Genomic DNA, 55,628 nt, shown 5'->3' with positions numbered 1-55,628 from the left:
GAACGAGGTCGCCGATGCCGGCGGTGTTGTTCTCGTCGTGCGCCTTCACCTTGGAGGTGCGGCGAATGACCTTTCCGTACAGGGGGTGCTTCACGCGGTCCTCGACCTCGACGACGATGGTCTTGTCCATCTTGTCGCTGACGACGTACCCGCGACGGGCCTTGCGGTAACCACGGACGAGGGCCTCGTCGGCCGCCGACTCCGCGGCCGCAGCCTTGGTGGTCTCAGCCATTACTTGGCCTCCTCAGTCTCGGTCTCGGCGACCTCGGGAGCCTCAGCGGCCTCCTTCTTCGCCTTGCTCTTCTTCTCTGCCTTGGCAGGCGCCACCTCGGCCGGAGCCGGGGTCGCCCGGATCCCGAGCTCGCGCTCACGGATCACGGTGTAGATACGAGCGATGTCGCGCTTGACCGCACGCAGGCGGCCGTGGCTCTCGAGCTGACCGGTGGCCGACTGGAAGCGCAGGTTGAACAGCTCTTCCTTGGCCTTCTTCAGCTCGTCGATCAGACGCTCGTCTTCAAAGGTGTCGAGCTCGCTGGGAGCGAGCTCCTTGGTGCCGATCGCCATTACGCGTCGCCCTCCTCGCGCTTGATGATGCGTGCCTTGAGGGGCAGCTTGTGGATTGCACGGGTCATGGCCTCACGAGCGAGTTCCTCGGAGACGCCGGAGACCTCGAAGAGGACCCGACCCGGCTTGACGTTCGCGACCCACCACTCGGGGGAACCCTTACCGGAACCCATTCGGGTCTCGGCCGGCTTCTTCGTGAGCGGACGGTCCGGGTAGATGTTGATCCACACCTTGCCGCCACGCTTGATGTGACGCGTCATGGCGATACGAGCGGACTCGATCTGACGGTTGGTCACATAAGCGGGGGTCAGGGCCTGGATGCCGAACTCGCCGAAGGAGACCTTCGTGCCACCGGTCGCCTGGCCGCTACGGCCGGGGTGGTGCTGCTTGCGGTGCTTGACTCTGCGTGGGATCAACATGGTTATGCCTCAACTCCTGCTGCGGCCGGCGCGGACTCGGCGGCGGGAGCGTTGCCCCGGCCACCGCCGCGACGCGGACGGTCACGGTCGTTGCGCTCGCGCGACGGCTTCTGGTTGGCCTGCTCGCGGGCAAGCTCCTTGTTCGTGATGTCGCCCTTGTAGATCCACACCTTGACACCGATGCGACCGAAGGTGGTCTTGGCCTCGTAGAAGCCGTAGTCGATGTTGGCGCGGAGCGTGTGCAGCGGCACACGACCCTCGCGGTAGAACTCCGAGCGGCTCATCTCGGCGCCGCCGAGACGGCCCGACACCTGGATGCGGACACCCTTGGCGCCGGCGCGCTGGGCGCCCTGCAGGCCCTTGCGCATCGCGCGGCGGAAGGCCACGCGTGCGGCGAGCTGCTCGGCGATGCCCTGAGCGACGAGCTGGGCGTCGGCCTCGGGGTTCTTGACCTCGAGGATGTTCAGCTGGATCTGCTTGCCCGAGAGCTTCTCGAGGTCGGCGCGGATGCGCTCGGCCTCGGCGCCACGGCGACCGATCACGATGCCCGGACGGGCGGTGTGGATGTCGACGCGGACGCGGTCGCGGGTGCGCTCGATCTCGATGCGGGACACGCCCGCGCGGTCGAGCGACGTCTTCAGCAGAGTGCGGATCTTGACGTCCTCAGCGAGGTAGTCGCTGTAACGCTGACCCTTCTTCGTGCTGTCGGAGAACCAGCGCGACACGTGGTCGGTGGTGATTCCCAGACGGAAGCCGTACGGGTTGACTTTCTGACCCATTAGTTGCTCGCCTTCTTCGTGGCCTTGGCGTCCTGAACCTCATCCGGCGTCGCGAGGACGATCGTGATGTGGCTGGTGCGCTTGTTGATGCGGAAGGCGCGGCCCTGCGCACGCGGCTGGAACCGCTTGAGGGTCGTGCCCTCGTCCACGAAGGCGCGGCTCACGTACAGGTCCTGCTCGTCCAGGTAGGTGTTGCTCTGGTCGGCCTTGACGCGCGCGTTGGCGATCGCCGACGCGACGAGCTTGTAGACCGGCTCGCTCGCGCTCTGCGGGGCGAACTTCAGGATGGCCAGGGCCTCCTGGGCCTGCTTGCCGCGGATCAGGTTGACGACGCGGCGGGCCTTCATGGGGGTGACGCGGATGTGACGCACGCGTGCGATCGACTCCACCATTTCTCTCCTCCTTACGCCACCGCGTTAGCGGCGGCGACCCTTCTTGTCGTCCTTCACGTGACCACGGAAGGTGCGGGTCGGCGCGAACTCGCCGAGCTTGTGACCGACCATGGTCTCGGTGACGAACACCGGGATGTGCTTGCGACCGTCGTGCACCGCGATGGTGTGACCCAGCATGGCCGGGACGATCATCGAGCGGCGCGACCAGGTCTTGATCACGTTCTTGCTGTTGGCCTCGTTCGCGGCGACCACCTTGCGAAACAGGTGCTCGTCGACGAAGGGGCCCTTCTTGAGACTGCGTGGCATCTTCTCGAACTCCTACTTACGCTTCTTGCCGGCGTTACGGCGGCGGACGATGAGCTTGTCGCTTTCCTTGTTGGGGTGGCGCGTGCGGCCTTCCTTCTGACCCCACGGGCTGACCGGGTGGCGACCACCGGAGGTCTTGCCCTCACCACCACCGTGCGGGTGGTCGATCGGGTTCATCGCGACACCGCGGACGGTCGGGCGGACGCCCTTCCAGCGCATGCGGCCGGCCTTGCCCCAGTTGATGTTCGACTGCTCGGCGTTGCCGACCTCGCCGATCGTGGCGCGGCAGCGCACGTCGACGTTGCGGACCTCGCCCGAGGGGAGGCGCAGCTGGGCGTAGGGGCCGTCCTTCGCGACGAGACGGACCGAGGCGCCGGCGGAGCGGGCCAGCTTGGCGCCACCGCCCGGCTTCAGCTCGATCGCGTGCACGACGGTACCGGTCGGGATGTTGCGCAGCGGCAGGTTGTTGCCCGGCTTGATGTCCGAGCCGGCGCCCGACTCGACCACGTCGCCCTGCTTCAGCCCGGCCGGAGCCAGGATGTAGCGCTTGGTGCCGTCCACGAAGTGGAGCAGCGCGATGCGCGCGGTGCGGTTGGGGTCGTACTCGATGTGCGCGACCTTGGCGTTGACGCCGTCCTTGTCGTTGCGACGGAAGTCGATCACGCGGTACTGGCGCTTGTGGCCACCACCGATGTGACGGGTCGTGATGCGACCCTGGTTGTTGCGGCCACCGGTCTTCGACAGCGGACGGAGAAGGGACTTCTCCGGCGTCGACCGGGTGATCTCGGCGAAGTCGGCGACCGAGGAGCCGCGACGACCGGGGGTCGTGGGCTTGTAGTTACGAATAGCCATGTCTGTCTTCCTCTAGTCTCAGCCGACGGCCGTGAAGATGTCGATGGAACCGGACTTCAGCGTGACGATGGCACGCTTGGTGTCCTTGCGCTTGCCGGTGCCGAACTTGGTGCGGCGGGTCTTGCCCTGACGGTTCAGGGTGTTCACCGACGCGACCTCGACCTTGAAGATCGACTCGATGGCGAGCTTGATCTCGGTCTTGTTCGAACGCGTGTCGACGAGGAAGGTGTACTTGCCCTCATCGATCAGGCCGTAGCTCTTCTCGGAGACGACCGGGGCGATGATGATGTCGCGCGGGTCCTTGTTGACGGCGGCCATTACGCGTTCACCTCTTCCTTCTTGGTCTTGGACGAGATGAAGCCCTCGAGGGCGGCCTGCGAGAAGACGATGTCGTCGCTCACCAGGACGTCGTAGGCGTTCAGCTGGTCGTAGGTCAGCACGTGCACGGACGGGACGTTGCGCACGCTCTTGAAAGCGAGCTCGTCGTCACGCTCCAGCACCACGAGGACGTGGCGGGAGGTCGCGACGCCGCTGAGCAGCTCCACGACGGCCTTGGTCGAGGGAGCCTCGCCGGTCGTGAACGCCTGCACGGCGTGGATGCGGCTGCCGCGGGCGCGGTCCGAGAGGGCGCCGAGCAGAGCAGCGGCGATCATCTTCTTCGGGGTGCGCTGCGAGTAGTCGCGCGGGTTCGGTCCGTGGACGACGCCACCGCCGGTCATCTGAGGAGCGCGGATCGAGCCCTGACGAGCGCGGCCGGTGCCCTTCTGCTTGAACGGCTTGCGGCCGGCGCCGGAGACCTCGCCACGACCCTTGGTCTTGTGCGTGCCCTGGCGCGCTGCTGCAAGCTGGGCGGTCACGACCTGGTGGATCAGCGGGATGTTGGTCTGAACGTCGAACAGGGAGTCCGGAAGCTCGATGGAGCCGGCCTTCTTGCCCTTGAGGTCGACGACGTCAATCGAGGTAGCCATTTACCTTAGGCCCCCTTCACTGCGTTGCGGACGAAAACGATGCGGCCACGAGCGCCGGGAACGGCGCCCTTGACGAGCAGCAGGCCCTTCTCGGCGTCGACGGCCTGGACCTTGAGGTTCAGGACGGTCACGCGCTCGCCACCCATGCGACCGGCCATGCGCATGCCCTTGAAGACACGGCTCGGGGTCGAGGAGGCGCCGATGGAGCCCGGCTTGCGGTGGTTGCGGTGCGCACCGTGCGAAGCGGAGACGCCCTGGAAGTTGTGGCGCTTCATGACACCGGCGAAGCCCTTGCCCTTGGAGGTGCCGACGACGTCGACCAGCTGGCCGGCCTCGAAGGTGGCGTCCACGGTGAGCTCCTGGCCGGCCGAGTACTCGGCGGCGTCAGCGGTGCGGACCTCGGTCAGGTGACGGCGCGGCGTGACGCCGGCCTTGTCGAAGTGACCGGCGGCCGGCTTGTTGACCTTGCGCGGGTCGATCTGGCCGTAGGCGATCTGGACGCCGTTGTAGCCGTCGACCTCGGGGGTGCGGACCTGGGTCACGACGTTCGGCGTGATCTCGATGACGGTGACGGGGATGAGCTTGTTGTTCTCGTCCCAGACCTGGGTCATGCCGAGCTTCTTACCGAGGAGGCCCTTGGAGGTCTTGGTCTCGATGTTGGACATAGCGGCACTCCCCCTTAGAGCTTGATCTCGATGTTGACGTCGGCGGGCAGGTCGAGACGCATGAGCGAGTCGACGGCCTTGGGCGTCGGGTCGATGATGTCGATGAGCCGCTTGTGCGTGCGCATCTCGAAGTGCTCGCGGCTGTCCTTGTACTTGTGGGGCGAACGGATGACGCACACCACGTTCTTCTCGGTGGGAAGCGGCACCGGGCCGACGACGGTCGCGCCTGCACGGGTCACCGTGTCGACGATCTTGCGCGCCGAGGTGTCGATGACCTCGTGGTCATACGACTTAAGCCGAATGCGGATCTTCTGTCCCGCCATGTCTGACTCTCTCTCTTGTTATGGCGTCGTACGAGACGGCTCTTTCGAACCGCGCTCGCATTGGACGCAGTGCGACGTACGCGTGGGAAACGCCACTATTCTTCTGTCAACTCACGCACGCCTCGAGGCACAGGAATTCCCTGCTTTTCGAAGATGTCGATTGTGAGCATGTCCTGCTGCCTGCGGCCTAACCTCCGACCGCGGGCCCGAAGGCGCCTGCGGCGGGCTATGCACTGCCTGGCAGTGATCCGTTCGGAGCGCACGTCAGCGCACTCGTTCCGAAATGTTGAACCAGACAAGTTTGCCAGATGCGGAGCGATGCTGCAACCCGGGCGTGTCGCGGGTGCGTCAGCGACCGTAGAAATCGCTCCACAGGGGCGACGCACTGGCGTGTTCTCCACAGATTTCCGTCGTCCCGTCTGGGAGGCTGGGCCTCTCGCCAGGCTGGACGACATGACAGCACTGCACGAGTCCTCCAGCTCGGGCCGCCTCCATCGGCTGCACCTCCGCGCCGTCGAGCCGGGGCGCCAGGCCACACTCCGTCAGATCGATCGATCGCGCTCGCGGAGAGAGCAGCTCGAGCGGTTGCAACTCTTCGCAGCGATGCGGGCCCGAAGGCCGGTGTTCGCCTACTGGTCGGCGGCGCTCATCCACGGCCTCCCGCTGCTCAACGCTCCGCCGGCCACCATCCACATCCTCGCCGCGGGTTCGGCCGAGAGCGCCGCGCACGGCGTCGTCTCGCATCGGCGGAGGACATCGGCGGCGACGGTCCCCAAGCACGGGCTCACGGTGACCCCGGTCGCAGAGACGGTGGCCGCGCTGGCCGGGCGGACATCGTTCCTGGAGGGGGTCGTGCTCGCCGACCATGCCCTGCACACCGGGGCGTTCGGCGATCGGGATCCACTCACGTCCCGCGTGGAACTCATCGCGGCGGCCGGGTTGTTGACCGATCCGGCGGAGCGACGGCGTTCTCTCGCGGTGGCGGGGTTCGCGGACGGGCGTTCCGAGTCGCCGCTCGAGTCGGTCAGCCGGGCCACGATGGCGCTCGCAGGGGCTCCCCCGCCGGAGTTGCAGCTGCGTGTGCACGACCTGTTCGGCGTGCTCGCCCGGCTTGACTTCTGCTGGCCGGAGCTCGCGATCGCCGGCGAGGCCGACGGGGCCGAGAAGCTTCAGCATCCGGCGTTCCAGCGCTTCCCCGAGGTGCGGCAGGAGCTCGCGGCGCGGGCGGAACGGGACAGGCGCATCGAGCAGACCGGCCTGCGCTTGGTCCGCTGGCGCTGGGCGACCGGGCGGAGGGTGGATCTGATGCGGGAGCTCCTCCTCCGGGAGGGCGTCCCGCTCGATCCGCAGAGGAGGCTTGCCGAGCTCGGGCTGGAGTAGGGCGCCAAGAACGGGAAAGCGGGACCGGCGTCCGCCGATCCCGCTCCGAACGGCGCCTCGCGCCGCCGCTCTCGTGGTTCCAAGACCGCCTAAGCGGTGTCCGAACTCTTCGTCCGTGCTCCGGTCAGCGGCTTGGTCTGGTTTGCGAGGTCCATGCTCACCATAGGCGGTCTCCCTTCGTCGACGGACCCGTTCGGTTGAAACGGTGCACCAATTCTGCGCCCGACCCGGCGAGAGGTAAACCCCTGGTGACGGATCAGGGCTCGGTCCTCTGCGATTTCAGCCTCTGCCTCGCACGCGTCCGGCCGCCAGCCGGCGAAGGGCCGGACCGAACTCGGCGAAGCGTCGCGCCACGTAATCTTCGAGCCGTCGCGCGCTCTCCGGGTTGGGGTCGGCGCTTCCGACGCGGCCCAATCGGACAAGAGCGGCCGCGAGGCTGTCGACGAGCCGGTGCGCGGGCGCGTCCTCCACGATCACCAGCTGGTCGCCCACGCTGGGCTGGAGCTCGGCGACAGCGGGCGACGCCTGAGTTATCACAGGCTTGCCGCAGGCCAGTCCCTGCCAGACCTTGTTCGCGAGGACGGTCTGCGCCTTCCTGGAGTTCCCGAAGACGCCCAGGACCACATCATGCGCGCCGATCAGCTCCGCGAGCGCGGACTCCGGAACGGGGCCGCGGAAGTCACACAGTTCAGCGACGCCCAGCTCGTGCGCGGCCTGCTCGATGGAAGGCCTCAGGCGTCCGTCCCCGACGAGCGTCAGCAAGATCGGCGTCTCCCGCGCGGCCCGTCCCAGCGATTCGAGGACGACGGGCAGTCCATGCAACGGTGCGTAGTTCCCGTAATACAGCACGCGCAGCGCGTCCGACGGCTTCGGCGTGGCCGCCGGGACGGCCCAGGCCGGCGCGCCGACCGGAAGGCACATCACCCGCACCCCGCGATGGGCCGCTTCGATCGCCCCCGCACGGACGTCCGTGTCGATCAGCACGAGGTCCGCGAGACGGTAGGCGATCGTGTCGGCGAGCCGGAGCAGCCGAGCCTTGGGTGAGCCGACCCGGGCTCGTCCCCAGTCCTCCACCTCCGTCTCGTACTTCCCGACGAAGGCGTCGACGACGAACGCACCGCGATTCAGACGCGCGACCAGCCAATAGAGCGGGGCGAAGCCGTTCGAGAACTCGGACAGGATGTACACGTGATGGCGATTCACCCACGTGAGCGCACGCCACAGATCCTGCAGGACGCGGCGCGGCTTCGCGCCGTCGTCGCCGCGGAGCGCGACAGTCACCTCGACGTCGTCGAGCGTGGCGAGATACGCGCGCACACGCGCGTTGCGAGGGTATTCCTCGTCCCAGACCCGACAGTATGCAACCTTCATGACTACTCTCCCGCACCGAGCCGAGGACGACGTGCGCTCCGGGAGCCGAAGCTCCGTAGGAATACACGAATACCGCGCAGCACGCTCACTCCGAAGTAGGCGTACGCATACCGACCGGGGCTCCCGAGGCGCACGGCCGCTCCGAAGCAGCGGGCGAGCCCCACGAAATCGCCCGCCCGCGAAGCCCGGTCCGCGGGTGCGGTGAGGAAGAAGTCCCCCCGGATCCGCGGCGAGTGCTCGGCCAGGTGCTCGCGGCCCCACTCGATGCTCCCCCGCCAGTTGGGCTCGGTCGTCAGCGAGTCCTCCGAACCGACCGGACGGAAGGACAGCGGCGCGTACTGGCATGCCATCGGCGTCCCCTGCCGCTGGACGAGTCGGAGGAGCCATTCCCAATCCTGGTGCAGTCGGACAGCCGGATCCCACGGTTCTCGTCGTCCCAGCCTGGTCGGGAAGAGCAGAGTGGAGGACTGGAACTGCGGCGAGTCCGAACGCAATGCGGAGCGTTGCAACAGGTAGGCCGGGATATCGGCGATGGGGAGCCCGCCTGGGTCGGCGGTCGGCACGATCCGTCGCGCCCCCGTCACCGAGTCCAGCTCGGTGATCGCGCAGCTCACCAGCCAGTTGTCGTCCCCGTTCCGCCCGAAGACGGCGCGAGCGAACTGCAGCTGAGAGGAGAGCTTCTCCGGTGACCAGAGGTCGTCGTCATCCAGCAGCGCGATCAGCGGGTGCCGCGCTGCGGCGATACCCGCCCGGCGAGCCCCGTTCCCCCGGCCGGCGGGATCGGACCGGATCACGCGCACCCGCGGGTCGGCGAAAACCGGCGATTCGCCGCTCCCATTCATCACCACGACAACCTCGACGTCGACATCGCGCTGGTCGAGCGCTGTTCGCACGGCTGCGGCCAAGCTGTCGCGCGAGCCTGTGGTCGGGATGACGACGGACACGCTCGTGGACGTCAGGCTGGCGTCCATCGCCTCCTCCGTCACCGTCCGCGCACCGAGCGCAGGAGGCCATGTGCGAACAAGGCCGCTCGGAGAAGCGGCGCGTAGAACGGTCCGCCGAACACGATCAGACGCGCGTGCAGCACCGCCTTCGCGTCGATTCGCGCGATCTTCCGCAGGTCGAGTGTCGCGATCTCGGCCCGGGCGAGACGCCGGCCCAGCCGTACCGTGTCGCGGCTCGCGCGGAATCGCACGGGAGTGAACGCGACGGCGAGCGCGTAGAACCAGAGCCGGAAGTAGTCGACGAGCAACGGGTCGACGCCCTCGTCGCGGGCGACCCGGACCAGCGCGTCCCGTGCGACCCCATAGCGTTCGAGCGCCGGGTTCCTCGTTCGACTGAGCGAACCCTCCCGGTTCAGGTAGGTGTACACCGTGGCCGGCACGGTGACCACCGTGGTGATCCGCGAAAGCGCGGTCACCGTGCCGACGAAATCCTCCTGCGGACTGTTCGACGGGAACACGTCCCCTGCGAGCGCCGAGCGTCTGATCAGCTTGCTCCACAGGAACCCCTGAATGCAGCCGCGGAGGACGAGATCAAGGGCGCCCAGCCGGTCGAGGACGAGCGTCCGGGGCACGCCGTCGATGCGCCTGCCGTATGCGGCATCCGGCCGCCGATAGTCCGCGCAGCCGATCGCCATGTCGGCGTCGTGCTGCTGGGCCGCGGTCACGAGCGTGTCGAGCGCCCGCACAGGCCAGAGATCGTCGGCGTCGATGAACCAGACATATTCGCGGGCCGCAGAGCGCAGTCCGAGATTGCGACTCTCGGCGAGGCCCCGGTTCTCGGGCGCCGGGACCACGAGGACGTGCGGTTTCCCCTCCGCCCACGCCGACAACAGGTCGAGAGTCCTGTCGGTCGAACCGTCGTCGACGAGCACGAGCTGCGCGTGTCCGAGGAAGCTCGCCTCAACATTGCGGAAGAAGCCGGGCAGGTAGCGCTCCTCGTTGTAGAAGCAGGCGATCACGCTGACCGGGAGTTGCTCGTCGGGCTCGGGCACAGAGTCACTCCTCAGGATCGGCGCGATTGCGCGGAACGACGCCCACGTAGCGCCGCCAGCGATCGAGTGTTCCACAGGGCGTCCTCCCGGCCTGACGGACTTCGCGCCACGACGCCTCGCGCACCTGCGTTACCCGCCCGCGTTTTCACCCCGGTGGAAGACCCGCTCGCTCCACGACGAAGGGCCGGATCCTTTCGGATCCGGCCCTTGCCGAGTAGCCTGCCCGGTGCGCCCGGGCGGGGACTTACTTGTTGATCTTGGTCACCGTACCGGCGCCCACGGTGCGGCCACCCTCACGGATGGCGAAGCCGAGGCCCTCCTCCATGGCGATCGGCTGGATCAGCTCGACCGACATGTCGGTGGTGTCGCCGGGCATGACCATCTCGGTGCCCTCGGGCAGCGAGATGACGCCGGTGACGTCGGTGGTACGGAAGTAAAACTGCGGGCGGTAGTTCGTGTAGAAGGGGTTGTGACGGCCACCCTCGTCCTTGGACAGGATGTAGGCGGTGCCCTCGAAGTTGGTGTGAGGGGTCACGGAACCCGGCTTCGCGACGACCTGGCCGCGCTCCACGTCCTCGCGCTTGGTGCCGCGGAGGAGCAGACCACAGTTCTCGCCGGCCCAGGCCTCGTCGAGCTGCTTGTGGAACATCTCGATACCAGTGACCGTGGTCTTCTGCGTCGGGCGGATGCCGACGATCTCGACCTCGGAGTTGATGGCGAGGGTGCCACGCTCGGCGCGACCGGTGACGACGGTGCCACGACCGGTGATCGTGAAGACGTCCTCGATCGGCATCAGGAACGGCTTGTCCTTGTCGCGGACCGGGTCCGGGATCGAGTCGTCCACGGCCTCCATGAGGTCGAGGATGCTCTGGGTCCACTTCTCGTCGCCCTCGAGAGCCTTGAGGCCCGAGACGCGCACGACCGGAGCGTTGTCGCCGTCGAAGTCCTGGCTGGAGAGCAGCTCGCGGACCTCGAGCTCGACGAGCTCCAGGATCTCCTCGTCGTCGACCATGTCGGACTTGTTCAGCGCGACGAGCAGGTACGGAACGCCGACCTGCTTGGCCAGCAGCACGTGCTCGCGGGTCTGAGCCATCGGACCGTCGGTGGCGGCGACCACGAGGATCGCGCCGTCCATCTGAGCGGCACCGGTGATCATGTTCTTGATGTAGTCGGCGTGACCCGGGGCGTCGACGTGCGCGTAGTGGCGCTTCGGGGTCTCGTACTCGACGTGCGAGATGTTGATCGTGATACCACGCTGACGCTCTTCCGGAGCCGAGTCGATCGACGCGAAGTCGCGCTGCACGTTGGTCGCCGACGGGTACTTGTCAGCAAGCACCTTGGAGATCGCCGCGGTGAGCGTCGTCTTGCCGTGGTCGACGTGACCGATGGTTCCGATGTTCACGTGCGGCTTAGTCCGCTCGAACTTGGCCTTAGCCACTGTGGTCCTCCTCAGGACTCTCGTGCAGACACCCCGGTCGACGGATTTCGACCGGAGGGTCTGCGGGATTGGTTTCTTATGTTACGGGATGTTGCCTGGGAGCAGCGACCGAGGTCACTCGCCCTTGCTCTTCTGGACGATCTCGTCGGCCACAGCCTTCGGGACCTCCGCGTAGCTGTCGAACTGCATCGAGTACACCGCGCGGCCCGAGGTCTTGGACCGCAGGTCGCCGATGTAGCCGAACATCTCGGACAGCGGGACGTTGGCGCGGACGACCTTGACGCCGCTCGCGTCCTCCATGGACTGGATCTGTCCACGGCGGGAGTTGAGGTCGCCGATGACGTCGCCCATGTACTCCTCCGGCGTACGCACCTCGACCGCCATGAGCGGCTCGAGGAGCACCGGGTTCGCCTTGCGCGCAGCCTCCTTGTAGGCCATCGAGCCGGCGATCTTGAACGCCATCTCCGAGGAGTCGACGTCGTGCGAGGCACCGTCGACGAGCGTCGCCTTGACACCCACCGTCGGGAAGCCGGCGAGAACGCCGACCTGCATCGCGTCCTGGATGCCCGCGTCGACCGAGGGGATGTACTCGCGCGGGACGCGACCGCCGGTGACGGCGTTCACGAACTCGTACGAGGTCTCCGGGGTCACCTCGAGCGGCTCCAGGGTGATCTGCACCTTGGCGAACTGACCGGAACCACCGGTCTGCTTCTTGTGGGTGTAGTCGTACTTCTCGACCGTGCGGCGCAGGGTCTCGCGGTAGGCCACCTGGGGCTTGCCGACGTTGGCCTCGACGTTGAACTCGCGCTTCATGCGGTCGACGAGGATGTCGAGGTGCAGCTCGCCCATGCCCTTGATGACCGTCTGACCGGTCTCCTGGTTCTGCTCGGTGCGGAACGTCGGGTCTTCCTCGGCGAGCTTCTGGATGGCCGTGCCGAGCTTCTCCTGGTCGGCCTTGGTCTTCGGCTCGATTGCGACCTCGATCACGGGCTCCGGGAAAGTCATCGACTCGAGCACGACCTGGTGGTCCGGGTCGCTCAGGGTGTCACCGGTGGTGGTGTCCTTGAGGCCGATCACCGCGTAGATGTTGCCAGCGGTGACGTAGTCGACCGGGTTCTCCTTGTTGGCGTGCATCTGGAAGATCTTGCCGATGCGCTCCTTCTTGCCCTTGGTCGAGTTCACGACCGCGGCGCCCGAGTCGACACGACCCGAGTAGACGCGGACGTAGGTGAGACGACCGAAGAACGGGTGCACCGCGACCTTGAACGCGAGGGCCGAGAACGGCTCGGTGGCGTCGGCGTGGCGCAGGATGACCTGCTCCTCGTCGCGCGGGTTGTGCGCCTCGATGGCGGGCACGTCGAGCGGCGACGGGAGGTAGTCGATCACGGCGTCGAGCATCGGCTGGACACCGCGGTTCTTGAACGCCGAGCCGCAGAGGACCGGGTAGATCTCGTTGTTCACGGTGAGCTTGCGGATCGCGGCCTTGATCTCCGGGATGGTGATCTCCTCGCCGCCGAAGAACTTCTCGAGCAGAACGTCGTCGGTCTCGGCGACGGTCTCGAGCAGGCGGTTGCGGTACTCCTCGGCCTTCTCCTGAAGGTCGGCGGGGATCTCCTGCACCTCGTACTTGGCGCCCATCGTCACGTCGCCCTTGGCGTCGCCCGGCCAGACCAGCGCGCGCATCTCGACCAGGTCGACGACGCCGACGAAGTCGGACTCGGAGCCGATCGGGAGCTGCATCACCAGCGGCTTGGCGCCGAGGCGCGAGACGATGGTGTCGACGGTGAAGTAGAAGTCGGCGCCCAGCTTGTCCATCTTGTTGACGAAGCAGATGCGCGGGACGACGTACTTGTCGGCCTGACGCCACACGGTCTCCGACTGGGGCTCGACGCCCTCCTTCGCGTCGAAGACGGCGACGGCACCGTCGAGCACGCGGAGCGAACGCTCCACCTCGACCGTGAAGTCGACGTGACCCGGGGTGTCGATGATGTTGATCTGGTTCTTGTTCCAGAAGCAGGTGACCGCGGCGGACGTGATGGTGATGCCGCGCTCCTTCTCCTGCTCCATCCAGTCGGTGGTCGAGGCGCCGTCGTGCGTCTCACCGATCTTGTGGTTGACGCCCGTGTAGAACAGGATGCGCTCGGTCGTGGTGGTCTTGCCGGCGTCGATGTGGGCCATGATGCCGATGTTGCGGACCTTTTTCAGGTCGGTGAGCACGTCCTGTGCCACAGGGTTCCTCCGAAAAGTAGAGAGTGGAAGGGTGCCGCCCGGGCGCGGCACTCCTACGAGTACAACGCCCGGACGACGAAAAGTGTTACCAGCGGTAGTGGGCGAAGGCCTTGTTCGACTCGGCCATCTTGTGCGTGTCCTCGCGGCGCTTGACAGCAGCGCCCAGACCGTTGGAGGCGTCGAGGATCTCGTTGGTGAGACGCTCGGTCATGGTCTTCTCGCGACGGCCCTTGGCGTAGCTGGTGAGCCAGCGAAGCGCGAGGGTGTTGGCGCGGTGCGGCTTGACCTCGACCGGCACCTGGTAGGTCGAGCCACCGACGCGGCGGCTGCGGACCTCGAGGGTCGGGCGGATGTTGTCGAGCGCCTTCTTGAGCGTGACGACCGCGTCCTGGCCGGACTTGGTCGAGACGCCCTCGAGCGCGTCGTAGACGATGCGCTCGGCGAGGCCCTTCTTGCCGTCGAGGAGGATCTTGTTGACGAGCTGGCTGACGACCGGCGAGCCGTACACCGGGTCGGCGACGACGGGGCGCTTCGGAGCGGGACCCTTGCGAGGCATTACTTCTTCTCCATCTTCGCGCCGTAGCGGCTGCGAGCCTGCTTGCGGTTCTTGACGGCCTGGGTGTCCAGGGCGCCGCGGACGATCTTGTAGCGAACGCCGGGCAGGTCCTTCACACGGCCGCCGCGGACGAGCACCATGGAGTGCTCCTGCAGGTTGTGGCCCTCACCGGGGATGTACGCGGTGACCTCGGTCCCGTTGGAGAGCTTGACACGCGCGACCTTGCGGAGCGCGGAGTTCGGCTTCTTGGGGGTGGTGGTGTAGACACGGGTGCACACGCCGCGCTGCTGGGGGTTGGACTTCAGAGCGGGGGCCTTGGTCTTGGTGACCTTCGGCGTCCGGCCCTTCCGAACCAACTGCTGAATGGTTGGCACTGAACTTCTCCTTATATGGACTGCACGGTGACAGTTGTTGCTTTTCCCGGCACTCCGAGCGACCCGCTTCGCGGGCGATCGAGGATTCGGGGAGTATCGGACCGATGGCCGATATGCCGTGGGGGCGGTGATTCCGTGCGGTCTCTCCGCCCATCGGATGAGTACGTGCCGGCCCGCTCGGTGTCGGCTCTCGCGAGCACACAACAAGCGCGCGACAGAGCGCACACCCGATAAATACTATCGTCCGCGCGGTGGGCGGTCAAATGAGCGAGGGCGTGCTAGCGGGCTGTCCGCGCACAGCGAAAGAGCTGGACGGTGAATACGGGGGTGATCATGTGGGCGTGGGGCGCGGTCGTCGCCGCAGCGCTCGCGGCCCGCCTCCTGACATCCACTATATATATGCCAGCCTGTCCTGATGCAGACCTTCGAACGCGCCGTCCTGGGCGGCCTCAAGCTCGACCGCGCCGATCTGGACGAGTCCAGCCGCCACGTCATCGATCTCGCCCGCGCGGGCGGCGGGATCGTCGTCACCTCGAACGTCTCGATCTCGCGCCACCTGCGCACCGTCGGACTCCCCGAGCTCGAGAAGCAGACGTCGTTCTGGACGGTCGACGGCGTCCCGCTCACCTGGCTGCTGCGGATCGCCGGCAAGGGTCGATACCCGCGTGTCACCGGCACGGACCTGATGAACGCGGTCGTCGAGCACCCGGCCGCGACCGACCTGCGCGTCGGCATCGTGGGCGCGGCGGCGGCCGAGGCGCAGACGTTCTACCGCGCGCGCGGCCACGCCCACGTCCACGGGGCGGACCTCCCGTTCGCCGAGCCGGGGAGCCCGGCGCTGATCGACGCCGCGAACGCGTTCATCCAGCGGGTCCGGCCGGATGTGCTGTTCGTCTGCCTGGGCTTCCCGAAGCAGGAGCGCCTCATCCTCGAGCTTCGCAAGCGGCACTCCCGCGGCATCGTCTACATCGGGGCCGGCGCCGCAGCGCAGATGAACACCGGGCACTTCCCGCGCGCGCCGCACCTGATGCGCCGGCTCGGGCTGGAGTGGGTGTGGCGGATGGGACAGGACCCGTCGCGGTTGGTCAAGCGCTATCTGCTCCAGGACCTCCCGTGGCTCATCGGGATGATCCCGGTCGCGCTGGTCGAACGGCTGCGGAGCCGCCGGGGCCGGCTCGCCGGAGAGACGCGGCCGCTCGTCGGAGCTCCCGACGTGGGCGAGGCCCCGGCCCCGGCGCGGTCCGACCGGGCCGCCTGAGCCGAGCCGCTGATCCGAGCCCGCTGATCCGCGCCCGCTGAGCCGAGCCCGCTGCTCTGAGCCCGCGCGGGTCACGCCCCCGCTTGAGCCCCCGGCCCGCTGTCCGAGATCAGGGGCGTGAAGAGCGCTCCGCTGCCGTCGAACGTCAGCATTCCGCGGAAGTCGAAGCTCCACGGATCGGTGGAGCCCTGGCCGGTCGCGCCGTCGGACCTGCGGGTCAGCGTGGCCTCCGCCGAGATGCTGCCCGTCGTGCTCTCCACCGCCCAGCCGGCCGCGGTCCAGACCGGGTCGATCGTCACGTCCGGCCGGGTGTGGAGCTGCCAGCGCACGTCGCTGATCGCGTCGCCGGCGTTCTCCGCGAACGTCCCGAACGGGCAGTGCGCCGGCACGGCGTCGCGGGAGGCGACGCAGCCGTCCAGCCAGCTGTTGATCGCGGTGCGCGCCGCCGCCTGGCCGTCGTCGGTGAGCCGCGCGGTGAACACCGTTGGCGAGGCGGAGCCGCTCGCCGGGACGGCGGTGACGGCGCTCACCGGGACGTCGAAGTCGGCGCTCTTCGAGACGAGCGCCACCGGATAGGTGCCGGGGAGGGCGCGGAGCGTGACGCCGGCGCCGGCCGGCATGTTCTGCGGTTCGACGCCCGCGACCGTGTATTGGATTCCCGCCGGGCCCTCGACCTTGAGGTCGACCGTGTCGGGCTGGATGGGGCCGAGCCGCCAGAACGGGAGTCCGGGGAGTCCTCCCGCCTTCTCCACGACGAACGAGCGATCATACGTGCGATCACCCTGTGTGATGTGCGCCAGAACACTCGTTGTCGCGCCGCGGGTGACCGGCGGGTCCACGGTGAAGGCGCTGACGCGGTCGGTGATCTTCGCGTAGGCGGTGTCGTTGAGCAGCACGTCCCCGCTCGCTGCGCGGATGCCGGCCAGCTTCATCGCCGCCTCCGCCCGGCCGCGCTGGAGCTCGCCCAGGTACTGGGCGACCAGGGTCCGCGGGAGGTTCTGCAACGCGGCGACCGCCGACAGCGAGACGGTGACGCCCGCCGCGGTGACCAGGAGGGCGACCACGGCGATCAGGGCCAGGATCCAGCGGGCCGCGTGCGAACCTCGCGGCGGCGCGGTCGGCGGGGTGGGCGCGGAGAGGGTGACATCGTCCGTGAGGACAGGGGCTGGTGCGTCGGACATCGGGACCTCTCTGCCGGGTTCCCGCAGTGTATCGGCCGGGGTGGACTGCCGCGTCCACCCGTTCGGGGTCACCCTCGGCGGCCTACTCGTCGTCGGGCCGCTCCCACGGCCAGCGCGGCCTCCCCCGCTGGCGGAACCGGCCGACGAGGACGAGCTGGTAGAGCAGCATGACCAGGAAGGCCGCGACGCCGACGGTGATGGCGTAGAGACTGCCGAGCTGCCCGGCGGCGAAGAGCACGAAGTGCAGGACGTCGCCGGTCGCCAGCGAGCCGGCCACTCCCCCGGCCGCGCAGTAGGCGAGGTAGCAGGCGACGCCGGCGCCGAGCGCGCTGAGCGGGGCGATGCGCTGCTGATCCCCGGGCACGCGGATCCCGGTGCGGATCAGGAGGACCAGGAGCACGGCCACGGCGACGCCCGTCATGACCGGCCCGACCAGCGGCCCGGCGGACGGGTCCGGGATCACCTCGGTGTCGGTCCCGAGCGAGATCAGGCCGAAGGCCGCCACGAGGACGGCCAGGTACAGGCCGGCGGCGAAGCAGGCGACGACGATGGCGTAGGAACGCTCCTCACGCATGGGAGCCCCCTCGGCGAGTCTGCGGGTCGGTGCGGTCGGTCAGTACCCCTGAGCGTACGCGTTGGCGGCCTGGTTCTGGGCGTCGGCGAGCTGCTGCTCGTAGTCGGCCTGCGCCTCCGCGTTGCGCGCCTTGAGCTTGCGCCCGCGCGCGGCGAGCCAGGCTCCCGTCCACACCGACATCTCCCGGGCGATGACGCCGGCGAGCACCGCGAACGGATTCACCCAGACGCGGCTGAGGATGAGCGCCTGCTCCTCGGCGTTGCGCGAGAGGTAGTGCGCGTCCGAGAGCTCGGCGCCGACGTAGACGAGATAGACGAAGACCGCGACGAACAGACCGCCGAGGATGTACGCCCACCAGCGCGCCCGGTTGATGATCTGGATGAGCACGACCATCCCGACGAAGAACGCCACGATCGGCGCCCAGCCGGAGAGCTGCGAGGTGAAGTACTGGGCGAGCACCGGGAGGAACTCACTGCTCGGCGTCAGCATGGCGCCGACGACGACCACGGCGACGGCCCAGAGGACGGCGAACGCGACGGTGCCGACGAGGGCGATGAGGATGCCGATGCCGCGGTTGCTCTTGCGCTTCGGCGGCTCCGGGCGCTGCAGGAAGATCGGCGCGACCGGCTGCGGGATGAACGGCGGCGGCGGGGTCTGCGCCGCCGGGGCGGAGGCGGTGGCCTCGCCCTGCGGTGCGGCGGGCGGCTGCTGCCGGGCGGTCGCCTGCTGCGCGGCCTCCCCCGCGACGATGACGGGCGTGGCGGACTGCACTGGAGACGCGGTGTCCACGGTCGCGTCGCCCGCGGCGGTGGCGCCGGGCTCGCCGTTGGAGCGGGCGACGGCCGCGGCGACGTCGTCGGGAGAGGAGGCCACGGGCTCGGGCTCGATGGCCGCGGCGGGCTGAGTCGGGGCGGCGGCCGCAGGCACCTCGGCGGCGTGCTCGTCGGCGGACCGGTTGAGGTGACCGCGGGCCGAAACCGGTGCGGACGGCGGGGTCGCCATCTCGGGGTCCGTGTCGTGCGGCTCATCGGCCGGGGCCGCGGACTCCGCCGGGGCGGGCTCGGCGTTCGGTGCGGGCACCGCGGCGGCAGACTCGGCCGGCGCCGTCGCGGGCGCGGAGCCAGGTTCGGCCGACTCCGCGTCATCCCGCTTCTCGGCGGGGTCCGGTGTCGTGTCGCTCATGCTGGCACTCCTCGCTGCGCCCGAGTGGGCACCCTCTGATGTGGTGCCCACTGTAGCAACGAGGGGCGGCGGGACGAGGGAGGTTCGGCGGGAGGGCGGCTACTTGGAGGGGGTGGGGGCAGCTGTGGACCCGGCTTGGCTGGGAGTAACGACGAAGATGAGGCCGGACACTGTCGTGGACTCCACTCCCGCGCTCGGCTTGCCCGCGGTTCCGCCGGACGAAGCCGTGGAGGTGGTGATCCCGCTGACGAGGAACAGCCGTTTGCCGGTCTGGATGCCGTTCACGAAGGAGAGCGCCTGGGCGTACGTGCCCTTCACGGTCAGAGTGACCGCCAGCGATGAGAAGTTCACCGACGTGAGCTTGGAGCTCGTGACCGGCGGCATACCCGCGACGGGCGTCGGAGCGGTCGTCGGAGTCGGCGCCGGTGTCGCTCCTGGTGATGGGGTCGCGGTCGGGGACGGCGTCGCGGCGCCACCGGTCGGCGCCGGCGGCGAAACCGGCTCGTACGGCTTCGCGTCGGCGACATTGATGCCGGCGACGGTCACGCCCGCAGCCGTGCCGAGCGCATCCACCTCGTCGACGAACGCGGGGATCGCCGAATCGCTCGGCACCGACTCGGAGAGGTCGCTCAGCTGGGCGTTGAGCGCGTCGAGGTCGGCGTAGTCCTTCTTGAGCGAGGCGAGGGTGGCCTCCTGTTTCGCGTTGAGCGCCTGGACATCCGCGCGCTGAGACGCGGACGTGGCCGCGCTGGCCAGCTGGGGCGCGATGCCGAGGAACCAGCCGAGCCCGAGGGCGGCGACCATGAGCATGACAGCGCCGACGATCCAGATCTTGTTCTTGTCCACGGTCACTTCCCCGCTTTCTGCGAGAAGCGGTTCGAGAACGCCTTCTCGTCGACATGCATGGTGATGTTCACGGTGTAGACGCCGCTCTGATCGAGATTCACTGAGCCGGGCAGGGCATCGGCGTACCCGGGCAAGGTCTTGAGTGCGAGCAGCCAGGACGGCACTGCGGGAAGAGAGGGGCTCTGGGCTGTGAACACGATGGTCGCGACCCGCGGGCCCTGCAGCGAGGCGCTCGACTGGGGGTACAGCTCGATGGGCGTGGAGGAGTCGACGTTGACGCCGGTGATCGTGACGTTCGGCGGCAGCGTCGCCTGAACCTTCTGCAGGTACGGCGTCCACGCGATCTCGGTGGAGGCGCCGACCTCCTGCGCCGTCTTGATCAAGTCCACCTGATCCTGCACCGTGCGGACCTTCGCGTACGTCGTCTCCTGTTTGAGCAGTCCCTGGGTGGTGGCCTGTTCGGTCGCCAGGTCATGCTGAGCGGTGGCCGCCGTCGAGCTGGCCCAGAGGATGCCGAGCGCCACGACCGCGATCACGGCCACTACGCCCAGTCCGAGCCTGCCGCGGAGCGCCGCGGCCTTGCGGTCCGCGATGACCTCCGGAGGCAGGAGGTGGACGCGCGGCTCGGCCCCGATCTGGATGGCGTCGTGCCGGGGGGCGCGCTCGGCCGAGGCGGCAGGTCGGGCCTTGCCCTTGGTCTTCTGCTTGCCGATCGCGCGGGCCGGAGTCTCGGCTTCGGCCGCTTGTCCGACGTCGTCCTTCGCCTCTCGACCGGAGCGCTTGCCTGCCCTCCGGCCCGTCTCCGGCTTCTCCGCTGTCTGAGTCATGCTGCGCTCCCCACCGCGAGTCCGAGTGCCGTGCTGATCGAGATGCGGTCGCGGGAGAGCTCCCCGCCCGCGACCTTGGACGAGACCTTGACCGCTGCCAAGGCGTCGCCCACGGACACCGGGAGCCCGGTGACCCGCGAGAGATTCTCCGGGAGGCCGGTCAGGTGCGAGCCGCCGCCGCTCAGCACGATCTGGCCGATCGGCTGGTCGGGACGGGTGTTGGCGAAGAACGAGACCGTGTTGCGCAGGCTGTTCAGCAGCTCGCCGGTCGCCCGGTAGATGATCTCGACGGCCGGGTGGTCGGCGGGCTCCGGGTTGACGGCCAGCCCCAGCCGGCGTTTGGTCTCCTGCGCGTTCGCCACGTCGATGCCGAGTCCGGACTGCAGCGCGCGGGTCACATCCTCACCGCCTGCCGGGATGATGCGCACGAACTGGGGCACGCCATCCGCGGCCATCACGACGCTCGTGGTATTCGCGCCGATGTCGATCAGGACGACGCCGCCCCTGATGCCCGGCCGGGAGACGAGCACCCGGCTGACGGCGAACGGGATGAGGTCGACGTCCACGACGGTCAGTCCTGCGAGCTTCGCGGCCGACACCTTGTTGGCGACCGCCTCCTTCACCGCGGCGACGAGGAGGCCGCGGATGCCGGGGCCGTGGTCGGTGACGGTCTCGGCGACGGGGTAGAAGTCGAGCAGCGCGTCGGCGACCGGGACCGGCAGCATCTCCTGCACCTGGAACGGCAGCGACTCGCGGATGTGCTTGAGGGGCGCCCGTGGCACGGTCAGCTCCCGGGCGAAGACCCGCTGGTTGCCTACGCCGAGCACGACCTTCTTGGAGGTGAAGCCGCCGGACTTCCAGAGCCGCTTCAGCGCTTCAGCGACCGTGTTCGGCTCGATCACCTCGCCGCGCTGGACCGCGCCCTCGGGCAGCGGCGTCTGGTGGTAGCGCAGCACGGTCGGCCGGGGCTTGTCGGCGTCGGCGACTTCGACGGCGCGGATGACGTCGTTGCCGACATCCACTCCCACGATTCTGGAGGCCATCTTCATTCCCTTCTCACCGCGCCGGACTAGCCGAGCCCGATCAACGACAGATATCCGGCGGCGATCGCGCCGCCGGCGACGACACCGACCCAGGCGCCCGCCAGCATCCACGGGCCGAACGGGATGCCGCTGCGCCGGGTGGCCTTGCGTGCCAGCAGCAGCGCGATGCTGAACAGTCCTCCGAGGACGAAGGCGGCGAACGCGCCGACGAGCAGCTCGCCCCAGCCCAGGAAGCCGAGGTAGAGGCCGAGCACACCGGCGAGCTTGACGTCGCCGAAGCCCATCCCGCCCGGATAGGCGAGGGCCAGCACGAGGTAGAGGAGGAACATCGCGCCGGCGCCGATCACGGCCCGCAGGAGCGCGCTGACGTCCCCGGTGAGGATGCCGGCCGCGCCGAGGAGCACACCGCCGACGACGTACGCCGGCAGAACGATGCTGTTCGGCAGCCGGTGCACGTCCAGGTCGATGAGAGCCAGCGCGACACTGATCGCGCCGAGGTAGAGGAACGCCGTAGTGACGAGCACCGCGGCGAGAGTGTGCGCGTTCACCGCGACGGGCGTGCCCCAGCGGGCGAGCGCCCAGACCGTGATCCCGGCGAAGACGAGCCCGGTCCCGAGCTCGACGAGCGGGTAGCGCGGAGAGATGGACGCGCCGCAGTCGCGACAGCGGCCGCGCAGGACCAGCCAGGAGATCACCGGGATGTTGTCGTACCCGCGGATCCGTACGCCGCACGAGCCGCACGCACTCGGCGGTGACACGATCGAGCGCCCGGCAGGGACGCGGAAGACGACCACGTTGAGGAACGAGCCGATGAGGGAGCCGAAGAGGCCGAGGACGACGATGGGCATCTCAGCCTGCCAGATCACGATTGGAGATCAGGGCGCCGGGCTGCGCGCTGCCCAGCTGCGGGATCGGGAGTCCGGTGCTGAGGTCGTACCCGGCGATGCCGACCTGTGCGAAGGTGTACACCGGGTTGTTGATGACGGTGCTGTAGGTCCCCGCGTAGAGCTGGCCGTTCCAGGTCAGGTTGTTCTTGGACACCAGCGCGCACGGCGTGTAGAGCATCGCTTGCACGGCGTTCGTGGTGGAGATGACGTCGGACGCCGAGAGGTTGTTCTTCGCGACGAAGTCGTCCTGGTGCGTCGGGTCGGTGAGCGGCGGCGTCTTGTTGCACGTGGGCTGATGATCGGGGGTGTTGTCCGGCGTGATGAACCAGAGGCGATGCACCGCAGAACTGGACGAGGTGAACGAGAGTCCGTTCGTCCCACTGAAGTTGAACTGGTTGGCGAAGATCACGACGTCGCTGGTGAGGGAGACAGTCGTGTTGTTGTTCGCTGTGGGTCCGCCCACGCAGCCGAGCATGTTGATGATCACCGGGCTGCCCGGAGTCGTCCCGCCGAGGTTGCTCGTCGTGAACGAGCACTGGGTGGACGTCGTCGCCGTCACCACCTGGAAAGGGTTGCCGTTCGAGTCGCGCCAGTCGCTCGGGTTGTAGGTCACGTCGACCCACGGGGCCATCGCGGGCGCGACGCTCGTCTGGGTGTAGGTTCCGGTGACCGACGACTTCGGCGGCGGGTTCGGCGAGACCGAGGCAGCCGTGAGGTTGCCTACGATCTGGCCACTGCCCAGTGTCGCCGTGTTCTGAACCACGACGTTGCCATTGACGGTGCAGGAGCCGCCGAAGGTGAGGTTGCCGTTCGGGGAAGCGCCACCGACGGTGAGGTTGCCATTGAAGACGGAGTTGTTCTTGTTGCAGACCAGGTTGCCGTTCTGCACGACGAGGCCCGAGCTCTCGGAGAGATCGAAGCCCGAGTTGGCCTCGACCTGACCGCCGCCGTAGAGGTCGATGGAGGTCCCGGACGGTTTGACACCGGGGACCAGCCAGTTGTAGATCGCCTCGACCTGACGGGAGTTCCCGGTCGTGTTGCCGGAGTTGCCCAACGCCTGCGGCTTCCCCGTCGACACGATCCGGACCCGGCTCGCACTCGAGGTCGGGCAGCCTGCCTGCCAACCTGAGCCTGCGTCGAACTGCACCGTCGCCGAATAGGTCAGTGTGCCCGTCGAGGTGTAGACCCCGGGCGTCGGCTGCGCGGCGCAGTTGCCGCTGACGAACAGCCCGGCGCGGGCCGCCGCGACCCCGGCGTCGGCGGCCGCGTGGGACTGCACGCCGGCCCGTGTCGAGGAGCTGAACCCGTACGCGGAGACCACGGACGTCGCGATGAGCGTGGTGATGATGAGGCCGAGGATCATCACTCCGAGCACCGCGATGAGAGCGGAGCCCCGGTCGGAGGCGAGGCGTGTGCGCAGGACTCTCGAGATCAGTAGCATGCGGGCGTTCCTGACGATCCGGCACGGCTGACGACCGTGCTGCTGATGGTGACGTTGCCTGCGCCGGTGGACTGGCCGTAGAAGCCGATGGTGAGCGTGGGCGTGGCGCCGGTGAAGATTGCCGTGCCGCTCGTCGGGGCGACTCCCGTCGCGAGCAAGGTCCACTGCGAGAGGGTCGTGGAGCTCGGCGCGGCGATCGCGCTCGGCGACATCGTGTAGCGGATGCTGCCCCCGTTGGCGGATGAGTAGTACCACGCGACGCACGTCCAGGTGAGGCTGGTGGTGCCCTGGGCCGTCCGGGCGACGAGCATCTGATCGGTGCCGCTGGGGTTGGTGAGCAGGAAGTCGGACGAGTTGCGGATCCCGCGCTCGATGGACTCCGCGGCGAGCTGGGCCGATGTCGAGGTCGAGGTCATCGAGTTCACCGTCTTGGACGTCTGGCTGAGGCTGCTGACCATAGCGCCGACGACTGCCAGGACGAGGACGAGGAGCATCGCGGCGATGACGAGCTCGACAAGGGTGAACCCGTCGTCGCGTCGCGGATCGGTCGTCTGCGTCATGTCACGGCCCCGTTACGAAGACCAGGGTGTTCGCGGTCGCGAGGACCGCGTTGGTGTCGGTGCGGGTGACGCTCACCGAGACTTTGACGGTGATCGGGTACCCGGATGCCGGGCAGGTCGTGCCGATGGTGCGCACGGACTTGAGGGGCACGTTCTGAGATGTCGTGGTGATGGTGCCGGCGACGACGGACGCGCAGGACGTGACCCCCCTGACCTGCTCGATCTGCTGGTTCGCGAGCTGGGTCGCGGTGGCGACGGTCGCGTTCTGGACCGAGAGGCGCAGACCCTGCACGAGGATCGGGATGATGGAGACCGCGATCACGGCGAGGAGGAACATGGCGACGAGCACCTCGGCAATGCCGAAGCCGCCCTCGTCGGCGGCGAAGCGGGTCCCCAGGCTCCGCACCTTCTTGTTCATGTCCCACCTCCCTTCGGGTCGGATCGGGTGGACGAGAACAGGGATGGGCCGGCAAGTGACTGCCGGCCCACCCGAGTGGTAGTGATTACGGGCAGGCCGCGCCAGCCGTTGCCGCGGTCGCATCCGTGATTCGGAAAGACTTGCCCGAGGCGCTGTTCCCCGAGATGCAGAAGGTCTGCGGGTTCGCAGTGGTGTTCGGCTTGTAGAGGACGCCGGTGGTGCCGGTCGTGTCGGCGACGGCAGCGACCGTAGCCGGTAGCACCCCGTTGTTCTGTGTCTGAGCCGCGACGACCGCGGTCTTGAAGTTGGTCAGGTCGGACTTGGTGGCGCTGTCCTGGGCGTTGGCCTGGATGCCCAGGTACACCGGGATCGCGATCGCGGCGAGGATGCCGATGATGATCACGACCACGAGCAGCTCGATGAGGGTGAAGCCCTTCTCGTTCTCCTCGAGGAGCCCCTGGCGGCGGCGGTTCAGCTTGCCCATGATTCGGAAGTACATTGCAGTGTCCATTCGGTCGGGAATGATGCGGGGTGGGCGGAGGAGGTGCCCCGCTCGCTGACGATGGTATGGGGCCGGAAAAGGCCCCCAGAATCCCTTGTGTGGGGGGTTTAACGCCTGATCATGACCCCAAACCGAGGGGGCATCCCGGCGTGTCGACGGCGCGCGGACAGGGCACGTGACCCGTGTGGGGTACGGCTCGCGCCGGCCTATTTGATCAGAGTCGTGATCTGGAAGATCGGCATGTACAGCGCGATCACCATGCCGCCGATCACGACCCCGAGGAAGGCGATCATGAGCGGCTCGATCATGGCCGTGAGCTGCTCGGTCGTGGCCTGGACCTCCTCGTCGTAGAAGTCCGCGATCTTCTCCAGCATGAGCTCCAGCGAGCCGGCGTCCTCACCCACGGCGATCATCTGCGTGACCATCGACGGGAAGACCGGATGGTCGAGCAGCGGGCGCGCGATGGACTCGCCCTGGCGGACCGACTCCGCCACGGCCAGCAGGGCGCGTTCGACGACCCAGTTGCCGCTCGTCTCCCCCACGATGCGAATGGCCTGCAGGATGGGGACGCCGGCGCCGATCATGTTGGCGAAGTTTCGACTGAACCGCGCGATCGCGATCTTGGTGAGAAGCTTGCCGAAGACGGGGATCTTGAGCTTGATCGGGTCGACGACGCGTCTGACCTTCTCCTCGTGCTTGTTCTTGGCCCACCACCACGCGGCGGCGATCCCGAGGACGAGCAACAACGGGCCCAGCCAGATCATGGAGTGGGAGAGGATCACGAGGATCTCGGTGGGCAGCGGGAGCTGGCCGCCGAGACTCTTGAACATGTTGTCGAAGACCGGGACGATGAACAGCAGCATTCCGACGACGGACAGCAGCGACATGATCAGCACGATCACCGGGTAGGTCAGCGCCGACTTGATCGTGCCGCGGAGCTTGACCTCTTTTTCGAAGTTCGTCGCGACCGAGTCGAGGGCGCCGTCCAGGAAGCCGCCGGTCTCACCGGCACGGACCATGTTGACCATCAGCGGCGGGAACACGTCGTGATATTTCCGGAAGGCCTCGGACAGCGCCGTGCCGGCCTCCACCTGCTCGGTGACCTCGACCAGGATCTTCGCCAGCTTCTTGTTCTCGGTCTGCTCGGACAGCACATTGAGCGCCTTCAACAGCGACAGGCCGGCGCCGATCATCGTGCTCATCTGGCGGCTCATGATGGCCAGGTCCTTGAGCTTGACGCCGGAGCCGAAGCTGAGGTTGATCTCCCGGTTCAGGCCGGTCGCGTCGGCCTCCGCGATGCTGACGGGCGAGAGCCCCATCGTGCGGAGCCGCGACGCGACGGCGGACTCGCTGGAAGCGTCGACGCGACCCTTGACGATCTTGCCGGCGGCGTCCCGGCCGCGGTACGCGTACTCGGTGACGGTGGCCATCAGCGCACCACCCGGGAGTAGGAGTCGCCGTAATCCGGTCCGCTCGCGGCGAAGGCGCGGGCGGCATGGTCGGTGGGCGACTCGACGCGCTGGATGAGCCGCTTGAGGCCCTCGGAGTCGTGCGCCTTCTCGTTCGCCGCGGCGTGCGTGATCGTGCCGCTGTTGACCAGGTCGGCGAGGTGCTGGTCCATCGTGTGCATGCCCGAGCCGCGGCCCGCCTGCATCATCGAACCGATCTGGTAGGTCTTGCCCTCGCGGATCAGGTTCGCGATGGCCGGGGTCATGATGAGCACCTCGGTGGCGACCGCGCGGCCCCGTCCGGAGGCCTTCTTGACCAGCGTCTGACAGATGACGCCCTGGAGCGTCGCGGCGAGCTGGGCGCGCACCTGCTGCTGCTGGTGCGGCGGGAACACGTCGATGACACGGTCGATGGTCTGCGGCGCGTCCTGCGTGTGCAGCGTTGCGAACACCAGGTGGCCGGTCTCGGCGGCGGTCAGCGCGACGGAGATGGTCTCCAGGTCGCGGAGCTCGCCGATCAGGATGACGTCGGGGTCCTGGCGCAGGACATGCTTGAGGGCGTTGCCGAAGCTGTGGGTGTCGTGGCCGACCTCGCGCTGGTTCACGATCGACTTCTTGTGCACGTGCATGAACTCGATCGGGTCCTCGACCGTCACGATGTGGTCCGCTCGCGTGGAGTTGACCAGGTCGATGAGGGCGGCGAGCGTGGTCGACTTGCCCGAACCGGTCGGCCCGGTCACCAGGACGAGGCCGCGCGGGAGCTGCGCGAGGTGCGCGACGCTCTCGGGCACGCCGAGCTCGGCGAGGCCCTTGATCTCGGTGGGGATGAGACGGAACGCCGCCCCCACCGCGCCGCGCTGCTGGTACACGTTCACGCGGAAGCGGGAGTTGGCCGAGATGGTGAACGCGAAGTCCAGCTCCAGCTCGCGCTCGAAGGTGGCCGCCTGCCGCTCGTCGAGCAGGCTGAAGAGGGCCTGCCTGGTGCGCTCGTGGCCCCACGGGGCGTCGCCGCCGGCGGGGGTCAGGGAGCCGTCCACGCGGATCATCGGCGGGGAGCCCACCGTGACGTGGAGGTCGGAGGCACGCGCCGCGACGACGGCGCGCAGGGCGGCGACGAGCTCCTGGTCGGCTGCGGCGAGGGCGTCACGCTCGGCCGGTGTCAGCGTGTGCAGGTCGTCGTCGGCCTCCGCGAAAGCCGGAGCGTCGGGCGCGGGCGCCGGAACCGTCTGGACGGCCGGCGTCGTGGGAGGCGCGTAGGAGGTGGCGGGCGCGGGCGCCGCGGGCGGCTCGTATGCGGGCGGCTCGTACGCAGGCGGCTCGTACGTCGCCGCCGGAGACGGGTGGGACGAGGCCGGCGGCTCGTACGCGGGCGGCTCGTACCCGCTGGTCGGCGCGACGTACGCCGGCTGCTCCGGCGCCGGGGGCGCGAACTCGTATGCCGTGGTCGGCGTGTAGTCGTACGACGGCGCGGGCTGGTATGCGGGCTCCGGGGCCGGCTGCGCGGGCTCCTGCGGCAGGAACGAGCTCGGGAGCGGTTCCGCGAACGCGTCGAACGCCCCGGACACCGGGCGTGCCCAGCCGGGCGCCTCGGGCGGTGTCACGGGGATCTCGTAGATCGGGCGGCCCTCTGCCGCCTTCTCCACGCTCCAGCCGTCGTTCGTCGGGTCCGTTGCCATGTGTGTCCTCCTAGGCCACCACTCGAATGATCTCGTCGACGGAGGTCAGGCCAAGCTTGACCTTCTCCCACCCGTCCTCGCGAAGCGTGAGCATCCCCTGCTCCCGTGCCGCCCGCCCGATCTCGGCGCTGGACGCGCGCTCGACCGTGAGACGTTCGATCTCCTCGGTCACCGCCATGACCTCGTGCACGGCGAGCCGGCCGCGGTAACCGGTGTTGGAGCAGGCCGTGCAGCCGACCGGACCGAACATCGTCGGCGCCTCGGCGTCGGGGCTCACGGGGAAGCGCAGCCGGCGGAGGTCCTCGGGGTCGTAGGCGATCGGCTGCTTGCAGCGCTCGCAGAGCCGGCGGGCCAGTCGCTGGGCGACCACGCAGTCGAGCGCCGAGCCGACGAGGAACGGCTCGATGTCCATCTCGGTCAGGCGCGTGACGGCGCTGGGCGCGTCGTTGGTGTGCAGGGTGGAGAGCACGAGGTGGCCGGTCAGCGACGCCTCGATCGCGATCTGGGCCGTCTCGTGGTCGCGGATCTCGCCGAGGAGGACGACGTCCGGGTCGCTGCGGAGGATGCTGCGCAGCGCGCTGGCGAAGGTGAGACCCGCCTTCGGGTTCACCTGCACCTGGTTGATTCCCGCCATCCGGTACTCGACCGGGTCCTCGACGGTGATGACGTTGATCTCCGGCTTCGAGACGGCGTTCAGCGTCGTGTAGAGGGTGGTCGACTTCCCCGAACCGGTCGGGCCGGTGACCAGGATCATGCCGTAGGGCTTGGTGTAGGCGTTCCGGAACGTCTCGAGGTTGCGGTCGAGCAGGCTGAGGTCGCGGAGTGTGAGCGACGTGTTCGTGTTGTCGAGGATCCGCATGACGACCTTCTCGCCCCAGACCGTGGGCAGCGTCGCGACCCGCAAGTCGATCTGGCGTCCGCCGTGGACGACCGACATGCGGCCGTCCTGAGGCTTCCGACGCTCGGCGATGTTGATGTCGCTCATGATCTTCAAGCGCGAGATGACGCCGTTCTGCACGGCCTTCGGCGCGCTCTGCATCTCGTGCAGCACGCCGTCGATCCGGTACCGGACGCGCAGGTTGTCCTCTCCCGGCTCGATGTGGATGTCGGACGCGCGGTCCTGGATGGCCTGGCTGACGATGAGGTTCACGAACCGGACGATCGGCGCCTCGTCCTCGGGCGAATCCTCGACCGACGGCGACACGTCCTGGTCGGGCGCGGTCTCCTCCTCGAAGGTGGTCGAGAGGTCGTTGAGCTCGTCATCCGCCCGGATGTGGCGCTCGATCGCGGCCAGGAGGTCCAGCGGTTCGGCGACGACGATCTCCACCGGCATCCGCGCGGCGGTCCGCACATCGTCGATGGCGAACACGTCGCCGGGCTCGGCCATCGCCAGCAGCAGCGCGCCGTCGGTGAAGCCGATCGGCAACACGTTGTGCCGCTTGCAGATCGCGCCGTTCACCAGCGCGACCGCAGCGCGGTCGACCGGGTAGTCCACGAGTTCGACGAAGGGCGCGCCGGCCTGTGCCGCTCGGGCGCGCGCGAGCTGCAGCGGTGTGATGGCACCGCGCTCGACCAGATCGCGCACGACGGACTCCTCCGACGCGGGCTCGTTCACCGAGTCCAAGTACTCGATGGGCAGATGGCCGTGAAGGATGAGGATCTCTGTCATGGACGCCACGGGGGACCTCCTCGGATAGCAGGCCTGCCGATGTCGGGTCACCGGCAGAGCGTCACCGCCGCCCGGGCGAGTCTCCGGGAGGGGCGAAGCCCTGTCACCCTAACTTCCGCTGAGGGCGGCTCAACAGTCCCGCTTGCGGGTGCCCCGTCAACGGGGGGCAGCCCCTGCGAGCGCCGATTCAGCGGCGCCGGAGGTCGCCGCGACGGCTCGCGAGATAGACGAGGACGCCGGCGAGCACGGCACACCCCATCGTCGTCATCCAGTACGGGAGTGTGCCCGCCGCGTGCCCTGAGACGGCCTGCACGATGCCGACGACGAAGCTCACGACGGCGACGACGAGCGCCACCGCCGCGAACCCGACCATCGACCGGCCGACCGTGTCGGTGTACTCCAGAAGCTGTCTCCACACGGTTTCTATTGTCGCGTACGCGGGTGGGCGGGAACGACGAAGGCCCCCGGCAAACGCCGGGGGCCTTCGTGGTACGGACTACCTACACGCTTAGTTGTAGGTGCCCGGGGTGTAGTCGTCCGAGCTGAAGCTGTCGAAGTCGACGAAGCTCAGGTCGTTCTCGCTGAACGCGGAGTCGTCGGCGAAGATGCGGTTGGGGTACCGCTCCGCCTTGGCCTCCTCCGTCGCCTCCACCGAGACGTTCCGGTAGCGGGACAGGCCCGTGCCGGCCGGGATGAGCTTACCGATGATGACGTTCTCCTTGAGACCGATCAGCGGGTCGGACTTGCCCTCCATCGCCGCCTGCGTCAGGACGCGGGTGGTCTCCTGGAAGGACGCGGCCGACAGCCACGACTCGGTCGCCAGCGAGGCCTTGGTGATACCCATGACCTCCTGACGGGCGGACGCCGTCTTCTTGCCCTCGGTCAGCGCCGCACGGTTGATCTCGTTGTACCGCGAACGGTCGACGAGCTCACCCGGGAGCAGGTCGGTGTCGCCGTGGTCGACGACGGTGACCTTGCGGAGCATCTGACGGACGATGACCTCGATGTGCTTGTCGTGGATCGGCACGCCCTGCGAGCGGTAGACGCCCTGGACGCCGCCCACCAGGTGCTTCTGCACCTCGCGGACGCCCTTCACCCGGAGGACCTCCTTCGGGTCGACGGTGCCGACGATCAGCTGCTGGCCGAGGTCGACGTGCTGGCCGTCCTCCACCAGGAGGGTCGAACGCTTCAGCACCGGGTAGACGTGCGGCTCGTCGCCGTTGTCCGGGGTCAGGATGACCTTGCGGGACTTGTCCGTCTCCTCGATGACGATGCGGCCGGCGGCCTCGGCGATCGGGGACGCACCCTTGGGGGTACGCGCCTCGAACAGCTCCTGCACGCGCGGCAGACCCTGGGTGATGTCGTCCGCGGAGGCCGAACCACCGGTGTGGAAGGTACGCATCGTCAGCTGCGTTCCGGGCTCACCGATCGACTGGGCGGCGATGATGCCGACCGCCTCGCCGATGTCCACCAGCTTGCCGGTCGCGAGCGAACGGCCGTAGCAGGCGGCGCAGACGCCGACCGCCGATTCGCAGGTGAGGACCGAGCGGACCTTGATGTCGGTCACGCCGGCGGCCACCAGCTTGTCGATGAGCACGTCGCCCACGTCCTCGCCGGCCTTCGCCACGACGTCGCCGTTCGAGCCGACGGCGTCGGCCGCGAGCGTGCGGGCGAACACCGAGTTCTCGACGTTCGGGTCGCGCGTGAGCACGCCCTCGGCGTCCACGGTCGCGATCGGCAGGTCGAGGCCCTTGGTCGTGCCGCAGTCGTCCTCGCGGATGATGACATCCTGCGAGACGTCCACCAGACGACGGGTCAGGTAGCCCGAGTCGGCCGTACGGAGGGCCGTGTCGGCCAGACCCTTACGGGCACCGTGCGTCGCGATGAAGTACTCCGCCACGGACAGACCCTCGCGGTACGAGGAGATGATCGGACGGGGGATGATCTCACCCTTCGGGTTGTTCACCAGACCACGCATACCGGCGATGTTGCGCACCTGCAGCCAGTTACCACGGGCGCCCGAGGTGACCATGCGGTTGATGGTGTTGTCGACCGGGAAGTTGGCGCGCATGGCCTCGGCCACCTCGTTGGTCGCCTCGGTCCAGATCTTCACCAGCTCCTGGCGACGCTCGAGGTCGGTCGTGAGACCCTTCTCGAACTCCGCCGTGATCTTCGCGGCCTTCTTCTCGTAGCCGGCCACGATCTGCGCCTTGTTCGGCGGGGTCAGGATGTCGCTCAGCGACACCGTGACGCCCGAGCGGGTGCCCCAGTAGAAGCCGGCGTCCTTGATCCGGTCGAGCGCCGCGGCGACCTCCACCTTGGGGTAGCGCTCCGCCAGGGCGTTGACGATCGACGAGATCTGGCCCTTGTCGGCGACCTCCTCCACGTACGGGTAGTCCGCCGGCAGCGCCTCGTTGAAGAGGGCACGGCCGAGGGTGGTCTCCACGATCGCGGTGGTGGGCTGCGTTCCGGTGTCGGCCGCGTCGGACGGCACGTAGTTGTCCAGGCGGATCTTGACCTTGGCGTTGAGGTGCAGCGTGCCCTGGTCCTTCGCGAGGATCGCCTCGGAGACCGAGGAGAACGCGCGACCCTCGCCCACGGCGCCCTCGCGGACGGTGGTGAGGTGGTGCAGACCGATGATCATGTCCTGCGAGGGCAGGGTGACCGGGCGGCCGTCGGACGGCTTCAGGATGTTGTTCGAGGCGAGCATCAGGATGCGGGCCTCGGCCTGGGCCTCCACCGACAGGGGCAGGTGCACGGCCATCTGGTCGCCGTCGAAGTCCGCGTTGAAGGCGGCGCACACCAGCGGGTGGAGCTGGATGGCCTTGCCCTCGACGAGCTGCGGCTCGAAGGCCTGGATGCCGAGACGGTGCAGGGTCGGAGCGCGGTTCAGGAGGACAGGGCGCTCGCGGATGATCTCCTCGAGGACGTCCCAGACCTGCGGGCGCGAACGCTCCACCATGCGCTTGGCGGCCTTGATGTTCTGAGCGTGGCTCAGGTCGATCAGGCGCTTGATCACGAACGGCTTGAACAGCTCCAGCGCCATCTGCTTGGGCAGACCGCACTGGTGCAGCTTGAGCTGCGGACCCACGATGATGACCGAACGGCCCGAGTAGTCCACGCGCTTGCCGAGCAGGTTCTGGCGGAACCGGCCCTGCTTTCCCTTCAGCATGTCGCTGAGGGACTTGAGCGCGCGGTTGCCGGTGCCCGTGACCGGGCGGCCGCGGCGGCCGTTGTCGAACAGCGCGTCGACGGCCTCCTGGAGCATGCGCTTCTCGTTGTTCACGATGATCTCGGGAGCACCGAGGTCGAGCAGGCGACGGAGACGGTTGTTGCGGTTGATCACACGGCGGTACAGGTCGTTCAGGTCGGAGGTCGCGAAGCGGCCGCCGTCGAGCTGGACCATCGGGCGCAGCTCCGGCGGGATGACCGGGACGACGTCCAGGACCATCGCGGCCGGCGAGTTGCCGGTCGCCAGGAACGACGACACCACGCGCAGGCGCTTGATGGCGCGGATCTTCTTCTGACCCTTGCCGTTGGCGATCTGCTCGCGGAGCAGCTCCGCCTCGGCGGCCAGGTCGAACGCCTGCAGGCGGCGCTTGATCGCCTCGGCGCCCATGAACGCCTCGAAGTACAGGCCGTAGCGGTCCACGAGCTCGTTGAAGTCCGCGTCCTCCGGCTTGAGGTCGCCGACCTTGAGGGTGCGGAACGACTCCCACACGCGCTCGAGGCGGGCGATGTCCTCGTCGTAGGACTTGCGGATCTGGCCCATCTCCTTCTCGGAGGTGTCCTTGACGCGACGCTTCTGGTCGGCCTTGGCACCTTCCTCCTCGAGGGCGGCGAGATCGGTCTCCAGGCGCTGCAGACGCTCGGCGACGCGGGCGTCGCGCTGGTCGGCCAGCGTCTTGATCTCCAGGCGCAGCTCGTTCTCGAGGCCGGGGAGGTCGGCGTGACGGCCGTCCTCGTCCACCTCGATCACCATGTAGGCGGCGAAGTAGATGACCTTCTCGAGGTCCTTCGGCGCCATGTCGAGCAGGTAGCCGAGGCGGCTCGGCACACCCTTGAAGTACCAGATGTGCGTGACAGGCGCGGCGAGCTCGATGTGGCCCATGCGCTCACGGCGGACGGAGGACTTGGTGACCTCCACGCCGCAGCGCTCGCACACGATGCCCTTGAACCGGACGCGCTTGTACTTGCCGCACGAGCACTCCCAGTCGCGGGACGGGCCGAAGATCTGCTCCCCGAACAGGCCGTCCTTCTCGGGCTTCAGCGTGCGGTAGTTGATGGTCTCCGGCTTCTTGACCTCGCCGTAGCTCCAGCGACGGATGTCGTCAGCGGTGGCCAGGCCGATACGCAGCTCATCGAAAGTTGTTGCGTCGAGCAATGTTTCACTCTCTCCTATAGAAGATTCGTCAGTTGGGTCTGGCTACCGGGTCAGATCTCGTCGATGGACGAGGACTCGAACCGGGAGGAGATGTTGATGCCGAGCTCCTCCGCAGCGCGGAAGGCCTCGTCGTCGGCGTCGCGCAGGCTGACCGCCTGGCCGTCCGCCGAGAGGACCTCCACGTTCAGGCAGAGCGACTGCATCTCCTTGATGAGGACCTTGAAGGACTCCGGGATGCCCGGCTCCTGGATGTTCTCACCCTTGACGATGGCCTCGTAGACCTTGACGCGGCCGAGGATGTCATCCGACTTGATGGTCAGGAGCTCCTGGAGCGCGTACGCGGCTCCATAGGCCTCGAGGGCCCACACCTCCATCTCACCGAAGCGCTGGCCACCGAACTGCGCCTTACCACCGAGCGGCTGCTGGGTGATCATCGAGTACGGGCCGGTCGAACGCGCGTGGATCTTGTCGTCGACCAGGTGGTGCAGCTTCAGGATGTACATGTAGCCGACCGACACCGGGTCCGGGTAGGGCTCGCCGGAGCGGCCGTCGAACAGCTGCGTCTTGCCGGAGGACCCGATCAGGCGGTCGCCGTCGCGGGTCGGGAGGGTGGCGTCGAGCAGGCCGGCGATCTCCTCTTCCTTCGCACCGTCGAACACCGGGGTCGCGACCTTGGTGTTGGGGGCGGCGCTGAACGCGGCCTCCGGGAGGTCGGCGGCCCACTTGGGCTTGCCCTTGATCTCCCAGCCGTTCTTGGCGATCCAGCCGAGGTGGATCTCCAGGACCTGACCGAAGTTCATTCGACCGGGGACACCCAGCGGGTTCAGGATGACGTCGACCGGCGTCCCGTCCGCGAGGAACGGCATGTCCTCGACCGGGAGGATCTTGGAGATGACGCCCTTGTTGCCGTGACGGCCGGCGAGCTTGTCGCCCGCGGTGATCTTGCGCTTCTGGGCGATGTAGACCACCACGCGCTGGTTCACGCCGGAGCCGAGCTCGTCGTCGCCGTCCTGCGCGTCGAAGACCTTGACACCGATGATGGTGCCCTCCTCGCCGTGCGGGACCTTGAGGGAGGTGTCGCGCACCTCGCGGCTCTTCTCGTTGAAGATCGCGCGGAGCAGGCGCTCCTCGGCCGAAAGCTCGGTCTCGCCCTTCGGCGTGACCTTGCCGACCAGGATGTCGCCGGGGCGCACCTCGGCGCCGATCCGGATGATGCCGCGCTCGTCGAGGTCGGCCAGGAGGTCCGGGCTGACGTTCGGGAGGTCGCGGGTGATCTCCTCCTTGCCGAGCTTGGTGTCGCGGGCGTCGACCTCGTACTCCTCGATGTGGATCGAGGAGAGGGTGTCGTCCTTCACCAGGTTCTGGCTGAGGATGATCGCGTCCTCGAAGTTGTGGCCCTCCCACGGCATGAACGCCACGAGCAGGTTCTTGCCGAGCGCGAGCTCGCCGTTCTCGGTCGCGGGGCCGTCGGCGACGACCTCCCCGGCCTCGATGCGGTCGCCCTCGTCCACGACCACGCGGTGGTTGTACGACGTGCCCTGGTTGGAGCGGTCGAACTTGCGCAGGTAGTAGGACTTGATCGTGCCGTCGTCGGCCTGGACCGTCACGGCGTCGGCCGACACCTCGGTGACCACGCCGGACTTCTCGGCGGTGACCACGTCACCGGCGTCGATGGCCGCGTAGCCCTCCATACCGGTTCCGACGACCGGGCTCTCCGAGCGGAGCAGCGGCACCGCCTGGCGCTGCATGTTCGCACCCATGAGGGCTCGGTTGGCGTCGTCGTGCTCGAGGAACGGGATGAGCGAGGTGCCCACCGAGACCATCTGGCGCGGGGAGACGTCCATGTAGCCGATCTCGTCGGCGGGGATCAGGTCGACCTCGCCGCCCTTCTGACGGGCGAGCACGCGCTCCTCGGTGAAGTGGCCGCTCGGGTCGAGCGGGGCGTTCGCCTGCGCGATGACGAAGTCGTCCTCCTCGGAGGCGGTGAGGTAGTCGATCTGGTCGGTGACCCGGCCCTCGACGACCTTGCGGTACGGGGTCTCGATGAAGCCGAAGGAGTTGATCCGCGCGAACGACGCGAGCGAGCCGATCAGGCCGATGTTCGGGCCTTCCGGGGTCTCGATCGGGCACATCCGGCCGTAGTGCGACGGGTGGACGTCACGGACCTCGACGCCGGCGCGCTCACGGCTCAGACCACCCGGGCCCAGCGCCGACAGGCGGCGCTTGTGGGTCAGGCCCGCGAGCGGGTTGTTCTGGTCCATGAACTGCGAGAGCTGCGAGGTGCCGAAGAACTCCTTGATCGCGGCGACGACGGGTCGCACGTTGATCAGGGTCTGCGGGGTGATCGCCTCGATGTCCTGCGTGGTCATGCGCTCGCGGACGACGCGCTCCATGCGGGAGAGACCGGTGCGGACCTGGTTCTGGATGAGCTCGCCGACGGCGCGGATGCGACGGTTGCCGAAGTGGTCGATGTCGTCCGTGTCGAGACGGATCTCGGTCTCGACGCCGTTGCGGAGCCCCTTGAACGTGGTCTGGCCGTCGTGCAGGGAGACCAGGTACTTGATCGTCGCGATGATGTCCTGGACGGTCAGCACCGAGTCCGACAGCGGGGCCTCGAGGCCGAGCTTGCGGTTGATCTTGTAGCGGCCGACCTTGGCGAGGTCGTAGCGCTTCGGGTTGAAGTAGAAGTTGTCCAGCAGCGCACGCGCGGCCTCGGCGGCGACCTGCTCGCCCGGACGCAGCTTGCGGTAGATGTCCTTCAGCGCCTCCTCCTTGGTGAGGATGGCGTCCTTCTCGAGGGTCAGCTCGATCGACTGGAAGCCGGCGAACTCGGCGAGGATCTCCTCGCTGGTGAGCCCGAGGGCCTTCAGGAACACGGTGACCGACTGCTTGCGCTTGCGGTCGATGCGGACACCGACCTGGTCGCGCTTGTCGATCTCGAACTCGAGCCACGCGCCGCGGCTCGGGATGATGCGCGCCGAGTAGATGTCCTTGTCGGAGGTCTTGTCGGCTGCGGCCTCGAAGTAGACGCCCGGCGAGCGGACGAGCTGGGAGACGACGACACGCTCGGTGCCGTTGATGATGAAGGTGCCCTTCTCGGTCATGAGCGGGAAGTCGCCCATGAAGACCGTCTGGGTCTTGATCTCACCGGTGAGGTGGTTCATGAACTCGGCCTCGACGTAGAGCGGGGCCGCGTAGGTCTTGCCCTTCTCCTTGCACTCGTCGATCGAGTACTTCTTCTCCTCGAGGAATGGGTTGGTGAAGGAGAGCTGCATGGTCTCGCCGAGGTCCTCGATGGGAGAGATCTCCTCGAAGATCTCCTCGAGGCCCGTGTTGGCGGGCAGATCCTGACGACCCTGAGCCTCGGCTTCGGCGACGCGCGCCTTCCACGCGTCGTTTCCGACCAGCCAGTCGAAGCTCTCCGTCTGCAGTGCGAGCAGATCGGGAACGGTGAGGGTGTCCGTGATCTTGGCGAACGAAAGACGAGATGCGGCTCGTCCGTTCTTGGGTGTCTTGTCGGTGTTGGTTGCGTTGCGCGCAGCAGCCAAGGAAATAACCTCCGTGGGCCCCGTCGGGCCAGTTACTGTCGGTCGAGATGTGGTGTTGTGAGGGACGAGGACTCCCAGACACGTCTCGCGGCGCCGTATCTGACCCGGAGAACCGGGCCCAGACGCGCGCGGGGAAAGTCAGAGCCGACCGCAATATGAAGGCAAGATTGTGCGTGGGAGCGCAAAGAACCACTATATGTCAAACTGACGCGCCGTGTCCAGTCTTTTCTTGACCGCAGGCGCAGTCTCGGTGTATAACCGCGCGGCCGCCCAGATATTCCCGGGCTACTTCAGGCGCGGCGGGAGGGAGTCGACGGTCGCGATGACGGCCTCCTCGCGGGACCGCGGCCGCCAGCCGAGCACGGTCCGCGCCTTCGCGGAGGAGCCGTTGCGGTAGACGCCGATGTCGGGGAGCGACCCGCGCACCCGCCGGCTGAACGGGGCCGCGGCCTTCAGCACCCACGACGGCATGACCCGGGTCTGCACGCGGTCGCCGGCCGGCGAGCCGAGGTGGCCGCGGATGATGAGCGCGAGCTCCGGGGCGCCGAGCGCGTCGCCCGCGGTGGCGAGGAAGCGCTCGCCCGCGGCCTCCGGCCTGGTCATCGCGAGCAGGTGCAGGCCGGCGACGTCGCGCACGTCGACCACGCCGAAGTACACGTCGGGCAGGCGCGGGAGGCGGCCCTCCTTCACGAGCTTCACCAGCTCGACCGAGCTGGAGTAGTCGGGGCCGAGCACCGGGCCGAGGACGCCGACCGGATTGACGGTGGCGAGCTGGAGGGAGCCGCCCTCCTTGGCGATGAAGTCCCAGGCGGCGTGCTCGGCGAGCGTCTTGGAGCGGACGTACGCGCTGATCGGGCGGCCGCTGTCCAGCTCGGTCCAGTCCGCCTCGGTGAACGGCTCCCTGGTCGGCGCGTGGCCGTAGCCGATCGCGGCGAAGGAGGAGGTGAGGACCACCCGCTCCACGCCGGCGTCGCGGGCCGCGCGCAGCACGCGCAGGGCGCCCTCTCGCGCAGGTCGCACCAGCTCGTCGGGGTCCTTGGGCTCGGTCATCGGGAACGGGGAGGCGACGTGCAGGACGAACCGGCAGCCCTCGACGGCCTCGGCCCAGCCGGCGTCGTCGAGCAGATCGGCGACGGCGAACTCCAGCCGGTCGCCCGCGTCCTCGATGCCCCCCGCCGCCAGCTGCGACCGCACGTCGGCGGCGCGCTGCGGCGATCGGATGGTGGTGCGGACGTCGTACCCGGCGTTCAGCAGGGCGAGCACGCAGTGCGCGCCCACGAATCCGGAGCCGCCGGTGACGAGTACGCGATCGCTCATGCGCCCCATCCTCCCCCACCCTGGCTCGCCACGCGAGCGCCTGCTACCGGCGGACGAGCGCGATGGCCTGGGCGCGCGAGGAGACGCCGAGCTTGGCGAAGATCGCGTTGATGTGGGTCTTCACCGTGGACCCGCCGACGAAGAGCGCGGAGGCGATCTCGCCGTTGCTGAGGCCGTCGGCGACGAGGTCGAGCACCTCGGCCTCCCGTCGGGTCAGCGTGGGAAACCGCTCGACCAGCGCGCCGGCGGGGTCGGCCGGGCGGGCGGTCGCAGCGTTCGTGAGCGAGCCGATGATGCGCGCGCCGATCTCCGGGGCGAAGGTCGCCTGACCGCGCGCGACGGCCCGGACGGCGGACGCCAGCTCGGCGCGGCCGGCGTCCTTGGTGAGGTAGCCGCGGGCGCCGGCGCGCAGCGCGGTCAGGATCGAGTCGTCGTCGGCGAAGGTCGTCAGCACGAGGACCGCGGAGCCCGGCGCCTCGCGGACGATCCGCTCGGTGGCGCCGACACCGTCGAGCACCGGCATCCGGAGGTCCATCAGCACGACGTCGGGACGCTCGGCCACGGCGAGCGCCACCGCTTCGGCGCCGTCGGCGGCCGAGCCGACGACCTCCATGTCGGGGAGCAGCCCGAGGACGGTGACCAGGCCGTCGCGGATGATCGCCTGGTCGTCGGCGACGACGACGCGGATGCGGTCGCCTGGGGTCGTCTCGGCGCTCATGCCGGTCTCTGCGCTCATGCCAGCCTGGCCTCTGCGGTCACGGTGAACCGGCCGCCGTCCGCGGTCGCGGCGACGGAGCCGCCGAGCGGGAGGGCGGAGAAGCGCTCGCGCATCCCCTCCAGGCCGTGGCCGCCGCCCGAGGTCGCGAGCGCCGCGTCGCGGGGCGTCGCGGCCGGCGACAGGATCAGCGGCGAGGAGACGGTGAGCAGCACCCGTTCATCCTGCCAGTCCAGCACGGCCTCGACCGGCGCGCCCGGGGCGTGCTTGCGTGCGTTGCTCAGGGCCTCCTGCAGGGCACGCTGCAGCGCGGTCGCCTGGGCGGAGTCGAGCGGCCGCGGCGTCCCCGACTCGTGGAGGGCCGCGACGCCGCCGAGCGTGCGGTGGGCGGCGACGAGGTCGTCGAGCGTCGCGCGGAAGTCTGCAGCGGTCACGGGTGTCTTCGCGGCCCCGTCCGGGTCGCGCAGAGCGGCGACCGCGCGCCGCGCCTCCGCGAGGCCGTCCGCCGCGAGCCCGCGCGCTGCCACCACGCGGTCCCGCGCCGACGCCGCGTCGCCCGCCTCCAGCAGCGCGTCGACCGCGTCGAGCTGGATGACCAGGCCGCCCAGGCTGTGCGCGAGCACGTCGTGGAGGTCGCGGGCGATCGCCACCCGGGCGGCCTCCTCGCGCATGGCGAGCTCGCGCTCCCGCAACAGAGCGCCCTGCTGCTCGGTGAGCCGGAACTGCCGGCGGCTGAGGCCCGCGAAGCCGGCGACCACGATGCCGGCCATCTCTCCCAGCACAGCAGCCACCGGCGAGCCGAACGGGAGGGCGCCCACCGCGACCAGCGCGGCCGAGACCGCGGCGACCGCCCCGCCGAGCGGCAGCGGCCACGTCGGGTCCCCCACCAGGTAGAGGACGGCCACCGCCGCCGGGACGATCGCGATCCCGTCGGTGGCCGGCGCGACGAAGGCACCGGTCACCGCCGAGATCAGACACACCACGAGCGCCGTGCGCCGCCAGCCGGCGAAGGTGAGGACCGACCGGACGAGCCACGCCGCCACCGAGAACAGGGCGAGCGCCAGCACCCACGCCGGGCGATCCGCGTCGTGGGCGCGCACCAGAGACCAGCCGACGGCGCCCGCGCCGAGGATGTTCAGTGCGAGCGCAAGCAGGCCCGGTCTTCTCCAGAAGTCCACGACACCATCATGCGGCGAGCGCGGCGTGCCGATCGAGACGCGCCGAGAAGACAGCGGTCCGGGCGGCGCGGTTGGCGGCGAAGACCAGGAAGATGACGCCGGTCGCGGTCGCCAGGTGCGAGCCGGCCATCGAGGCCAGCACGTCCACCCCGACGCGGACGGCGATGACCAGCACCCACAGCACGATCCCGAGCACCCCCGTGCGCGACTCGTACGTCGCGACGAACCGGGCGTCCTTGCCGAGCCGGACGGGCGACTCCAGCGGGCGGAAGTGCGCGATCGCACCCATCCAGGCGCCGACCGCCAGGGACAGGACGAGTTCGCCGGCCACCACCGCCAGGTCGAGCGGGGTGAGCGATGTCGGCTTCACCTGCTGCACGATCAGCACGAGGCCGACCACCGACATGATGGCCGGGAAACGCCACATCTGGGCGATGGCCACCGGGCGCCAGACCATCTGGCGGTAGCCCACCCAGCCGATCAGCACCAGGATGAGGATCGCGTTGGTCAGCGTCTGCACGTTCATGGTCCGAGTCCTTCCGGCCGGGACGTCCGGCACTCCTCAAGGTTCGCGATCCGGCGACGACGACGGGACCGCCCGGCGGCGGAGACCGGGTGGAGAGCGGGTGGAGATCGGGTGGAGGCCGCGGACTACGCTGGACGCCGTGCCCCAGAACCCGCCGCTCCCCTCGGTCGTCCTTTCCGAGAGCGGCTACCTCGCCACCATCGAGCCGGACCGGTTCGTGCCGGGCGCGTTCCAGCTGATCGTGGACGGGACGCCGCAGTCGCACGTCGACCTGGACGACCCGAGCCGGCTGTTCTTCGAGTACATCCAGCGGATGGGCAACGTCATCGACCTCATCGGCGAGCCGGGGCAGCCGATCACGGCCGTGCACCTGGGCGCCGGCGCGCTGACCCTGCCGCGGTACATCGCGCACACCCGGCCGGGGTCGCGGCAGCAGGTGGTGGAGCTGGAGAGCCGGCTCGTGGACCTGGTCCGCGAGAACCTGCCGCTCCCCCGCTACGCGCAGATCCGGATCCGGCACGGAGACGCGCGCGAGGTCGTCGGCAAGCTGCCGGCCGGGCTTCGCGGGGAGGTCGACCTCCTGGTCATCGACATCTTCAGCGGGTCGCGGACGCCCGCCCACGTGACGAGCGTGGAGTTCTACCGCTCGGCGGTCTCGTTGCTGAAGCCGGACGGGATCGTTCTCGTCAACGTCGCCGACGGGCCGCCGCTGACGTTCGCGCGCAGCCAGGTGTCGACGCTCGGCGCGGTCGTGGAGAACGTGGCGGCGCTGGCGGAGACGCAGGTGCTGAAGGGGCGGCGGTTCGGCAACGTCGTGCTGGTCGGGTCGAACTCGCCGCTGCCGCTGGAGTGGCTGCCGCGCCTGCTCGCCAGCGGGCCGCACCCAGCGAAGGCCGTCGCCGGCGAGGAGCTGCGACAGTTCGCCGCGAACGCCCCCATCGTGACCGACACGACGAGCGTGCCGTCTCCCCCGCCGGCCCGCAGCATCTTCCAGAGCGGCACCCGCCGCGACTGACCCGCCCCGCGCGCCCGCCCGCCCGCCGAGCGAGGGTGTGACGGTCAGGCGTGCCGGAAGTGGACGGCCTGGCCCGGTCGGAGCTGCGCGAAGGCGTCGAGCGAACGCGCGGCGACGACGGCGATCACCGGGTAGCCTCCCGTCACCGGGTGGTCGGCCAGCAGCACGGTCGGGCGGCCGTCCGGCGACACCTGCACAGCGCCGGCGACCATCGGCTCGCTCGGGAGCTCGTCGAGCACCGCGCGTTCGAGCAGCACGGGCGGCGTCGGCTCCACGCCGCGGGCGTGCGCCGGGACGCGCGGCGGGTCGAGCCGCAGGCCGACGCGATCGCCCTCGGCGCTCGCCCGCCACTCCACGGAGAAGAAGGCGTCCACCGCCGCGGGCGTGAACCAGTCGGCGCGCGGACCGCGGTGAGCGCGGACCTCCACAGGGCCGTCGCCGAGGTCGGAGACGGGGACGAAGTCCACCGCCGGGACCGGGTCAGCCGGCTCGGGGCCGAACGGGACCAGGTCGCCCTCCGCGAGCGGAGCCGGGCCGAGGCCGGAGAGCGTGTCGCGGGAGCGGGAGCCGAGCACGGCCTCCACCGCGACGCCGCCGCGCACCGCCAGGTAGGTGCGGACGCCCACGGCCGGCGGCGCGATCCGGAGTTCGGCGCCCTCGGCCGCGTGGACCGCCGCGTCGGCGTCGACCGGATGACCGTCGAGCGTGACGCGGAAGGCCGCTCCCGTCACGGCGAACCACGCCGCCGACTCGAAGCGCGCGGCGAAGCCGCCGAGGAGCAGCTCCAGCCCGGCCGCGTTCACCGGGTTGCCGACGAGCCGGTTGGCGAGGCCGAGCGCGCCACGATCGAGCGCGCCGGTCGGGCTCACCCCGACCGCGGCGAGACCGGGCCGGCCGAGGTCCTCGACCAGGGCGAGCGGGCCGGGCCGCAGGATGCGGAGGCCGGTCACCCGGTCACCGCCGTGAACCGCACCACGACGCCCGGCCGGAGCAGCGCGGGCGGGTCGGCCGCCGCGTCCCAGACCGTCGCGTCGGTGCGCCCGATGAGCTGCCAGCCGCCCGGGCTCGACCGCGGGTACACCCCGCTGAACTCCCCGGCGAGGCCGACCGATCTGGCGGGCACCGCCGTGCGCGGCGTGGCCCGGCGCGGGACGACGAGCCGGTCGTGGTCGGTGACGAGGTACGCGAAGCCCGGCGCGAAGCCGCCGAACGCGACGCGCCAGCGGGAGGCGGTGTGCCGCTCCACGACCTCGGCCGGCGCGACGCCGAGGAGGGCCGCCACCTCGGCGAGGTCGTCGCCGTCGTAGCGCACGGGGAGCTCCACGACCTCCTCGTCGGCCGCCTCGGCCGGTTCGGGGCTGGTGCGCTCCACCCAGCCTTGGGCGGAGGCGCGGCTCAGCACGCGCGGGTCGAGCAGGATCGCGATCGTGCGCGCCGCGGGGATCAGGTCGAGCACCCCGGCGGGGCGCGAGCGCTGGAGCGCGGGCAGCATCCCCAGCACGTCGTCCAGCGAGCCGAACTCCACGAGGAGGGCGCTGTCGCCGTAGGGGATCACCCGTCCGGTCACACGAACGGCCTCACCGCGATGCCGGCCTCGTCCAGTTCCCGGCGCACGGCCTCCGCCATCCGAACCGCGCCGGGGGTGTCGCCGTGGACGCAGAGCGAGTCGGCGGCGACCGCGACGACCGTCCCGTCCGCGGCCTCCACCACGCCCTCGCGTGTCATCCGCACCGCGCGGGCGGCGATGGCGGCCACGTCGGAGAGCAGGGCGCCGGCCTCCGTCCGGGGGACGAGCGTGCCGTCGGCGCGGTAGCCGCGGTCGACGAAGGCCTCCCGGACGAACCGGAGACCCCGCGCGACGGCCGCGCTCTCGACGGCGGAGCCCGGGAGGCCGAGCAACGGCAGCGACGGGTCGAACGCCACCACGGCGTCGACCACCGCCCTGGCCTGGGCCTCGTCGTGGACGATGCGGTTGTAGAGGGCGCCGTGCGGCTTGACGTAGCGGACGGCGGTTCCGGCGACGCGCGCCATCCCGGCGAGCGCGGCCAGCTGGTAGAGCGTCTCGTCGCGCAGCTCGGCGGCCGGGACCTCCATGCTGCGGCGGCCGAAGCCCGCGAGGTCGCGGTAGGAGACGTGCGCGCCCACAGCGACGCCGTTCTCGGCGGCCAGCCGACAGGTGGCGAGCATCGTGGTCGGGTCGCCGCCGTGGAAGCCGCACGCGACGTTGGCGCTCGTCACCAGCCGGAGCATCGCGGCGTCGTCGCCCATGCTCCAGGCGGCGAAGGACTCGCCGAGGTCGCTGTTCAGGTCGACGCTGTTCAGGTCGACGCTGCCGTCGGCGGGCGGCGGGGCGGCGCTATGCTCCATCCGCCTATTCTGCGATACCGGCGCCGACACCGGCACGCTTGCCGGCCGCACGGGCGCGGTGGGCCCGGACTTTCGCCCGGTTGCCGCAGCGCTGCATGGAGCACCAGCGCCGGTTGCCGCTGCGCGAGGTGTCCAGGTAGACCAGGCCGCAGTCGTCGGCCGAGCACTTCCGGATGCGGCCGTCGGCGTCCGGGCCGAACAGCCGCACGGCGTCGCGCGCGACCGTGCCCAGCGCCTGGTGCGGGCGGGCCAGGGTCCGTCCGGCCTGACGGCCGCCACCGGCCAGCACCGGCGGGATGTCCGGGGTCGCGGCGAACAGGTTCACCACGTCCACGTCGGCGGGAGCGAGGGCCTCCGAGCGGCTGGCCTGGCGGGCGAGCCGGCCGATCGCCGCGCGCAGCATCTCGGCGTCGCGGAACTCGCGCTCGCCTGTCGTCGCCGCCACTTCCGGGAAGCGTGACTGCAGCCAGGCGCCGAGCTGGTCGGCGTCGTGCACCGAGCGCCACTGCGTGTCGTCGGCCGCGCCCTCGATGCCGCCCAGGACCTCCGCGCCGCCGGTATAGGCGAAGTCGAGAGCGAGCGCGCCGGAGTCGAACCACCAGCGCAGGCCGTCCGCGTCATCCATCCACTGCCCGGTCTCGCGGGGCAGGAGGGCGTCGGTAGGCACCGAACCAACTTAGTGGGTTATCGCAGCCGCCTCGAATCGCGGGAGCCGATGCGATACTGAGCGGATGACTGCGACCCGTCCCGATCCGCGTGCCGTGCTCGAGGGCGCGACGGTCCGCCTGCGGGCGCTCACGCACGACGACCTGCCCGACCTGCACGATGCGATCGGGCATCCTGCGGTGTTCGAGGGAGGGTGGGGCGGCGGACCGGCCGCGTACCGGGACACCTACGAGGAGTGGCGGGAGTTCATCCTCGGCTACCTCGCCTGGGACACCGCCAACGTCACAGCTGTCTGCCTGCGCGACGGCGACCGCATCGTCGGCACGACGACGCTCGGCGACTTCGACCTCGCGAACGGCTCGGCGCACATCGGCTGGACCGCGTACGCGCCGGAGGTCTGGGGCACGCGCGTCAACGCAGAGACCAAGCGCCTCCTGCTCGGCACCGCGTTCGACCACGGGTTCGAGCGGGTGAAGCTGCAGGCGGACGTGCTCAACGAGCGCTCGCGGGCCGCGATCCTGCGGCTGGGGGCGACCTTCGAGGGCGTGCTCCGGCACACCCAGCCGCGGGCGGACGGGACCTGGCGCGACACGGCGGTGTACTCGGTGCTCCGCGAGGAGTGGCCGGCGGTGCGCGACGGACTCGACGCCCGGCTCGCGGCCCGGACGGCGTAGCGGAGCCGCGGGTCAGTCCGCGTCGACCGCTTCGGTGGCCGCCGCCGCGGCCATCCGCCGCTGCGCCGCCGAGACCTCCCGGTGCACCCAGGAGATGAGGTTCGCCGAGTCGAACCGTCGGCTGCACGCCCCGCACGCGAGAGCGCGCGCCGGCTTGCGGTAGCGGTAGTGCGTGTGGCCTTGCGGGCAGGTCCCGACCCAGGGCGCCAGATCGTCCGCGATCGCACCGCCGTGCAGCCGCTTGCCCTCGTAGCCGAGGTCGAGCGCGATCGCCCGCCAGCGCGGCCCGTGCCCGGCGCGGGAGCCCGCCAGGGCGTGTGCGACCTCGTGCAGCAGGATCTGGTGGATGTCGTCGTCCTCGTAGCGCGCGGCGAGATAACGGGAGACCGTGATGCGCTTGGCGGTGTAGTTGCACAGGCCGGCGCGGGTCTTCGCGTTGTCGAAGTCGAAGGTCCACACGTTGGGATCGAGATGGAGGACGATGAGGGCCTCCGCCCAGCGGCGCACGCGATCGAGCTCTGCCATCAGCGTGGGCTCCCCGGTCGACTCATGCGAGGAATCCTACGCCGGAGATCCGACGTCGTCTCCGTCGCCCGTTCCGGAGCCGCCCGCGGCGCGCTGCGCCTCCAGGAACCGCTGCACCACGGCCACCGCCGTGAGCGCGCCCTCGATCTCGGCCGGGGAGGCCCCCAGCTTCTCGCGCAGGAACACGGCCGCCGTCATGTCGGACAGCGCGCTCTCGTACTCCTGCATGTCGAAGTGCACCTTGCCGCGGTTCTGCACCGCGAAGGCCTCCAGCGCCGTCCACTCGCGCCCGCGCGCCTCGTCGACGCAGCCGGTGAGCTCCACGAGCGCCTCGTCGTATTTGCCCTGGTACTGGAGCACCTGGCCGCGGCGGATGCGCGCGCCGAGCAGCTGCTCGCGGTCGCCGGTGAAACGCGCCTGGCGCACCGCCTCGTTGGCGACCGTGTAGGCCTCGTCCAGCCGGTCGAGCAGCCGGAGCAGCACGGTCTTCTCGTTGAGCGCGCTCAAGCTGCGCAGGCTGCCGAGTTCTTCGAGCCGCTCGTCGGCGGCGCGAAGGTCGACACGCTCGCGCAGGGTGGACGGATCGTATCCGAGGATGATGCTCAGGGTCGGCTCCCAGGTCGTGCGGTTCACATCCAGCGTAGTCGGCGAACCCGCGCACCCACGATATGACAGGACATGCCGTCCGCGCGGGGGCGCGGACGGCATGTCCTGTCAGGCGGAGCCGTCAGTCGACGACGCGCACGTCCTTCCAGAACGCCACGTAGTTGCTGTAGTCCTTGCCCACACGGTCGAAGGAGCTCGGGTACGGCGTGGGATAGCTCCACGCGCGGTCCTGCAACACGGTGTCGCCGTCCTTGACGGAGAAGTACTGGCACTCGCCCTTCCACGGACACGTGTAGGGAGTCGCCGACTCCACGAGGTGCTCGGAGTTGACGCTCTGCGGCGGGAAGTACCAGTTGCCCTCGATGTGGATGAGGTCCTCGGTCGGGGCCTCGGCGATGATGGTGTCGTTCAGCACTGCTTTCATGAATGCAAACCTCCTGATCGCAGCAAACACCCGGTTCCACCGGATCATTCCGGTGTCGGGGAGTTCATACCGGCCGCTCAGGCGGCTCGCAGCACGCGCACCTCGGCGACCGTGCCGAGCCGGCCGGACGCGGCGAGCGCCGCGGCGTCCGCGCCGGCGGCGATCCGCTCCTGGCCGGAGACCGACGCCGTCAGGAGGTGCGCGACGGCGCCGCGCAGGCCGGTGAAGGCGGCGCAGGCGGCCGCGGCCTCCGGCGAGCTGTAGTCGATCCCGAGGGTCGCGAGGGCGTCCACGACCGCTCCGGCGGCCAGCAGGTCCTCCACGGCGAAGCGCGTGTTCCCGGAGACCGAGGAGCCACCGGCGGCGACGAGCGCCACCATCGCGCGGCGGCCGAGGCGCACCTGCTCGTCGAGGATCCACTGCGCGACCGCTGCGGCGTCGGCGAGGCCGGCGGCGACGACAGCGCCCGTCCCGGGGAGCGCGGCCGCGACCTCGTCCGCCCAGCGGTCTTCGATCGCGTCGACCCAGACCACCACGTCCGCGTCCGCTGCGACCGCCGCGGCTCCGTCCTCGGCCCAGTCGAAGCGCACCTGGTACTTGGCCTGGCGGTGGGCGGCGGGAACGGTCGAGGGGTCGGTCTGCGAGCTCACCGGCTCAGCGTAGCCCGGCGCTGAAGGCGGTCGTCGCGTGTTGCGCCGGGTGACGGGTGCCGTCGGCGCGGCGAGCCGTGGAGGGCCGCTGCTCGCCCGGGGTGTGCCTCAGCTGGTCCCGGATCAGCTCGAAGTCGTGCCGGGTGAGCTCGATCAGGCCGGCACGGAGCTGGTAGCCCCAGTCGCGCTTGTCCCGCGTGAAGTCGAGGGACGGCAGCAGCGGCCTGATCGGCGTCGCGACGGCGTCGTGGTCCCAGTCGACGCGGCGCCGCCAGGGCAGGAAGTCGCCGTTCGGTCCGCGCATCTGCGCGCCCTGGGTCGCCTGGAACTCGTCCGCGTCGGCCAGCCTCCCGACCGCCGTGAACTGCTTGAGCGGCTCGCCGTCGAAGGACTCGCGCGGCGAGTAGAACACGAACCCGTCGGAGGGCCCCATCCGTTCCAGTGGCGCGCGAGCACCGTGGTTGACCTGCGCGAAGCCGCCGGCCACGCCGCGGAGCACGTGATCGTGGTGCACTACGCCCAGCCAGTACCGGATCGCCATCCTCCCGTTGTAGCGCACACGTCGGACATCGCGGGCGGCGACGGGCTGCGGTGTCGAATCCCGGGCCTCCGGCGCGACGTCCTGACGAGCGCCCCTACGGAAGGACCCACTCATGCGCTACCTCCTGATGCTCAGCACGGACGGCCCCGCCCCCGCGGAGACGATCCAGCGCTACACGGTCGAGCTGATCCGCGCCGGGGTGCTCCTGGTCGGCGAGGTCCTGGCGGACGACGACGGGACGCACGTGGAACTGACCGTCGGCGGCCCGCGCACGAACGCGGACCTGCAGCCCGTCTCCCCCGTCCGGCCGTCCGCCGTGTGGATCGTGCAGGCCTCCGATCGCGCCGAAGCCGTCGAATGGGCGCGACGCCTCCCGCTCGGTCGTGGCAGAGTCGAGGTGCGCCGCATCCTGACGGGGGTGGCCGGCACGTGAGCGCGGGAGGAGTGGTGGTGGTGGTGGATCGGGAGCGCGCGACGGCCGATCAGGCCGCCGCCCACGCCGTGGAGGCCGCCGACGCCGTTGAGGCGGTCTGGCGGATCGAGTCCGGCAAGCTCGTCGCCGGGCTCGCCCGCTGGACGGGCGACGTCGGCCTGGCCGAGGAGCTGGCGCAGGACGCGCTCGTCGCCGCGCTCGAGCAGTGGCCGGAGGCGGGCCTTCCGCGCAACCCGGGCGCCTGGCTGACCACCGTCGCCAAGCGCCGGGCGATCGACGGCTGGCGCCGCCGAGAGCGCCTCGACGAGCGCTACGCCGCCCTCGCCCGCGACCTGGAGCAGCAGGAGGACGACGACCCGGCCGCGGTCGTGGAGGAGGAGATCCAGGACGACCTGCTGCGCCTCGTGTTCGTCGCCTGCCACCCCGTGCTCGTGCCGGCCGCGCGCGTCGCGCTGACGCTCAAGCTGCTCGGCGGGCTCACCACCGAGGAGATCGCCCGTGCGTTCCTCGTGCCCGTCCCGACCATTTCGCAGCGCATCGTGCGCGCCAAGCGGACGCTGGCCGCCGCGCACGTCCCGTTCGAGGTGCCCGACCGCGCCGAGTACCCCGAGCGGCTGGCCTCGGTGCTGGAGGTCGTCTACCTGATCTTCAACGAGGGTTACTCCGCCACCGCCGGGGACGACTGGATGCGCCCCGACCTCTGCCAGGAGGCCCTCCGCCTCGGCCGGGTGCTCGCCGAGCTCACCCCGCGCGAGCCGGAGGTGCACGGCCTGGTCGCGCTGATGGAGTTCCAGGCCTCCCGCATCCCCGCGCGCGCCACCGCCGACGGCGAGCCGATCCTGCTGAAGGACCAGGACCGGACCCGGTGGGACCGCATCCTGATCGGCCGCGGGGTCGCCGCCCTCGCCCGCGCCGACCGGCTGGTCGGCCCCCGCGGTCGCGGCCCGTATGCCGTGCAGGCCGCCATCGCCGCCTGCCACGCGACCGCACCGGCGCCGGAGGACACCGACTGGGAGGAGATCGTCGCGCTCTACAGCGCGCTCGCCGCCCTCCACCCCTCAGCGGTCGTGGAGCTCAATCGCGCCGTGGCCCTCGCGATGGCGCACGGCCCAGAGGCCGGCCTCGAGGTGGTGGACCGGCTCGCGGTCTCGGGCGAGCTCGCGTCGTACCACCTGCTCCCTTCGGTCCGCGCGGACTTCCTGCTCAAGCTGGGCCGGACCGCGGAGGCGGAGGAGGAGTTCCGGCGCGCGGCCGCGATGACCGGGAACGAACGCGAGCGGGCGCTGCTGCTGGCGCGGGCGCGGGAGGCCGCGGGCGAGTAGCGGCCGGCGGGCGGGTAGCGGCCGGCGGGCAGGGGCGAGCGTCCGGGAGTGCGCCGAGAATGACTGCCGCCGGCGCGGAGGATGCGTGACACTGGGGTGCGTGAGAGTCCTCCTCAAGCTCATCCTGGACTGCGACCCGGACGCGGCCTGGCGCGCCCTGCAGAGCCCCACGGCCTTCCGCGAGGTGGCGCTGCCGTGGGTGGACTTCCGGTCGGACGAGCCCGCGGGGTTCCCCACCGTGTGGGACACGTCGGAGCACCGCGTCAGCGTCCGCGCCCTCGGCGCCTTCACCGTCGGCACGCAGGCCATCCGCCTCGACACGCTGCGCTCGGCCGACCCGCGCGAGCGCGCGACGCGCATCCTCCGGGACAGCGGCGGCGGCGTGGGAGGCGTGCTGTCCGCGATCCCGCACCTCGACCATCGGATGGCGATCGCGCCCGACCCCGCGGGTCCGGGCCCGGACGGACGGCTCCGTACCCTGTACCGCGACCGGCTGGTGGTGCGGGCCGGCGTCGTGACCCCGCTCGCCTGGTACGGGTTGTGGGCGTTCTGGCAGTGGCGCGGCCTGCGCCTGCGGCGTCTCGCCCCCACCTGGGCATACGATCCCCCCACGCCCGAACCGGATCCAGCCACGACGGAGGCAGCAGCATGAGCACCATCACCCCCGAGCCGTCCCCTGAGCCCGCCGCCCAGGTCGCCCCCGGCCGCGGGCGCGCCGCCACCGCCGTGCAGACCGCGGACTGGCGCCGCAGCGTGTTCGCCCTGTACGCGTCGGTGCGCCGGATCGCCGCCTCCGACCCGGCTGCCGCCCACGCGCACTGGATCTCCTGCCGCAACGACCTGTTCTCGTCGCACCCGGCCTCCCCGCTGATGGACGAGGACCGCGACCGCTTCACCGGGCTGCCGGTGTCGCGGTACGACCCGGACTGGCGCTTCGAGCTGCCGATCCACCCGGCCGAGGAGGCCGTTCGCATGGACGTCGAGACGGGAACCGACGGCGTCGTCCCGTTCGAACTGCTGGGCACAGTGCGTGTCCCGCTGGCGGGATCGCTCGACGTCTGGCGGCTCGCGTCCTACGGCGGCGGCCTGTTCGTCCCGGTGAAGGACGCTCTCGCCGGCCGCCGCGGGGGCACCTACGGAGGCGGCCGCTACCTGATCGACACGATCAAGGGCGCCGACCTCGGGATGACGACGGACGACGACGAGACGACGATCGTCCTCGACTTCAACTTCGCCTACAACCCGTCCTGCGCCTACGACCCGGCGTGGGCGTGCCCGCTGGCGCAGTCGGGGAACACGCTGGGCGTGGAGGTGCCGGTCGGGGAGCGGTACGGCGGGGAGTGAACGTCAGGCCTCCGTCGCTCCGCGGGTCGCGCGAACCCGAGTGATGAGGTCGGCCAGGGGCTTCGACGCGACCGCCGGCTCATCGAGCGCACGCTCGACCTGAAGGACCTCCGCAGGAGTGAGCTTGATCAGCGCGTCCTGAAGCAGGATGTCGCGGGCGTTCTGCAGGGCAGGCCCGAGGATGAAGGACGTCAGATCCTGCTGTGCCAGATCGGCCGCGGCACGGAGGGTGTTGCGCGCTTCAGCGGTCAACCGGAGGTTGAGGCGCTCGGTCTTGGCAGGGGTGATCGTCGTCATGCGTCCCAGTGTACACACGATGTACGTACGATAGGCATCCGTCTGATCGATTCCCCAGCTCGATGCGTCGAACGTCGCCCTCAGGACCTTGACCGGCATGAACATCCGAAGGCGCCGATCCTCTAGCGATCGAAAGCCCATCTTCCGATAGAAGGCGCACAACTCGGTCGTGAGCGCATCCACCAAGATCACCTCGACACCGACCTTGTCGGCGACGGCAAGGAAGTTCTCCAGCGCATGGACAAGCAGCCGCACACCCAGCCCGCGACCCACGACACGGACGCCCTGGACCGCAAGGATTGTCCGCGCGTTGTTCGAGCGCTGCGACTGCCCAGCCTGTCGGCGGAACCAGTCGTTCACGGCTTGCTCGCCACAATCGAACACTGAGCGGTCGAAGGCCGCGTCGAACGCGATCAATCGGATCGGCACGCCCGCAGGTCCGCCATCCGCTCCCCCGAGCTCCTGCGCACTCATTCCCCGAGCATACAGATATCGCCCGGCTTACATCCAGAAATGAATGTATTACCTGCTATTCACGCCTCCACCAACGTCAAGCGCTGCGTCGGCCGCGTCATCGCGACGTACAGCGACGCCGCCCCGCGCACCGACTCCGCGGCGAGCGCCGCCGGGTCGGCCAGGACCACCGCGTCGAACTCCAGCCCCTTCGCCTCGTAGCCGGTCAGCACAGAGATCGGCCGCGTGAGCCCTGCGGCCCCGCGCGCCGCCGCATCGCCGAACCGCGAGCGGACCGCCTCCGCGACGGCGTCCACCTCGGCGGCCGTCGCGATCACGGCGAGCGTCCCGTCGGCGTCCACCGACCGGTCGTGCGCGACGGCGTCCGCCACCGCGGCCGGCAGGCCGGACGCGTCCGCCGTCACCCGGCGGATCGGCCAGTCGCCCTCCCGGACCGCGCGCGTCGGCGTGATCGGCAGGCCCGCCTCCGAAGCGATCCGCTCCGCCTCGCGGGTGATCTGCGCGGGCGTGCGGTAGTTGACCGTCAGCTCCTCCAAGCGCCAGGCGTCCTTGAAGACCGGGCTCAGCGCCTCATCCCAGCTCGTCGCACCCGCGGCCGACGCCACCTGTGCGATGTCGCCGACGATCGTGAACGACTTCATCGGGCTGCGGCGCACCAGCACGCGCCATTGCATCGCGGACAGCTCCTGCGCCTCGTCGACCACGACGTGACCGTAGGTCCACGACCGGTCGGCGAGGGCGCGCTCCGCGGTGGTGCCGCGGTCCTCCTGCTCGGCGAAGCCATCGGCGAGCTGTTCGGCGCTCACCAGGCCCTGCACGCCCATGTTGCGGATCGCCGCACGGGCGTTCTCGAGGTCGCGCTTGCGCTGCCGCTCCCGCTCGCGGGAGCCCGCGTCGGCGCGGCCAGGGAAGTCGCCGAGCAACTCGGCCGCCTCGTCGAGCAACGGCACGTCCGACACGGTGAACGGCGCGGTCCGGTCGCGCAGCAGCGCCTCCCGCTGCGCCGGCGTCCACCGCGGCGTCAGCTCGGCGAGCCAGGACGGGCGCGCGTAGAGGTCCTGCAGGAGCTTCTGCGGGGTGAGCGGCAACCAGGCCGTGTTGAGCAGCACCCGCACGTCGTACGACGTGCGCAGATCCTCCCTCAGCACCCGGAGGTCGGCCTCGTCGATCGTGGAGCCACCGGCGCGAAGCTGGGTGGCCAGTTGGTCGGTGAGCTCGCCGAGCGCCTGCTTCACGAAGGTGACCCGGGCGACGTTGTGCGGCTTGCCGGTGCGCTGCGCCTTAGCCAGCGCGCGCTGCACGAGGTCCGGCTGGACGACAAGGCGCTCGTTGTCCACGACGATCGTCTGCGGCTCGGCCGGCGCCTTCTGGCGAGACTTCACGGCGCGGGAGAGCAGCCGCGCCATCTGGAGGGAACCCTTCAGGCGCGCGGCCTCCGGCGCGTCCTCGGCCGTGGCCTCCACGCCGGGGAACAGCTCGCCCAGCGTCTGCATGACGACACCGGTCTCACCGAGCGACGGCAGGACGGCCTCGATGTAGCGCAGGAACGCCGGCGACGGGCCGACGACGAGCACGCCGGAGGCGCTCAGCCGCTGCCGGTTCGCGTACAGCAGGTAGGCGGCGCGGTGCAGCGCCACCGCGGTCTTGCCGGTGCCGGGACCGCCCTGCACGACCAGCGCGCCGCGGATGTCGGACCGGATGATGCGGTCCTGCTCGGCCTGGATGGTCGCGACGATGTCGTGCATGCGGCCGGTGCGCTGCGCCGTGAGCGCCGCCAGCAGCGCGCCCTCGCCCTGCACGTGCTCGCCGGACGCGTCGCCGTCGAGCAGTGCCTCGTCGAAGACCTCGTCGTCGATCCGGACCACCTGGCGGCCGTTCATGGTGAGGTGGCGGCGGGCGCGCACGCCCATCCGCTCATTCGCGGTCGCCTGGTAGAAGGCGCTCGCCTGCTGGGCGCGCCAGTCCACGAGCAGCGAACGCTGGTCGTCGTCGCGCAGGCCCACCCGGCCGATGTAGCGGTGGTCGGTGCCGTCGATGGGCTCCTCCAGCAGCAGCCTCCCGAACACGAGCCGGGCGTCCACGTCGCGCAGCTGGACGAGCTGGTCCTCGTACAGGCGTGCGAAGGCGTCCCGTTCGCTGCGCGCCTGGTGGTTGCTCCCGACGCTCTCCCGGCGCACCCGCGTCAGCCGCTCCTCCGTCTCCGCCCGGAGCGTGTCGAGACGCTCGTAGAGGCCGGACACGACGGTGCGCTCACGATCGAGCTCGGATTCCTGCACGCGCGAACCACCTTCCGGGATTACGGGCCGATAGTCTACGACCTCCGGCTATGAATGCGCTCCCAGCATCCATGCGGCGCGCACCCGGTAGACTCGACGGACCAGCACGACTGGCCAGCCGGCATCGCCGGCGTGCGCGAGCGCCGGGCGGGGCCCCCGCCGCGCACCATCCACTCTTCTTTCCGGCGAAGACGTCGCCTTCCGCGACGCCGCCGGACCGGC

At 69.8% G+C, this 55,628-nt stretch carries 58 protein-coding genes (1 of these 58 only partly in view); 8 read left to right on the top strand and 50 right to left on the bottom strand.

Features of this window, described 5'->3' with window-relative positions; translation table 11 throughout:
* The 11 genes in view from rpsQ to rpsJ are tightly spaced (at most 24 nt apart) and all read right to left on the bottom strand, a layout consistent with a single transcriptional unit that may run on beyond the window.
* Positions 1-232: the 5' portion of a 30S ribosomal protein S17 gene (rpsQ, locus tag AC1ROW_RS15085; RefSeq protein ID WP_018191959.1), read on the bottom strand. The gene continues 74 nt to the left of window position 1, outside the view; the window shows 232 of its 306 coding nt (coding positions 1-232); its start codon is at positions 230-232; the stop codon falls past the left edge of the window.
* Positions 232-564 (bottom strand): 50S ribosomal protein L29, encoded by a 333-nt coding sequence (gene rpmC / locus AC1ROW_RS15080; RefSeq protein ID WP_208041273.1) that lies wholly within the window; start codon positions 562-564, stop codon positions 232-234. Before rpmC ends, rpsQ begins: the two co-directional genes overlap by 1 nt.
* Positions 564-983 (bottom strand): 50S ribosomal protein L16, encoded by a 420-nt coding sequence (gene rplP / locus AC1ROW_RS15075; protein WP_055894786.1) that lies wholly within the window; start codon positions 981-983, stop codon positions 564-566. The genes rpmC and rplP overlap by 1 nt, the downstream gene beginning before the upstream one ends.
* A 2-nt stretch (positions 984-985) precedes the next feature.
* Positions 986-1,762: a 30S ribosomal protein S3 gene (gene rpsC, locus AC1ROW_RS15070; RefSeq protein ID WP_179605002.1), complete on the bottom strand. Its 777-nt coding sequence runs from the start codon at positions 1,760-1,762 to the stop codon at positions 986-988.
* Entirely contained in the window at positions 1,762-2,154 is a 393-nt protein-coding gene (gene rplV / locus AC1ROW_RS15065; RefSeq protein WP_179605001.1) for a 50S ribosomal protein L22, read from the bottom strand. The genes rpsC and rplV overlap by 1 nt, the downstream gene beginning before the upstream one ends.
* Positions 2,155-2,178: 24 nt before the next feature.
* The gene (gene rpsS / locus AC1ROW_RS15060) at positions 2,179-2,460 is read right to left on the bottom strand and encodes a 30S ribosomal protein S19 (RefSeq protein WP_018191964.1); all 282 of its coding nucleotides are present in this window, start codon (positions 2,458-2,460) and stop codon (positions 2,179-2,181) included.
* Between the two features lie 12 nt (positions 2,461-2,472).
* Positions 2,473-3,312, bottom strand: coding sequence for a 50S ribosomal protein L2 (rplB, locus tag AC1ROW_RS15055; protein ID WP_179605000.1), 840 nt, complete (start codon positions 3,310-3,312; stop codon positions 2,473-2,475).
* Between the two features lie 18 nt (positions 3,313-3,330).
* Positions 3,331-3,630 carry a 50S ribosomal protein L23 gene (gene rplW, locus AC1ROW_RS15050; RefSeq protein WP_179604999.1) on the bottom strand — a complete coding sequence of 100 codons (300 nt, stop codon included), beginning with the start codon at positions 3,628-3,630 and terminating at the stop codon, positions 3,331-3,333.
* A complete protein-coding gene (gene rplD, locus AC1ROW_RS15045) occupies positions 3,630-4,280 on the bottom strand; it encodes a 50S ribosomal protein L4 (protein ID WP_493019725.1) in 651 nt (216 codons plus the stop codon). The genes rplW and rplD overlap by 1 nt, the downstream gene beginning before the upstream one ends.
* Positions 4,281-4,285: 5 nt before the next feature.
* A complete protein-coding gene (gene rplC / locus AC1ROW_RS15040) occupies positions 4,286-4,945 on the bottom strand; it encodes a 50S ribosomal protein L3 (RefSeq protein ID WP_493019724.1) in 660 nt (219 codons plus the stop codon).
* A gap of 14 nt (positions 4,946-4,959) precedes the next feature.
* Positions 4,960-5,268: a 30S ribosomal protein S10 gene (gene rpsJ / locus AC1ROW_RS15035; protein WP_005050520.1), complete on the bottom strand. Its 309-nt coding sequence runs from the start codon at positions 5,266-5,268 to the stop codon at positions 4,960-4,962.
* Between the two features lie 453 nt (positions 5,269-5,721).
* On the opposite strand from rpsJ, the gene AC1ROW_RS15030 reads away from it, so the two are divergent.
* Positions 5,722-6,648: a hypothetical protein gene (locus AC1ROW_RS15030; protein WP_493019723.1), complete on the top strand. Its 927-nt coding sequence runs from the start codon at positions 5,722-5,724 to the stop codon at positions 6,646-6,648.
* Positions 6,649-6,927: 279 nt separating this feature from the next.
* Here the strand turns inward: AC1ROW_RS15030 and AC1ROW_RS15025 are convergent, their stop codons facing one another.
* The 7 genes from AC1ROW_RS15025 to rpsL form a co-directional block, all read right to left on the bottom strand.
* A complete protein-coding gene (locus tag AC1ROW_RS15025; RefSeq protein ID WP_493019722.1) occupies positions 6,928-7,965 on the bottom strand; it encodes a glycosyltransferase in 1,038 nt (345 codons plus the stop codon).
* 56 nt (positions 7,966-8,021) lie between these two features.
* A complete protein-coding gene (locus tag AC1ROW_RS15020) occupies positions 8,022-8,990 on the bottom strand; it encodes a glycosyltransferase (RefSeq protein ID WP_493019721.1) in 969 nt (322 codons plus the stop codon).
* Positions 8,991-9,001: 11 nt separating this feature from the next.
* Positions 9,002-10,015: a glycosyltransferase family 2 protein gene (locus AC1ROW_RS15015; protein ID WP_493019720.1), complete on the bottom strand. Its 1,014-nt coding sequence runs from the start codon at positions 10,013-10,015 to the stop codon at positions 9,002-9,004.
* 244 nt (positions 10,016-10,259) lie between these two features.
* Positions 10,260-11,453: an elongation factor Tu gene (gene tuf, locus AC1ROW_RS15010; RefSeq protein ID WP_064109785.1), complete on the bottom strand. Its 1,194-nt coding sequence runs from the start codon at positions 11,451-11,453 to the stop codon at positions 10,260-10,262.
* Between the two features lie 114 nt (positions 11,454-11,567).
* Positions 11,568-13,682 carry an elongation factor G gene (gene fusA / locus AC1ROW_RS15005; RefSeq protein ID WP_493019719.1) on the bottom strand — a complete coding sequence of 705 codons (2,115 nt, stop codon included), beginning with the start codon at positions 13,680-13,682 and terminating at the stop codon, positions 11,568-11,570.
* An 85-nt stretch (positions 13,683-13,767) separates the two neighbouring features.
* Positions 13,768-14,238 carry a 30S ribosomal protein S7 gene (rpsG, locus tag AC1ROW_RS15000; protein WP_345834043.1) on the bottom strand — a complete coding sequence of 157 codons (471 nt, stop codon included), beginning with the start codon at positions 14,236-14,238 and terminating at the stop codon, positions 13,768-13,770.
* Positions 14,238-14,612 (bottom strand): 30S ribosomal protein S12, encoded by a 375-nt coding sequence (gene rpsL / locus AC1ROW_RS14995; protein ID WP_055913929.1) that lies wholly within the window; start codon positions 14,610-14,612, stop codon positions 14,238-14,240. The genes rpsG and rpsL overlap by 1 nt, the downstream gene beginning before the upstream one ends.
* A gap of 415 nt (positions 14,613-15,027) precedes the next feature.
* On the opposite strand from rpsL, the gene AC1ROW_RS14990 reads away from it, so the two are divergent.
* Complete coding sequence (locus AC1ROW_RS14990; protein WP_493019718.1) at positions 15,028-15,870, top strand: WecB/TagA/CpsF family glycosyltransferase; 843 nt, start codon at positions 15,028-15,030, stop codon at positions 15,868-15,870.
* A 71-nt stretch (positions 15,871-15,941) separates the two neighbouring features.
* Here the strand turns inward: AC1ROW_RS14990 and AC1ROW_RS14985 are convergent, their stop codons facing one another.
* The 21 genes from AC1ROW_RS14985 to AC1ROW_RS14885 all read right to left on the bottom strand — a co-directional run bounded on the left by AC1ROW_RS14985 (position 15,942) and on the right by AC1ROW_RS14885 (position 41,792).
* Positions 15,942-17,051 (bottom strand): hypothetical protein, encoded by a 1,110-nt coding sequence (locus tag AC1ROW_RS14985; RefSeq protein WP_493019717.1) that lies wholly within the window; start codon positions 17,049-17,051, stop codon positions 15,942-15,944.
* Positions 17,052-17,133: 82 nt separating this feature from the next.
* On the bottom strand, positions 17,134-17,625 hold the full coding sequence (locus tag AC1ROW_RS14980; RefSeq protein WP_493019716.1) for a DUF6121 family protein: 492 nt from the start codon (positions 17,623-17,625) through the stop codon (positions 17,134-17,136).
* Between the two features lie 39 nt (positions 17,626-17,664).
* Complete coding sequence (locus AC1ROW_RS14975; RefSeq protein ID WP_493019715.1) at positions 17,665-18,807, bottom strand: hypothetical protein; 1,143 nt, start codon at positions 18,805-18,807, stop codon at positions 17,665-17,667.
* Between the two features lie 99 nt (positions 18,808-18,906).
* Complete coding sequence (locus AC1ROW_RS14970) at positions 18,907-19,653, bottom strand: hypothetical protein (protein ID WP_493019714.1); 747 nt, start codon at positions 19,651-19,653, stop codon at positions 18,907-18,909.
* Between the two features lie 2 nt (positions 19,654-19,655).
* Entirely contained in the window at positions 19,656-20,480 is an 825-nt protein-coding gene (locus AC1ROW_RS14965; RefSeq protein ID WP_493019713.1) for a hypothetical protein, read from the bottom strand.
* The gene (pilM, locus tag AC1ROW_RS14960; RefSeq protein ID WP_493019712.1) at positions 20,477-21,523 is read right to left on the bottom strand and encodes a type IV pilus assembly protein PilM; all 1,047 of its coding nucleotides are present in this window, start codon (positions 21,521-21,523) and stop codon (positions 20,477-20,479) included. The genes AC1ROW_RS14965 and pilM overlap by 4 nt, the downstream gene beginning before the upstream one ends.
* A gap of 26 nt (positions 21,524-21,549) precedes the next feature.
* Positions 21,550-22,371 (bottom strand): prepilin peptidase, encoded by an 822-nt coding sequence (locus tag AC1ROW_RS14955; RefSeq protein ID WP_493019711.1) that lies wholly within the window; start codon positions 22,369-22,371, stop codon positions 21,550-21,552.
* A gap of 1 nt (position 22,372) precedes the next feature.
* Positions 22,373-23,851 carry a hypothetical protein gene (locus AC1ROW_RS14950; protein WP_493019710.1) on the bottom strand — a complete coding sequence of 493 codons (1,479 nt, stop codon included), beginning with the start codon at positions 23,849-23,851 and terminating at the stop codon, positions 22,373-22,375.
* A complete protein-coding gene (locus AC1ROW_RS14945; RefSeq protein ID WP_493019709.1) occupies positions 23,842-24,411 on the bottom strand; it encodes a prepilin-type N-terminal cleavage/methylation domain-containing protein in 570 nt (189 codons plus the stop codon). Before AC1ROW_RS14945 ends, AC1ROW_RS14950 begins: the two co-directional genes overlap by 10 nt.
* Before the next feature lies 1 nt (position 24,412).
* Positions 24,413-24,829, bottom strand: coding sequence for a type IV pilus modification PilV family protein (locus AC1ROW_RS14940; RefSeq protein ID WP_493019708.1), 417 nt, complete (start codon positions 24,827-24,829; stop codon positions 24,413-24,415).
* Between the two features lie 85 nt (positions 24,830-24,914).
* Positions 24,915-25,340, bottom strand: coding sequence for a type II secretion system protein (locus AC1ROW_RS14935; protein ID WP_493019707.1), 426 nt, complete (start codon positions 25,338-25,340; stop codon positions 24,915-24,917).
* A gap of 197 nt (positions 25,341-25,537) precedes the next feature.
* A complete protein-coding gene (locus AC1ROW_RS14930; RefSeq protein ID WP_493019706.1) occupies positions 25,538-26,761 on the bottom strand; it encodes a type II secretion system F family protein in 1,224 nt (407 codons plus the stop codon).
* Entirely contained in the window at positions 26,761-28,455 is a 1,695-nt protein-coding gene (locus tag AC1ROW_RS14925) for a type IV pilus twitching motility protein PilT (protein WP_493019705.1), read from the bottom strand. Before AC1ROW_RS14925 ends, AC1ROW_RS14930 begins: the two co-directional genes overlap by 1 nt.
* 10 nt (positions 28,456-28,465) lie before the next feature.
* A complete protein-coding gene (locus tag AC1ROW_RS14920) occupies positions 28,466-30,133 on the bottom strand; it encodes a GspE/PulE family protein (RefSeq protein WP_493019704.1) in 1,668 nt (555 codons plus the stop codon).
* 178 nt (positions 30,134-30,311) lie between these two features.
* The gene (locus AC1ROW_RS14915) at positions 30,312-30,542 is read right to left on the bottom strand and encodes a hypothetical protein (protein ID WP_493019703.1); all 231 of its coding nucleotides are present in this window, start codon (positions 30,540-30,542) and stop codon (positions 30,312-30,314) included.
* Positions 30,543-30,632: 90 nt separating this feature from the next.
* Positions 30,633-34,508, bottom strand: coding sequence for a DNA-directed RNA polymerase subunit beta' (rpoC, locus tag AC1ROW_RS14910; protein ID WP_493019702.1), 3,876 nt, complete (start codon positions 34,506-34,508; stop codon positions 30,633-30,635).
* Positions 34,509-34,558: 50 nt separating this feature from the next.
* Positions 34,559-38,056 carry a DNA-directed RNA polymerase subunit beta gene (gene rpoB, locus AC1ROW_RS14905; protein ID WP_493019701.1) on the bottom strand — a complete coding sequence of 1,166 codons (3,498 nt, stop codon included), beginning with the start codon at positions 38,054-38,056 and terminating at the stop codon, positions 34,559-34,561.
* 285 nt (positions 38,057-38,341) lie between these two features.
* On the bottom strand, positions 38,342-39,373 hold the full coding sequence (locus AC1ROW_RS14900) for an SDR family oxidoreductase (protein WP_493019700.1): 1,032 nt from the start codon (positions 39,371-39,373) through the stop codon (positions 38,342-38,344).
* Between the two features lie 43 nt (positions 39,374-39,416).
* A complete protein-coding gene (locus AC1ROW_RS14895) occupies positions 39,417-40,109 on the bottom strand; it encodes a response regulator transcription factor (RefSeq protein ID WP_493019699.1) in 693 nt (230 codons plus the stop codon).
* On the bottom strand, positions 40,106-41,266 hold the full coding sequence (locus tag AC1ROW_RS14890; RefSeq protein ID WP_493019698.1) for a sensor histidine kinase: 1,161 nt from the start codon (positions 41,264-41,266) through the stop codon (positions 40,106-40,108). Before AC1ROW_RS14890 ends, AC1ROW_RS14895 begins: the two co-directional genes overlap by 4 nt.
* 7 nt (positions 41,267-41,273) lie before the next feature.
* Positions 41,274-41,792: a hypothetical protein gene (locus tag AC1ROW_RS14885; protein ID WP_493019697.1), complete on the bottom strand. Its 519-nt coding sequence runs from the start codon at positions 41,790-41,792 to the stop codon at positions 41,274-41,276.
* 139 nt (positions 41,793-41,931) lie between these two features.
* Here AC1ROW_RS14885 and AC1ROW_RS14880 point away from each other — a divergent pair, with 139 nt between their 5' ends.
* A complete protein-coding gene (locus AC1ROW_RS14880) occupies positions 41,932-42,807 on the top strand; it encodes a spermidine synthase (protein ID WP_493019696.1) in 876 nt (291 codons plus the stop codon).
* Positions 42,808-42,851: 44 nt separating this feature from the next.
* Here AC1ROW_RS14880 and AC1ROW_RS14875 read toward each other — a convergent pair whose 3' ends face one another.
* The 4 genes from AC1ROW_RS14875 to AC1ROW_RS14860 are packed head-to-tail and all read right to left on the bottom strand — an operon-like array spanning position 42,852 to position 45,841.
* Entirely contained in the window at positions 42,852-43,757 is a 906-nt protein-coding gene (locus tag AC1ROW_RS14875) for a 5-oxoprolinase subunit C family protein (protein WP_493019695.1), read from the bottom strand.
* Positions 43,754-44,374, bottom strand: a complete 621-nt coding sequence (locus AC1ROW_RS14870) for a 5-oxoprolinase subunit B family protein (protein WP_493019694.1) — start codon at positions 44,372-44,374, stop codon at positions 43,754-43,756. Before AC1ROW_RS14870 ends, AC1ROW_RS14875 begins: the two co-directional genes overlap by 4 nt.
* Complete coding sequence (locus tag AC1ROW_RS14865; protein WP_493019693.1) at positions 44,371-45,174, bottom strand: LamB/YcsF family protein; 804 nt, start codon at positions 45,172-45,174, stop codon at positions 44,371-44,373. Before AC1ROW_RS14865 ends, AC1ROW_RS14870 begins: the two co-directional genes overlap by 4 nt.
* Before the next feature lie 4 nt (positions 45,175-45,178).
* Complete coding sequence (locus AC1ROW_RS14860) at positions 45,179-45,841, bottom strand: CGNR zinc finger domain-containing protein (protein ID WP_493019692.1); 663 nt, start codon at positions 45,839-45,841, stop codon at positions 45,179-45,181.
* 64 nt (positions 45,842-45,905) lie between these two features.
* Between AC1ROW_RS14860 and AC1ROW_RS14855 the strand changes: the two genes are divergently transcribed.
* Positions 45,906-46,514 (top strand): GNAT family N-acetyltransferase, encoded by a 609-nt coding sequence (locus tag AC1ROW_RS14855; protein ID WP_493019691.1) that lies wholly within the window; start codon positions 45,906-45,908, stop codon positions 46,512-46,514.
* A gap of 12 nt (positions 46,515-46,526) precedes the next feature.
* Here AC1ROW_RS14855 and AC1ROW_RS14850 read toward each other — a convergent pair whose 3' ends face one another.
* From AC1ROW_RS14850 to AC1ROW_RS14830, 5 genes are all read right to left on the bottom strand, one after another.
* Complete coding sequence (locus AC1ROW_RS14850) at positions 46,527-47,039, bottom strand: SprT-like domain-containing protein (RefSeq protein ID WP_493019690.1); 513 nt, start codon at positions 47,037-47,039, stop codon at positions 46,527-46,529.
* A 36-nt stretch (positions 47,040-47,075) separates the two neighbouring features.
* Positions 47,076-47,672, bottom strand: a complete 597-nt coding sequence (locus AC1ROW_RS14845) for a hypothetical protein (protein WP_493019689.1) — start codon at positions 47,670-47,672, stop codon at positions 47,076-47,078.
* A 94-nt stretch (positions 47,673-47,766) separates the two neighbouring features.
* Complete coding sequence (locus AC1ROW_RS14840; RefSeq protein WP_493019688.1) at positions 47,767-48,069, bottom strand: DUF427 domain-containing protein; 303 nt, start codon at positions 48,067-48,069, stop codon at positions 47,767-47,769.
* Positions 48,070-48,146: 77 nt separating this feature from the next.
* Positions 48,147-48,719: a 2-phosphosulfolactate phosphatase gene (locus AC1ROW_RS14835; protein WP_493019687.1), complete on the bottom strand. Its 573-nt coding sequence runs from the start codon at positions 48,717-48,719 to the stop codon at positions 48,147-48,149.
* 4 nt (positions 48,720-48,723) lie between these two features.
* A complete protein-coding gene (locus AC1ROW_RS14830; protein WP_493019686.1) occupies positions 48,724-49,260 on the bottom strand; it encodes an EVE domain-containing protein in 537 nt (178 codons plus the stop codon).
* Positions 49,261-49,372: 112 nt separating this feature from the next.
* Between AC1ROW_RS14830 and AC1ROW_RS14825 the strand changes: the two genes are divergently transcribed.
* The 4 genes from AC1ROW_RS14825 (at position 49,373) to AC1ROW_RS14810 (ending at position 52,359) form a co-directional block, all read left to right on the top strand.
* Positions 49,373-49,693: a YciI family protein gene (locus AC1ROW_RS14825; RefSeq protein ID WP_493019685.1), complete on the top strand. Its 321-nt coding sequence runs from the start codon at positions 49,373-49,375 to the stop codon at positions 49,691-49,693.
* Positions 49,694-49,761: 68 nt separating this feature from the next.
* Positions 49,762-51,015 (top strand): RNA polymerase sigma factor, encoded by a 1,254-nt coding sequence (locus tag AC1ROW_RS14820; protein WP_493019840.1) that lies wholly within the window; start codon positions 49,762-49,764, stop codon positions 51,013-51,015.
* Between the two features lie 100 nt (positions 51,016-51,115).
* A complete protein-coding gene (locus AC1ROW_RS14815; protein ID WP_493019684.1) occupies positions 51,116-51,667 on the top strand; it encodes a hypothetical protein in 552 nt (183 codons plus the stop codon).
* Positions 51,664-52,359 carry a DUF1684 domain-containing protein gene (locus tag AC1ROW_RS14810; protein WP_493019683.1) on the top strand — a complete coding sequence of 232 codons (696 nt, stop codon included), beginning with the start codon at positions 51,664-51,666 and terminating at the stop codon, positions 52,357-52,359. Before AC1ROW_RS14815 ends, AC1ROW_RS14810 begins: the two co-directional genes overlap by 4 nt.
* A 3-nt stretch (positions 52,360-52,362) precedes the next feature.
* On the opposite strand, the gene AC1ROW_RS14805 is transcribed toward AC1ROW_RS14810, so the two are convergent.
* Together AC1ROW_RS14805 and AC1ROW_RS14800 are read right to left on the bottom strand one after the other, a co-directional pair.
* Positions 52,363-53,130 (bottom strand): type II toxin -antitoxin system TacA 1-like antitoxin, encoded by a 768-nt coding sequence (locus tag AC1ROW_RS14805; RefSeq protein WP_493019682.1) that lies wholly within the window; start codon positions 53,128-53,130, stop codon positions 52,363-52,365.
* Positions 53,131-53,189: 59 nt separating this feature from the next.
* Positions 53,190-55,406 (bottom strand): HelD family protein, encoded by a 2,217-nt coding sequence (locus AC1ROW_RS14800; protein ID WP_493019681.1) that lies wholly within the window; start codon positions 55,404-55,406, stop codon positions 53,190-53,192.
* Between the last annotated feature and the right edge of the window lie 222 nt (positions 55,407-55,628).

The organism is Leifsonia sp. GW821-FHT13C09 (assembly GCF_058806435.1).
Note: the sequence above shows the minus strand (reverse complement) of the source record. Positions and strands in the feature narration are given on the sequence as shown.

Coding starts and splice junctions, on each gene's coding strand:
- rpmC (WP_208041273.1), bottom strand. CDS start 564: ATGGCGATCGGCACCAAGGAGCTCGCTCCCAGCGAGCTCGACACCTTT.
- rplP (WP_055894786.1), bottom strand. CDS start 983: ATGTTGATCCCACGCAGAGTCAAGCACCGCAAGCAGCACCACCCCGGC.
- rpsC (WP_179605002.1), bottom strand. CDS start 1,762: ATGGGTCAGAAAGTCAACCCGTACGGCTTCCGTCTGGGAATCACCACC.
- rplV (WP_179605001.1), bottom strand. CDS start 2,154: ATGGTGGAGTCGATCGCACGCGTGCGTCACATCCGCGTCACCCCCATG.
- rpsS (WP_018191964.1), bottom strand. CDS start 2,460: ATGCCACGCAGTCTCAAGAAGGGCCCCTTCGTCGACGAGCACCTGTTT.
- rplB (WP_179605000.1), bottom strand. CDS start 3,312: ATGGCTATTCGTAACTACAAGCCCACGACCCCCGGTCGTCGCGGCTCC.
- rplW (WP_179604999.1), bottom strand. CDS start 3,630: ATGGCCGCCGTCAACAAGGACCCGCGCGACATCATCATCGCCCCGGTC.
- rplD (WP_493019725.1), bottom strand. CDS start 4,280: ATGGCTACCTCGATTGACGTCGTCGACCTCAAGGGCAAGAAGGCCGGC.
- rplC (WP_493019724.1), bottom strand. CDS start 4,945: ATGTCCAACATCGAGACCAAGACCTCCAAGGGCCTCCTCGGTAAGAAG.
- rpsJ (WP_005050520.1), bottom strand. CDS start 5,268: ATGGCGGGACAGAAGATCCGCATTCGGCTTAAGTCGTATGACCACGAG.
- AC1ROW_RS15030 (WP_493019723.1), top strand. CDS start 5,722: ATGACAGCACTGCACGAGTCCTCCAGCTCGGGCCGCCTCCATCGGCTG.
- AC1ROW_RS15020 (WP_493019721.1), bottom strand. CDS start 8,990: ATGGACGCCAGCCTGACGTCCACGAGCGTGTCCGTCGTCATCCCGACC.
- rpsG (WP_345834043.1), bottom strand. CDS start 14,238: ATGCCTCGCAAGGGTCCCGCTCCGAAGCGCCCCGTCGTCGCCGACCCG.
- AC1ROW_RS14990 (WP_493019718.1), top strand. CDS start 15,028: ATGCAGACCTTCGAACGCGCCGTCCTGGGCGGCCTCAAGCTCGACCGC.
- AC1ROW_RS14985 (WP_493019717.1), bottom strand. CDS start 17,051: ATGTCCGACGCACCAGCCCCTGTCCTCACGGACGATGTCACCCTCTCC.
- AC1ROW_RS14980 (WP_493019716.1), bottom strand. CDS start 17,625: ATGCGTGAGGAGCGTTCCTACGCCATCGTCGTCGCCTGCTTCGCCGCC.
- AC1ROW_RS14975 (WP_493019715.1), bottom strand. CDS start 18,807: ATGAGCGACACGACACCGGACCCCGCCGAGAAGCGGGATGACGCGGAG.
- AC1ROW_RS14965 (WP_493019713.1), bottom strand. CDS start 20,480: ATGACTCAGACAGCGGAGAAGCCGGAGACGGGCCGGAGGGCAGGCAAG.
- pilM (WP_493019712.1), bottom strand. CDS start 21,523: ATGGCCTCCAGAATCGTGGGAGTGGATGTCGGCAACGACGTCATCCGC.
- AC1ROW_RS14955 (WP_493019711.1), bottom strand. CDS start 22,371: ATGCCCATCGTCGTCCTCGGCCTCTTCGGCTCCCTCATCGGCTCGTTC.
- AC1ROW_RS14950 (WP_493019710.1), bottom strand. CDS start 23,851: ATGCTACTGATCTCGAGAGTCCTGCGCACACGCCTCGCCTCCGACCGG.
- AC1ROW_RS14945 (WP_493019709.1), bottom strand. CDS start 24,411: ATGACGCAGACGACCGATCCGCGACGCGACGACGGGTTCACCCTTGTC.
- AC1ROW_RS14940 (WP_493019708.1), bottom strand. CDS start 24,829: ATGAACAAGAAGGTGCGGAGCCTGGGGACCCGCTTCGCCGCCGACGAG.
- AC1ROW_RS14935 (WP_493019707.1), bottom strand. CDS start 25,340: ATGGACACTGCAATGTACTTCCGAATCATGGGCAAGCTGAACCGCCGC.
- AC1ROW_RS14930 (WP_493019706.1), bottom strand. CDS start 26,761: ATGGCCACCGTCACCGAGTACGCGTACCGCGGCCGGGACGCCGCCGGC.
- AC1ROW_RS14925 (WP_493019705.1), bottom strand. CDS start 28,455: ATGGCAACGGACCCGACGAACGACGGCTGGAGCGTGGAGAAGGCGGCA.
- AC1ROW_RS14900 (WP_493019700.1), bottom strand. CDS start 39,373: ATGAGCGATCGCGTACTCGTCACCGGCGGCTCCGGATTCGTGGGCGCG.
- AC1ROW_RS14895 (WP_493019699.1), bottom strand. CDS start 40,109: ATGAGCGCAGAGACCGGCATGAGCGCCGAGACGACCCCAGGCGACCGC.
- AC1ROW_RS14885 (WP_493019697.1), bottom strand. CDS start 41,792: ATGAACGTGCAGACGCTGACCAACGCGATCCTCATCCTGGTGCTGATC.
- AC1ROW_RS14865 (WP_493019693.1), bottom strand. CDS start 45,174: ATGGAGCATAGCGCCGCCCCGCCGCCCGCCGACGGCAGCGTCGACCTG.
- AC1ROW_RS14855 (WP_493019691.1), top strand. CDS start 45,906: ATGACTGCGACCCGTCCCGATCCGCGTGCCGTGCTCGAGGGCGCGACG.
- AC1ROW_RS14850 (WP_493019690.1), bottom strand. CDS start 47,039: ATGGCAGAGCTCGATCGCGTGCGCCGCTGGGCGGAGGCCCTCATCGTC.
- AC1ROW_RS14840 (WP_493019688.1), bottom strand. CDS start 48,069: ATGAAAGCAGTGCTGAACGACACCATCATCGCCGAGGCCCCGACCGAG.
- AC1ROW_RS14830 (WP_493019686.1), bottom strand. CDS start 49,260: ATGGCGATCCGGTACTGGCTGGGCGTAGTGCACCACGATCACGTGCTC.
- AC1ROW_RS14825 (WP_493019685.1), top strand. CDS start 49,373: ATGCGCTACCTCCTGATGCTCAGCACGGACGGCCCCGCCCCCGCGGAG.
- AC1ROW_RS14810 (WP_493019683.1), top strand. CDS start 51,664: ATGAGCACCATCACCCCCGAGCCGTCCCCTGAGCCCGCCGCCCAGGTC.
- AC1ROW_RS14805 (WP_493019682.1), bottom strand. CDS start 53,130: ATGAGTGCGCAGGAGCTCGGGGGAGCGGATGGCGGACCTGCGGGCGTG.